This window comes from Nocardiopsis coralli (genome assembly GCF_014892575.1).
GTDB classification, from domain to species: Bacteria; Actinomycetota; Actinomycetes; order Streptosporangiales; family Streptosporangiaceae; genus Nocardiopsis; species Nocardiopsis coralli.
On record NZ_JADBGI010000033.1, the window covers coordinates 1 to 57671 of the forward strand.

Genomic DNA, 57671 nt, shown 5'->3' on the forward strand with positions numbered 1-57671 from the left:
CAGCATCAAGACCGACCACGACACCCACCCCCACCAGACAGCCAAGGCCCCGGGGGCGAAGGCCCCTCCGGACTCCACCGGCCCGCCCGACCAGGCCGACGGCGAGGGCGGGGGCGGGGGCGACCCGCCGGGCGACACCGGCCCGCCCTCCGGGTAGACACACCCGCCCGTCCTCCGGCTGAACACCCACACCCCCCCGGGGGCTACGCCTCCGTGGGGTCGGTGCCCCCTGGGGTCGGGGTGTTCACCCATGTCCACGTCATCGGGAGAGCCCGGGGCCCGGAGGTCGCCCGCACAGGTGCCGCCCCGACACTCGATGCTCTGCCGGGAGTGTGCAGGGCTCGGGCAGGCCGCTCGCACGCGTGTCACCCCTGAGACTCAATGCTCTGCCGGGGGCACGCGGGGCCCGGAGGGGCGCACACGCCTGTCACCCCTGACCTCGATACGCCACCGGGAGTGCGGGGGCGGCAGCGGCCTTCGCAGGAGCGAGTAGGGCGCACACGCCCGGACCGTTGGTCGCAATGTGGCCACCACAGGGGGATGGTTGTGCCCACCGTTCCTTTGGCTGCCAGGGGGCCTCGGGGGCGAAGAGGGGTTCGTCGAGGGTGGTCGGGTCAGCCCGGGAACAGGGCCGGAGCGCACACCCCGAGGCGCCGTGATCAACCCACCACCACACCGACACCATCACCGACCAGAGCAAGGATCGGGGGTGGCGCCGAAGCGGGTTGCGCGCAGGCCCGCCGGGCTACGATCCCGACCCCGACGAACCCCGACCCCCGAGGCAACACAGAGATCTCTGGTTCCTCGAAAACAGGTCCTGTACGTCGGCCCTCGGCGCGTCACGTGCTCATCGATCTTCGCGGCGCTCATTGCACGCCCATGCTCAACGCGAGCCCCGCGCCGTCCCGTGCCCTGCGCTTTCGCTGATCCCGCTGCTCCCGCGTTCAGCGCCTGTCCCGCTCAGCGTCTATCGCGCGTCGAGCGGCGTCGTCAGCAGCAGGCCTGCGCCGGTCGCGATGCCGCCGCCGATGCCGTCCAGCTCCAGGTCCTGGAGTGCTTCGCTGTCCTCCACGATCGCTGTGCCGGTGAAGTGGAAGCGCGCGGGCCGGCCGCCCAGGCGCTTCCAGGAGACGTCCTCGATCTGGAGCGCGCCCTCGAGCTTGTGGTCGAGCCAGTCGTCGAAGCCGGACTCCGGAACGGGGACCTTCTTACCGCGCGGACGCGGATTCTCGTTTTCCGCGCTCGGGTCGGCCTTCTTCTGCTTCTGTTCCGTCGGAGCGGTGATGAGTTCCCAGCGCACGGTCTCGCCTTCCGCGTAGCGCGGCATGGGCAGGTAGGTGACCGAGAGCGCGCCGGGGATCTTGCCCCAGGCGGGGGCGGTGTCGGAGCTGACCACGAGGATGGTCGGGGAGATGCGTGCCCAGAGGACGCGGGGGTCGGCGTCGGGGTCGGGGTCGACCGCCTTGCGCACGGCTCGGCCCATCACCGCCCACTGCTCCATTCCGGTGGTGCGCTCGGGGTCGAGGCTGATGCGGCTCAGGTACAAGGCGGTCCGTGTCCGTTCTGCGGTCTGGGTCTTGGATCGTGCGTCGTGGTGACGTCTTCACCGTACGAGCAAAGAGCCCCTGGTCGGTCCCGGTCCCGAACGCACGGAGCCCCGCCCCCGAGTGGGAGGGCGGGGCCGACGGAGGTCTAGCTCCGTGTGGTTTTCAGCTCGTGGAGGAGGGTGGACCACTCGGTGGTGCTGAAGCTGAGGTGGCCGAGGTGGCGGTGCTGGGTGTCACGCACGCTCACCGTCTGCGGGGCCTCCTGGACCTCCACGCAGTGGCCCCCGTCCCCATTGCTGTAGCTCGACTTGTGCCAGTTTCGTGTGTCCATCGACCTTTCCTCGGGCTTCCTTGAGGAACTCTCGTGTTTCCTTCGGGGGGAGTGCGACGCTCTGGAGGCTGCCGAATTTCAAGGACATCCACTCCACCATTCCGGAGTCGGTGACCATGGAACCGGAGACGGGTCCTTCGGCGTAGAGCACTTCTTGCCGGTTCGGCAGTGAGAGCAGGGAGAAGGCCCCATCGAGTCCAGGGTGCTCACGGAAGCGGACTGTAGCAGGCACGACCTGGAGCCGAACGCGTCCCCGGTCCATCAGCTCGATGAGATGGTCCACCTGGCCCGTCAGAATGTCCGGGTCGCCTTCGAGGTCACGAATGACGCCTTCGGTGATGATCGTCCAGATGACCGGTGAACTGGACCCGTGAAGCACCTCTTGGCGGGCGATGCGCTTTTCGACCAGGTCGAGCGCAAAGTCTTCCGTCTCCATCGGGTTGTACGCCTTGATGAGGGCATAGGCGTAGTCCCGCGTCTGGAGCAGGCCCGGGACCAACAGCGGGTGGTAGTCCCGCAGGAGCGAGGCCTGGGGAACGGCCTCCATGAACGTCCCCGCGTACTCCGGGTAACTGCTGCGCAGGACTTCCGGCCACAACGCGACCAGGCTCCCGTCCGCGTCCAACACCTCGTCGGCGCGCTCGACCCAACCCTTGTTCGGGTTGCGCTCGGCGCGCTCGTAGTGACCGATCAATGAACCGGACACGCTGGTTTCACGTCCGAGGGCTCTCTGCGAAATACCGGACATAGTTCGCAGGCGTGCCAATTCCCGACCGAACCTGCGCATGGCCGGATTGTCATGAGGGGAGTTCTGGCCCATGGCAACCAGTCAAACACAGGCTGACTACATATCACCACCGGTTGCCACCATTTCTATGCCCTGGAGCTGGATTCATGGATTCGGGGCGTACGGGCTGGCACCTTCGTTTCATGGCCGAAAAAGACGTGGCGGCAGCCGCTCCCGATAACGCAGGGGGAAGCCTCTCTGTCGCACTCGGTGTGTTGGAAGCGCTGCGCGAAGGGCTGGTGAACCGCCAGGTCTCGGCCGACGTACGCCTTCCCGAGGGATCCCGTACGGGAGATTCTCCGGAGCTGCACGCCTCCATCCCCGGGGCCCGGCGCCCCGTTGTGGTCACCGTTGTGGGGGACCGGTTCCGGTGGTGGCGCGGTCGCGCGGCGACCGGTGGCAGGGGAGGGGCGTCCTGCCCGATCACGCGTCCGTCCCGGGCGGTGGACATGGTCATCCAGGCGGTGAACACCTCATGAGTGTTGTCAGAGAAAGCGCAGGTGAACCGATGATCCGTACCTACGACGCCGACGACCCCGAGGCGGACCTCCCGCTCACCGAGGCGGAGAAGGAGGCCGAAGAAGAAGCCGACCGCCTGCGCGCCGCCCGCAGGTCCGGGCAGGGAAATACCAACGCACCCCTGTGACGGGCTTCGGGTTTCGGGTTCGTTCTGCGCCGGAGAACGCTTCCGGGGTGATGGCCGAAAATGAGGCTGCTGTTTCTGTCCGAGAAGAATCGGGGACCGGCTCTCCCGTGGCATTCAGATACGTGTCCGGCCCGGGACCCGAAGTCGGGGGCGGAACCGAGGTCGGCGCCGGCACGGGCAGCAGTGCACGCAGGGGGGAAGGCCATGCAGGCGGTGAACATCTCGTGAGCGATTCCGTCAGAGAGGGCAGCGGCAGCAGTGACAGAGTCGACCCGGGTGAACACCTAGCCCGGCTCCACACCGCACTCGCCGAGCGGCGCGTTCCCGGGCTGAAACTGGAGCTCGGCCCGACCGGCAACCCCGCCGTGTACACGGCGGGCACCTGCACTCGCGTCCAGGCGGGCTGTTTCCTCATCCACCGCATGTCCCCGCACGGCCAGGTGCTGGAGACCGTCTCTCTCGGGGTGGGGCGTCAGGCCACGGCGATCGCCCTCATCGCGCTGATGTCGGGGGCGCTCACCCTCTGACCCTGCCCCCGGTCCTCCGGGCGCGAACGAGAAACAAAAGGGACAAGGCGCCCAATTCCGAGAACTCGGACAGACGTGAAACTCTCTCATGTAATTCGTGTCCGAAGTTTCACCGGAACGGTTCCGCGGCCCTCGGTGATCGTCTACGCTGGCTTCATCCAACTGAAAACTCGGTGACCCCGCGACGGTTTAGTCCGCCCGGGGTCGCGGCCAGCAACCTCAAACCCTTTAAGACAAAGGAATTGCCAGCATGCCCAAGTGTATCGCTGTCGTGTACGCCGCTGCCCTGAACCTCTTCGGGGCGCTCTTCGGAGCCCTCTTCGCCCGGTCCAAGGGCCGACACCGGAACTACCCCGTGCGCCGCCGCGCCCGGCGGGTCCGCCCCTACGCCCGGCCCCGGCCCGCGGTCCTGCCCCCGGCACAGACCGCCCGGCCCGCCCGGCCCACGCTGAACCCGCCCACCGAACCGGTGCCCGCCGACGAGGTCGCCCTCGTCCGCCCCTACTACGCGGCCCACGAACACGACCTCGCCCAGCAGCGCGCCCTGGTCCGGCTCCGCGCGTGGGGAGCCGACCTGCCCGACCCCGCCGAGGCCCGCACGCACACCACCCGCGCCTACACCCTCGACGAGTACGGGGCAGCCTTCGAACAGAGCGCCGCAACCGCCGACACCTTCCACGTCCCGGCCCCACGCGCGCACGTGCCGCGCATGTCCGCCCGCGTCGACGAACTCCCGCACCTGTCCCGCCTGCGCCGCGCCCAGCAGGAACGCCGTTCCGGGTGCTCCGGGCTCTCCCGAGCGACCGTGTGACGTTGGGGGCCGGGGCCGCTCCTGCCGCCCCGGCGTTCCGGTCAGCGGTTGGAATCGATCTCGGCGAAGATCTCCTCGGCGACCCGCTCGGCCAGCTCGAAGAGCTCGTCCTCCTCCGCCATGGCCGAAGGCTGGTAATCCCCTTCGCCGTCGGGCTCGGCGCCGATGATGCGGTACTTCACCTGCACGTGGGACTGACCGTCGAGCACGTTCAGGTCCACCCCGGTGCCGTCGTCCTCGAACTCGGCGGAGGCGCGCTCACCCAGGTCGATCGACGGGTCGGCCTCGTCCTCCTCCACGGGTAGCACGCCGGGGTCGTTGACCTGGAGGTCCTCGTCGATCTCCAAGGAGTAGGTGACGCTGTAGCTCTGTGCGGGGTCCATGTCGGTGGCGACGGACAGGCAGGTCCCGCGCAGGTGGCCGCGCTCCAACGTCTCCTCGTCCGGAACCCCGTTGTCGGTCTGGTCGAGGCTGCGCGACCCGTCCTCGTCGAGCAGGTCGTCGTAGAGCTCATCGGAGAGCACGTCGCACAGGTCCTCGGGGAAGAGCTGCATGGGGTCGACCAGCTCGACGTCCTGCTCCTGGCCGTCCTGGCCGTCCTGCTCGCCATCGGCCTCGGCGGCCGCTGTGTCCGGCTCCTGCTCGGCGTCGTCGCCACCACCGCAGGCGCTCAGCATCAGGGCGAGAGCGAGACCGCCGGCGACGGTGGGCAGCGCGGGCAGGGGCGTGAGGGCACGCGTCATGGGGGAAGGTCCTTCCTGGTGGATCGAGAGCGGCGACACCTTATCGCCGCGGGCTGCAGGGCCGGGTGTCCGGCCCTACCGGAAGATCTCCTCGACGACCTCCTCGTCCTCACCCGGCTCCGCAGCTCGGATCTGCTCGGCGAGCTCGACCATGTCGATGTCGGGGAACTCGGTCTCCTGGCGGTCGTCCTCGTCGGTGGGCATCACCGTCATGAGCGTGGCTGCGCCCCCGTCCGTGAACTCGGTGCGGGCCTCGAACCGGTCCTGGGTGTTGCTGGACATGTCCGCGATGACGATGTCGCCGTGTTCCTCGCAGGGCTGATCGCCGCCGTCGGACTCGCACAGGGAATAGAGCGGTGTCCACCCCGTCTCGGCGATCTCCTCCATGGACTCGCTCTGCAGAGCGAGGGAGAACCCCTCCAATTCGGGGGAAGGATCGGTCGGCTCGTAGTCGATCGAGGCCGTGCCGAGTTCCTCGTCCACCCACATGCCGGTCGGTTCCCATCCGTCCAGATCCAGCACCGCGATCTCGTGGGGGAAGTCGGAAACGTCCTGCGAGAGCGCCTCCTTGCTCTCCTCCTGCTTCCGCCCGTCGAGCCACAGGGTCACACCGACGATCAGCAGGACCGCCCCGAGAATCGCCCCGAGGGCGAAGAAGAGACGGTTGCGGTCCGCGCCCATTTCCCCGGCCACCGAGAAGACAAAAACGCCGAGCAGGGAGAACCCCAGGCACACCAGGGGCAGGGGCATGGGCAATTCGACGTTCATGAAGATCGGAAACAGCGTGACGAAGATGCCCGCAACCATCGCCGTGCTCAGAACGATCGGGAACTGCCAAGGGAGGGGCTCGTCGCGGCCTTCCAGGATCCATTGCAGCCAGAAGTGCGCACCGCCGATGACCACCGCGGCGCCGAGCACGAACAGCACCGCGAAGCTCGCTTCGTCGTACATCATCCCCATCAGGGCGAAGAAGCCGACGACCATGAGGGCAGTACCGCCGACGAGGGGGTACAGAGCGACGAACCAGAACTTCGGACCGTCGGCGCTCCTGGGGCTCTCGGTGCTCTCGGAGGGTTCGGTGTTCTCGGGGGACTGCGGGGGAGTGCTCATGGTTGGACGCTACGGTCCGGGCCCGGCCGGGCACCTGAGCCCGTGTACTCATATCCGCCGTCCGCGTCAGGAGCCTTCGTCGGCCCGAACACACGGGGAGTAGCCCGAGAGCGATGGGCGACCGTCCTGGCCCACCAAGAACTTCACGCGGAAGCGGTCCTCTCGGTTCGTGGCCTCGATCTGTAGCGTCTCTGGGCGGTCATCCCTCGTGATCTCCCAGTCTCCGGTCTGCCACAGGGCGTGGAGAGCATCGGCCATCTCCTCGTTCCTGTCCTCCGGCGCCCCATCCACCCAGAACGAATGACGCACCTGCACGGTGCGGTCCTTGTCGCCCGGTTCGCCCTCGCACGGGGGGAAGGCCGGATCGTTCACCGATGAGAGCTCGACGTCCACGGGAAGCTCGTCCGCGGCCCGGTCGACGTACTCTTCGATCCGCTCCTCGGCCTGGGGCTGGTTCAGGTCACTCTCCGGCTCTGGCGCTTCTCGGTCGGCGCACGAGGCAGACACGAGCGCCAGCGTGAGAACGCTCATCGTGGCGAGCACGGCTCGGAACCGTGGTGGTTCGGGGGTCACGGCTCTCCTCGGGGTGGAAGGTCACGGGGGCGTGATGCCGCGCAGCACCGCGATGGCGTCCAGCAAGCGTGCGCGCAGCACCTCGCCGCGCTCGGCGAAGTCGCGCTGGTACTCCATGTAGTCCGCCTTGCCCTCGGCGGTCTCGATGCGCACCGGCTCGTACCCCCACTCGCGCAGGTCGTACGGCGAGGCGCGCATGTCCAGGGTCCGGATCTCGCGCGAGAGCTCGAAGCAGTCCACGACCAGCTCGGACGGCACCGCGGGCAGCAGCTTGTACGCCCACTTGTACAGGTCCATGTTGGCGTGCAGGCACCCCGGCTGGTCCAGCTCCACCTGCCGGTCGCGGGTGGGCTGCAGGGTGTTGCGCGGGCGCGCTTCCTCGGTGAAGAACCGGAACGCGTCGAAGTGCGAGCACTGCACCCGGTGCGACTCCACGACCCGGTCGGTGCCCTCGTGCCCCAACCGCAGCGGCACCTGCCCGTGGCGCACCTCGGAGGTGCGGTAGACCATCGCCCACTCGTGCAGCCCGAAACACCCCAGGTGGGCGGGGCGCGAGGCGACCCCGTCCAGCAGGCGTTCGACGAAGTCCACGACCCGGCGCGCGTCCAGGAACGCCGCGCGGTCCAGCGCCACGCCCCCGTCGGCCTCGGCGTAGAACCGCTGTTCCAGGAACTCGCGCGCCCCGCCGCCGAGCAGCACCGTGCCCGCGCCGGGGTGCCAGCGCCGCAGCTGGGCGGGCTTGAGGTTGTAGTACGTGAACAGGAAGTCCTCGACGGGGTGGCGCTCGCCCGCGGCGCGGCGGCGCCGGTGGTCGGCGGTGAGCGCGTCCACGCGGGCGGCGTGCTGCTCGGCCCGCTCGCGCCACTGTTCCTCGCGCAGCTCCCCGCGCACCACACCCGTTTCCGTCACGGGCTCCAGGGTACGCACGCGCGTCGGCCGGTCAGTTCGACTGCTGCACGGGCAGGTGGCGGCCCAGGTACCCCACGTAGATGCGGTTGGTGGTCCCGTCGCCCAGGTGCGGATAGAAGTACAGCCGCGGGCAGATGCCGTGTTCGGTGTCGAGCTTGATGTGGGCGTACATCGGCACACGCCCGCTCGGGTCGACCTCCTGGGGCACCCGGAACAGGCGTTTGTCGTTGAGCTTGCCGCGGTTGCGCACGTAGTCCGACTCCTGCGAGGCCAGCCGCTTGACGGGGATGACCCGGTACCCGTCGGGGCTCCGGCGCAGGTACGAGTGGAACCCGAGCCCGGAACCGGGGTGCTCGAACTGGTAGCGGGCGTAGTCGTCCAGCGCGAGCATCGCCTGCCACGCCCGCGTCACCCACAGGCTCTCCTTGTGGCTGTCGACCAGTTCCTCGACGGTGTGGTTGTCGATGGTGAAGAACAGGTGCGGCAGCGCGGTGCCGTCGGTGATGCGTTCCAGCAGCTCGCGCACGTTGTTGGGCGGACGCGGGCTGGGGTCGGGCGGCGGCGCGGTCGCCGCGAGGCGGTACAGGCCGGCCTCGCGCACACGTTCGCGCAGCCACCCCACCTCGTGGCGGGCGGCGCGCGCCTGGTCCTCGGCGGCCCCGGCCTCCTCCGTGAGGTCGGCGGTGCCGGCGAGCAGTTCCTGGCGTTCGTCGGTGAGTTCCTCCACGCGTGCGTTGAGGCGTTTGACCTCGTCCCGCAGGCGTTGGAGCTGCTGTTCCTGCTGCTCGAGCTCGGCCGCCGGGACCCACCCCTCACCCGGGGGCGCCGCGCGCGACGCCTCGGGCCCGGGATGGGGCGGCCGTGCGGGCACGGGGCGTTTCGGTGTGGCGCGCAGGTCGTCGGTCTCCTCGGAGAGCAGCGCGTCGATGGCGCGCAGCGGTTCGGGCAGGCCCACGGCGAGGGCGTTGTCGCGCACCTTGCGGGCCAGCGCCGCACCCACCCAGGCGCGTAGGCGGTCGCCGTCGCGGGCGGCGCCCAGGCCTGCGGGGCTCATGCGCGGATGCTGCTCCGGGTCGGGCTCCTCGCCGCCGAACGGTAACAGGGTGCGCACGCCCCCTCCCGGCACGTCCAACCCCGCCGGGAGCAGGGCGTCGACGCGGGTGCGGGCGGCGGCGTCGAGCACGTAGGCGCTGCACATGCCCGCGCTGCGGTTGAGGGCCCCGCCGATGGCCTCGCGCCAGGCGGGCACGGTCACGTCGGGGGGTGCGCCGGTGGCGACCACGGCCAGGCGGCGGTCGGGGTCCTTCACCGTGGAGACGAACGCGTCGACCGTCCCGTGGTCGCGGCCGCGCACGATCACGGGTGCCGAGGCCAGCAGGTGGCGGCCGTCGTGGGCGGGCACGGACTCCAGGAGCATGCGCGCGGCCTCGGGCGGCATGACCTCCCACCGCGGCGGTTCGGTGCCGCCCTTGACGTGTTCGTGGCGCGGGTCGACCGCCATGTCCAGCCACGCGTAGTGCCAGGGGGCGAGGTCGGGGTCGGTGACCACGGTGACGGCGGTGCGCCACGTGCCGTCCGGTTTGTCGGACTCCGTGGTCAGTCGCAGGAACGAGAGCCCTTCCTCGGGGTTGTCGTGGCGTACCACCAGGGCCCGCGACCGGTTGCTCAGCTCGTGGCATCCCGAGGCGTCGAAGGACACCCGCGCACCGGAGTTGCCGCGCTTGCCCAGCCACCGGTGGAGGATCTGCGCGGCCGTGCTCACCAGGTCCTCGTCCCCCCGGGGGACGGTGACGAGTGTGCGGTAGACAAGCGGCAACGAACCACGCTCCGGTCTCCCATCGGCGTCGCGGACCCGAGGGACCGGCGGGAGAACGGCGCGTGCGGCGCCCTCGGTCCCACCACTGTGGACGACGGCGCCGGATACGTCGACCGGTCGGCCCAAGATCCCTTGTCCTGCTGTTTACCCAGCAGAGCGCGTTCCGTACCGGTGCCGCCGGCGCCGCCGCGGCGCGTCAGAGCTGTTGCGCGTTGTCGAACAGCTGCTGTGCCTCCGTGCCCAGACGCGGTCCGTACTGGGTGCTGAGGTCGTCGGCGTACTTGAAGCTGATCACCGAGGAGACCGTGCCCTCGCCGGTGGCGGGGTCGAAATCGGTGAGCCAGGGGCCGCCGCTGGAGCCCTGCGTCATGTCGCACGCCATGCCGCTGGCGGTGGTGCCGCCGGTGTCCGGGGTCGTGGTCCCGGCGCAGTAGTGCAGCTCGCGGCCGTCGAACGGGGAGGCGGCCGGGTACCCGAACGCGTGCACCTGCACGCCGGCCTGGCTCTGCCCCTGGCTCCAGGTGCTGAAGGAGATGTCCTGGGCGCCGACGCGGTCCTGCACGGTCTCGCCGCCCTCGGTGTTGACCACCGCCATCGCCACGTCGTAGCTGTCGTCGGCCTGCTCCGACCACTGGGGGCTGACGAGCAGGTCGCGGGCGGTGTAACGGCCGTGGGGGGCGTCGCCGTCGGAGTAGGCCGGAACGAAGGTCCAGTTCTCCGCCCACGAGCCCGTGCCGTCCTTGGCGCAGTGCCCGGCCGTGACCAGGGTGCTGGCGTTCTGCGAGTCCACGACCGAGGCCGAGCAGGTGAAGTCGCGCCCGTCCATGGTCAGGAACACCTTGCCGGTGGTGCGGGTGACCAGGCCCCCGCCGGTCCACGGGTCGCCGGTGCTGTCGGCCCCGGGGTCGGTCTGCGGTTCGATGTCGTCGTCGGGGGCGAGCAGGCCGTCGGCGCCCTCGACGGCCTCGCCGACCAGCCCTGCGATGGGGGTCGCGTCGGCCATGCGCTCGGGTGTCCAGTAGTCGAGGACCTCGCGCTCGCGGGCGGGGTCGGAGGCGGCCGTGCGGTGCTCGACCCCCTCGTCGACGCTCACGGCCTGTGTGGACGTGTCGCCCTGGCCGGGGGCGGCCATGTGTACGGCCTGTTCGACGGCGTCGACGGGGCCGGGAAGGGAATCGGTGACGGCGAGTCCGGTCACGAGGAGGCCTGCGGCAGTGACCGGGGCGAGGATCGCATACGCGGTGGACGAGGTCATGGCCCCGATCCTTGCACACTTGGCGTAGCGCTGTGACTACTTTGGGTTTGTGTCGGTCCGGAATCGGGAAAACGGCGGGCCGATCCGAAAGCGCCCGGACGTGCACGTCCCGGCGCCCCCGCCGCCCTCCCCGGACGAGCGCTCCGCGCGGTGCCGCACAATTGGAGCCGTGCGAGAAGAACACCAGCGAACAGCAGTCGTCCTCGGCTCCACCGGCTCGATCGGGACCCAGGCCCTCGACATCGTCCGACGCAACCCCGACCGCTTCCGCGTGGTCGGGCTCGCCGCCGGGGGAGGCCGCCTCGACCTCCTCGCCGAGCAGGCCGCCGAACTCGGCGTGCCCGCGGTCGCCGTCGCCGACCCCGAACGCGCGCCGGAACTCACCCGCATGCTGGAGGCCCACGGCTCACACGCGAAGGTCCTGGCCGGGGCCGAAGGGGTCGCCGAACTCGCCGCCGCCGAGTGCGACGTCGTGCTCAACGGCATCACCGGCGCCCTCGGCCTGGAGTCCACCCTCGCCGCCCTGCGCGCCGGGCGCCGCCTGGCCCTGGCCAACAAGGAGTCGCTCATCATCGGCGGCCCGCTCGTGCGCGAGCTGGCCGAACCCGGCCAGATCGTGCCCGTGGACTCCGAGCACTTCGCCATCGCACAGTGCTTCCCGTACCTGCCCGACGACGACCTCGCGAGCCCCGCGCAGGGCCTGGTGCGCGCCCGCCGCAGCGAGGTGCGCCGCCTCGTCGTCACCGCCAGCGGCGGCCCCTTCCGCGGACGCACCCGCGCCGAACTGGCCGGCGTCACGCCCGAGCAGGCGATGAACCACCCCACCTGGAGCATGGGCCCGGTCATCACCGTCAACTCCGCGACCCTGGTCAACAAGGGTCTGGAGGTCATCGAGGCCAATCTGCTCTTCGACGTGCCCTTCGACGACATCGAGGTGGTCGTCCACCCGCAGTCGATCGTGCACTCCATGGTCGAGTACGTGGACGGCTCCACCCTCGCCAAGGCCAGCCCGCCCAGCATGACCATCCCGATCGCCTGGGGCCTGGGCGCACCCGACCGGGTTCCGGACGCCGGTGCTTCCCTCGATTGGACCCGCGCGCAGAGCTGGACCTTCGAACCCCTCGACCACGAGGCCTTCCCGGCGGTGCGGCTGGCCGCCGAGGTCGGGCGCACCGGCGGCACCGCCCCGGCCGTCTACAACGCGGCGAACGAAGAGGCCGTCGACGCCTTCCTGGGCGGAAAGCTCGCGTTCGCTTCCATCATGGACACCGTCGCCCGGGTAGTCTCTGAGCATCAGCGGACCGACCACCCCGGGGGTGCGCCCTCCGCCAAGGCTCTGACCTTGGACGACGTCTATTCCGCTGACACCTGGGCTCGCGCGCGGGCACGTGAACTGTTGACGAGCCGCCCCTGACGCCTCGGCCCCCTGTCCAACGGGTCCCGGTGGCGCCGAGGAGCTGACTTCGGCTTGAGGAGAGGTACATGGTCGTCCTGCTGACCGTGGTCGGGATCATCCTTTTTGTCCTCGGACTGCTGTTCTCGATCGCCTGGCACGAGCTGGGCCACCTCTCCACGGCCAAGATGTTCGGCATCAAGTGCACCGAGTACATGGTCGGGTTCGGCAAGACCCTGTGGTCGTTCCGGCGGGGCGACACCGAGTACGGCGTCAAGGCCGTGCCGCTCGGCGGGTTCGTGCGCATGGTCGGCATGATCCCGCCGGCCAGGCGCAGTGCCGTCGCGGCCGGCGACACCAGCGCCCGCAAGATGTCCCGGTGGCGGGCGATGGCCGAGGACTCCCGCGAGGCCTCCTACATCGAGCTCGAACCCGGCGACGAGAACCGGCAGTTCTACCAGCGCTCCCCGTGGAAGCGCCTCATCGTCATGTTCGCCGGCCCCGGCATGAACGTGATCCTGGCGGCGATCCTGCTGGCCGTGCTCTTCATGGGCATCGGCATCCCCAAGGAGACCACTACCGTCGGCGAGGTCAACGAGTGCATGGCGCCCGCCGACACCCAGATCGAGAGCTGTGAGGACCCCGGCGCCCAGCCCACCCCCGCCGCCGAGGCCGGGATCCTGCCCGGCGACCGCATCGTCTCCATCGACGGCGAGGCCACCCCCGAGTGGAACGACGCCAACCAGAAGATCCGCACCTCCCTGGGCAGCACCGCCTTCGAGGTCGAGCGCGACGGCGAGACCTTCCGCACCGACGTCGACATCGTCGAGAACGAGCTCCCCGCACGCGACGCGTCCGGCGAGATCATCTACGAGACCGACGCCGAGGGCGACAACGTCTACGACGACGACGGCCGCAGGGTCATGCAGACCGAGACCGTCGGGTTCCTCGGCATCGTCTTCGAGCAGGAACGCGCCCGCCTCGGCCCGGTCGAGTCCGCCCAGGAGATGGGCACCATGCTCGTCGCCGTCGGTGAGGCGCTGGTGGCCCTGCCCAGCAAGGTCCCCGAGGTCTTCGGCGCCGCCTTCCTCGGCGAACAGCGCACCGAGGACTCCCCGGTCGGCATTGTCGGTATCTCCCGCATCGGCGGCGAGATCATGTCGCAGGGCCTGCCCGTGGCCGACACCGCCGCGATCATGCTGCAGATCCTGGCGGGCGTGAACCTCTTCCTGTTCGCCTTCAACATGCTGCCGATCCTGCCGCTGGACGGCGGGCACATGGCCGGGGCGATCTGGGAGTCCATCAAGCGCAACGCCGCCCGGCTGTTCAAGCGGCCCGACCCAGGACCGGTCGACGTCGCCCTGCTGACACCGGTGGCCTATGTCGTGGTGGCGTGTTTCCTCGTCTTCAGCGTGATCCTGCTCGTGGCCGACCTCATCAACCCCGTGCGCCTCTTCGGGTGACCTGCGCCTCGGAACCCCTGTGGATCTGGTCTCTCTGGGCAGGTACCGCGCCGAGTACAGGTAACCTTGAGGTCGCGTTCCGGGAACAGCAATGGTGCGGCGATCACGAGGTCGGACGCGGCAGAGGTCCCGGTCGCGGCGCCGAGCACACAGCCGGACGCCCTCTGACGCAACGGACGAATCCATGGGCCGCCCCCCTCCGGCGGCAGACGAGGTGAATCAAGCGTGACGAGCATCGATCTCGGCATCCCCGCAACCCCGCCGCGCCCGCTGGCGAACCGGCGCAAGACGCGGCAGATCATGGTCGGGAACGTCCCCGTGGGCGGGGACGCCCCGGTGTCCGTGCAGTCGATGACCACCACCAAGACCTCCGACATCAACTCGACCCTTCAGCAGATCGCCGAGCTGACCGCCTCGGGCTGCCAGATCGTGCGCGTCGCGGTGCCCACCAACGACGACGCCGAGGCGCTGCCGATCATCGCGCAGAAGTCGAAGATCCCCGTGATCGCCGACATCCACTTCCAGCCCAAGTACGTGTTCCAGGCGATCGAGGCCGGCTGCGCCGCGGTGCGCGTCAACCCGGGCAACATCAAGAAGTTCGACGACAAGGTCGCCGAGATCGCCAAGGCCGCCTCCGACGCCGGCACCCCGATCCGGATCGGCGTCAACGCGGGCTCCCTGGACAAGCGCCTGCTGGAGAAGCACGGCAAGGCCACCCCGGAGGCGCTGGCCGAGTCGGCGCTGTGGGAGTGCTCGCTGTTCGAGGAGCACGGGTTCCGCGACATCAAGATCTCCGTCAAGCACAACGACCCCGTCGTGATGGTCAACGCCTACCGGCTGCTGGCCGAGAAGTGCGACTACCCGCTGCACCTGGGCGTGACCGAGGCCGGGCCCGCCTTCCAGGGCACCATCAAGTCCTCGGTGGCCTTCGGCGCGCTGCTCTCGGAGGGCATCGGCGACACCATCCGCGTCTCCCTGTCGGCCCCGCCGTCGGAGGAGGTCAAGGTCGGTGCGCAGATCCTGGAGTCGCTGGGCCTGCGCGAGCGCGGCCTCGAGATCGTCTCCTGCCCGAGCTGCGGCCGCGCCCAGGTCGACGTCTACAAGCTCGCCGACGAGGTCACGGCCGGTCTGGAGGGCATGGAGGTGCCCCTGCGCGTGGCCGTCATGGGCTGCGTCGTCAACGGCCCCGGTGAGGCCCGCGACGCCGACCTCGGTGTGGCCTCCGGCAACGGCAAGGGCCAGATCTTCGTCAAGGGCGAGGTCATCAAGACCGTGCCGGAGTCGCAGATCGTGGAGACCCTCATCGAGGAGGCCATGCGCATCGCCGAGGAGATGGGCGAGGACGTCGGAGAGGGCGAGCCCTCGGTCGCCGTCGGCTGACACCCGCACCGCAAGACTTCACGACGGCCGTCCCGGAACGCCCCGGGGCGGCCGCCGTCGTGTGCGGGGCTGTGACGTCGGCCACGGGGAACGCGCGATCGTTGCGTGTGCGCGCACGATCCCGCCGCCCGAACCGTGCATACGTGCGTAAAGCGGTGCTGACTACGCATGAACCACCCTTAACCTCGTTGTGGGCACATGCGGGCTGTTCGAGGGAGGAACAGTCCGGCGCTCCCCACCGTCCGCACATACGGCGGGACACCTGTGCCACCCCAGCCACAAGCCGAGGAGAATCCCCGTGGTCGACCAGAAGGCCCCCGAGCGCACCACCCCCGCGCTCCGGGAGCGTCTCTCGCGCCGCAAGCCCATCGAAAAACTCGTGGCCGAGACCAACGGCCCCGAAGCGGGCGGCCTGCGACGACACCTGGGCTTCTGGCACCTGTCGATGATCGGCATCGGCGCGACCATGGGGACCGGCATCTTCGTGGTCCTGGGCGAGGCCGTGCCCGTCGCCGGGCCCGCGATCATCCTGTCGTTCGTGCTCGCCGGCCTGACCGCGCTGTTCTCCGCGCTCGCCTACGCCGAGATGGCCGGGATGATCCCCGCCTCCGGGTCGGCCTACTCCTACAGCTACGCCACCATGGGCGAGTTCATGGCCTGGGTGTGCGGCTGGTGTCTGATGCTGACCTACGGCGTCTCGGTGGCGGCGATCGGCGTCGGGTGGGGCCAGTACATCAACGAGTTCCTGTATCTGACCACGGGCCTGACCCTGCCGCAGGAGTTCCTGGTCGGCCCGATGGAGGGCGGCGTGATGAACGTGCCGGCCGCCATCGTGGTGCTGCTGGCCATGTTCGCGCTGCTCGCGGGCGTGCGGGAGAGCACCCGCGTCAACGCCGTCATGGTCGTCATCAAGGTCGCGATCCTCGTCATGTTCATCGCGATCGCCATCACCGCCGTGGAGGACGGCAACTTCGCGCCGTTCATGCCGATGGGCATGGCCGGGGTGAGCGCCGCCGGTGCCACGCTGTTCTTCTCCTACATCGGGTTCGACTCGGTCTCCACCGCCAGCGAGGAGTCCAAGAACCCGCAGCGCGACCTGCCCCGCGCCATCATGTTCTCGCTGATCCTGGTCACGGCCGTGTACTGCCTCGTGGCCTTCACCGCCGTCGGCGCGATGAACTGGACCCGCTTCTCCGACGGTGAGACCACGCTCGCCGGCATCCTCACCGTGGTCACCGGAACCCCGGTGTGGGCGGTCGTCTTCGCGGGCGGTGCCGTCCTGGCCCTGGCGAGCGTCGTGCTCGTGGTGCTCTACAGCCAGACCCGCATCCTCTACGCGATGTCGCGCGACCGCCTCATCCCCGGCGTCTTCTCGAAGGTCGACGCCAACGGGACCCCGCGCGCGAACACCGTCATCACGTCGGTCTTCATCGCCGCGCTGGCCGGGCTCGTGCCGCTGGGCCCGCTCGCCGACGCGACCTCGATCGGGACACTCTTCGCGTTCGCGCTGGTCAACGTCGCCGTGCTCGTGCTGCGCCGCACCCGCCCCGACCTGCCGCGTGCGTTCCGGGTGCCCGGTGCCCCGGTCACGCCGGTCCTGGGTGTGTTCGCGTGTGCGTTCCTGATGTTCAGCATGGCGGGCAGCGTCTGGATCGCCTTCGGCGCCTGGCTCGCGCTCGGCCTGGTCATCTACTTCGGTTACGGGATGCGCCGCTCCGCCCTGGAGGACGACGCCGCTGCCGAGGTCCGCGCCTGAACCGTCCGGGGCCGCCACGAGGCCGGGCCCCCGGGCACGAGAGCACCACGCGCCCCGCGTTCCCACGACCGGAACGCGGGGCCTCGTGCGTCCGGGACAGCCACCGCACAACGATCACGGCACGGACGCCGGAGATACGCAGCGAAGTGACCGCCCGACACACGTTCTGCGCGCGGCCGCCGCCCTAGAGTGGGCGAGGCCCACCGGACAGCGCACGAACGTGGAGGCGGCCCCATGGCAGCAACAGCACTGCGCGTCGCCCTGGACCAGGGCACCGGCCCCAGCGGCGACACCGACGCCGCGATCGCCCGCCTGGCCGATCGCGCCCGCGCGGCGGCCGCCGCCGGCGCACACCTGCTCCTGACCCCCGAGATGTCGATGACCGGCTACGCCCTGGGCGCCGCCGGGACCGCACGCCGCGCCGAACCCGCCGACGGCCCTCTCCGCCGCGCCGTCTCCGAGATCGCCGCCCGCACCGGGGTCGCGATCGTGTACGGGTTCCCCGAACGCGACGGCGAGCACGTGTACAACACGGTCCAGCTCGTCGACGACCGTGGCACCGCCCTTGCCGCCTACCGCAAGACCCACCTCTTCGGCGACCTCGACCGCAGCGCCTTCACCCCCGGAGACAGGCTCGTCGTCCAGGCCGACCTGCACGGCCACCGCATCGGCCTGCTCGTCTGCTACGACGTCGAGTTCCCGGAGGCCGTGCGCGCGCACGCCCTCGCCGGCAGCGACCTGGTCGCCGTGCCCACCGCGCTCATGGCTCCCAACACCGCCGTGGCCACCCTGCTCGCGCCCGCCCGCGCCCTGGAGAACCAGCTCCACCTGGCCTACGTGAACCGCTGCGACACCGAGGGCGAACTCGACTACGTCGGGCTGAGCACGCTCGTGGCCCCCGACGGCACCGAACTCCTGCGCGCGGGCGCGGGGGAGGCCCTCCTGGTCGCCGACCTGGACCCCCGGGCGGCCGACGCCACCCAGGACCACCTGTCCTACCTGGGCGACCGACGCCCGAACCTGTACGGGCCGCTCACCCGCTGAGCCCGCCCCCTGCCCCCACACCGAAGGAGGAGGCCATGACCTCTGCCGTGCCCACGTCCGCCGGGACCGCGCCCGCGGGGGCCGAGCCCCGGGGCAGCGCTCCGCTCACCATGAACGGCCCCGACTTCCCGTTCGCCTACGACCGGTTCCTGGCCCACCCGGCCGGGCTCGGCCAGGTGCCCGCCGAGGCCCACGGCACCGAGGTCGCCGTCATCGGCGGCGGGATGTCCGGGATCGTCGCCGCCTTCGAACTCCTGCGCATGGGTCTGCGCCCCGTCGTGTACGAGGCCGACCGCATCGGCGGACGCCTGCGCACCGAGCGCCTGCCCGGTGCCCCCGAGGAGGTCGTCGCCGAGATGGGCGCCATGCGCTTCCCGCCGTCCTCGACCGCGTTCCGGCACTACCTCGACATGGTCGGGCTGCAGACCCAGCCCTTCCCCAACCCGCTGTCGCCGGGCGCCCCCAGCACCGTGGTCGACCTCAAGGGCGAGACCCACTACGCCAACGACCTCGACGACCTTCCCGAGGTCTACCGCGAGGTGGCCCGCGCCTGGGACGAGACGCTGGAGGGCGTCGAGCACACCCGGATGCAGCAGGCGATCCGCGAGGGCGACGTGGCCACCCAGAAGCAGATCTGGAACCGGCTGGTCGAGCGGCTCGACGACCAGACCTTCTACGGGTTCCTGTGCCAGGCGCCCTCGTTCGCGTCCTCGTTCCGGCTGCGGGAGATCTTCGGCCAGGTCGGGTTCGGCACCGGCGGGTGGGACACCGACTTCCCCAACTCGATCCTGGAGATCCTGCGCGTCACCTACACGGGCGCCGACGACGACCACCGCAGCGTCGTCGGCGGGGTGCAGCGGCTGCCCGAGCGGCTGTGGTCCCTGGCGCCGGACAAGACCGTGCACTGGGCGCAGGGCACCTCGCTGGAGACGCTGCACCCGGACGGCCCACGTCCCGCCGTGACCGCGATGCGCCGTACCCACGCCCCGGGTGACCCCGCCGGCAACATCACGGTCACCGACGCCTCGGGTTCCACGCGCACGTTCCGGTCCGCGGTCTTCACAGCGCAGAGCTGGATGCTGCTCGCCAAGATCGACGCCGACGAGGACCTGCTGCCCATCGACCACTGGTCCGCGGTCGAACGCACGCACTACATGGAGTCGGCGAAGCTGTTCGTCCCGGTGGACCGGGCGTTCTGGCGCGACAAGGACCCGGAGACGGGCCGCGACACGATGAGCATGACCCTGACCGACCGCATGACCCGGGGCACCTACCTCCTGGAGGGGCCGGACCCGGACGGGCCCGCGGCGATCTGCCTGTCCTACACCTGGTGCGACGACTCCCTGAAGTGGCTGCCGCTGTCGGCGGGGGAGCGCCTGGAGGTCATGCTCTCCTCGCTGGCCAAGATCTACCCGGGCGTGGACATCCGCTCCCACATCACCGGCGACCCCGTGACCATCTCGTGGGAGGACGAGCCCTACTTCCTGGGTGCGTTCAAGGCCAACCTTCCGGGCCACTACCGGTACCAGCGGCGCCTGTTCACCCACTTCGTCCAGCGCGATCTGGAACCGCGCCACCGCGGCCTGTTCCTGGCCGGCGACGACGTGTCGTGGACCGCCGGGTGGGCCGAGGGCGCGGTGCAGACCGCACTCAACGCGGTCTGGGGCGTGATGAACCACTTCGGGGGCGCGACCGACCCGGCCAACCCAGGCCCGGGCGACGAGTTCGACGAGCTGGCCCCGGTGGCGCTGCCCGAGGACTGAGGGCGAACACCCGGCGGTCAACAGCCCAGTCGGTGTGCCAGTTCGTCGGAGGAGGTGGCGGCGAACCCGCCGGGTGCGTCCTCGGCACGTTCGGCGCCGTCGAACGGTCCGTACTCCCCGGGCCGTTCGAGGAAGGCCGTGCGCATGCCGACGGCAGCCGCCCCATCGAGGTCCCAGCCGTGCGCGGCCACGAGCATCATCGCGCCCGGTTCGACCCCCAGCAGCTCAGCAGCGTGCAGGTACGGTGCTGGTGCCGGCTTGTAGGAGCGGGTGGGTTCGGCGGAGACGATCCTGTCGAAGGGGAGGTCCCCTGTTTCGGCGAGGGAGGACAGGAGCGGGTGACCGCCGTTGGAGAGCGCGATCACCGTGTACCGCCGCCTCAGCCGGTCGATCAGCTCGGCACTGTCGGGCCAGGCGGGAAGGCGGTGCCATGCGTGCACCAGTGCGTTCCTGTCGGCCTCGTCCACATGCCGGTCGGCGCCGTGCTCGTAGAGGAGGGCATCGAGGAACTCCCGGTGGAGGACGTCCAGGGGCGCCCACGGACGGTGTCCCGCGCCGATGTCGCGCAGGGCGGGTCCGTAGCGGCCGCGCCACGCGACGGCGAACGCGCCCGGGTCCGTTTGGACCTCCCGGCGCCCGAACACCTCGCGCAGGTGGTCGGTGACGCCCGTGTACCAGTCGACCGTCGTTCCGAACACGTCGAAGGCCACGACGCTCGGCCTCTCGCTCACCCGGAGCTCCTCTCGGCTCGTCGTGGGACGGAGCCTACCGACAGGTGCGGTGTCAGGGGGAGGGCTCGGGGCCGGCCCGTTCCGAACGCCCGCGGGGTCCGGTGGACGGCTCGGTCCCGGCCAGGTCGGCTCCGGTGCCGCGCAGGAAGGCCACGGCGATCCCGCCGAGCACGAACGCCGCGGCCGCGACCGCGTACAGCTGGCCCGAGGCCCACCCGACGTCCAGCAGCGCCCCGGTGATCAGGGGCGCGATGATCGCGCCGAGGCGGCCGACCCCGATCGCCCAGCCCACACCGGTCGAGCGCACCGAGGGTGCGTACAGGGACGGCGTGATCGCGTACAGGCCGGCCACGCAGCCGTTGCTGAACAGCCCGATCATGCCGCCGAGCGCGAAGGCCACAGCCAGGGTTCCGGTGGTCGGTACGAAGACCAGCAGCAGGACCGCGGCGATCAGGGTGTAGGCGAACAGGACCCGTTTGAGCGCGAACCGGGCCGCGACCACACCCAGGATCGCCGCGCCGAAGATCCCGCCCACGTTCAGCAGGGTCCCCCCGGTGATGCCCTCGTCGGCCGACAGCCCCGCTTCCACCAACAGCGTCGGGGTCCACGACGTCACGAAGTAGAAGCCGTACATCACCATGAAGAAGGCCGCCCAGATCAACAGGGTCGACCGCAGGCTCTCGGGCGTGAGCAGCTGCCGCACCTGGCTCCGGGGTTGACCGCCCGTGACCGAGACCGGGGGCAGGGACCCCAGCGGCGACTGGCCGAACCGGGCGAGCAGGGTGTTGGTCCGCTCCAACGCGTTCGTGGGGCGCTTGGTGACGAGGTGGTCCAAGGACTCGGGCAGGCGCGCCCACACCAGGGGGATCAGCGCGAGTGTGGACAGCCCGCCCACGAGGAAGACCGCGCGCCACCCCCACTGGCCGATGAGCAGAACGGCGAGCACACCGCCCGAGGTGGCGCCGATGGCGTAGCCGGTGGAGTTGAGGCTGACCGCGAGCCCGCGCCAGCGCCGGTTGGCGGACTCGCTGGCGATCACGTTGGCCGAGGCCAGCATCGCGCCCACCCCGAGGCCGGTCAGCACCCGCAGGAGTCCGAGTTGCGCGGCGTTCTGCGCGATCGAGGACAACAGCATCCCGGAGGAGGCCAGCACGAGGCTGAGCAGCGTGAGGTTGCGGCGGCCGATCACGTCGCCGAGCGGTCCCAGGAGGATCGATCCTGCCGCCATCCCGAACAGCCCCGCGCTGAGCAGGAAGCCGATCTGCGCCCCGGACAGCCCCCATTCGGTGGAGACCGCGTGGGCGGTGAAGGACATGACGAGGACGTCGAACCCGTCCGAGACGTTCAGGAGCACACAGATGAGGACCGTGCCCCACTGGAACCGTGTCATCGGACTGGCATCGATGCGCTCTCGCAGATGACCGGCCATGTGGGGGAACCCTCCGTGCGACGGGCGTGAACTGTGGCACATCATCGCCGTGGGGGACGGGTGTGGCAATGCCCCCTTTCACCCAATGAAAGACCGTTCGGGCGGGAGGTCCGGTCTCAGGCCGAGGGGTCGGAGGAGCCCGACAGGATGGGCTGGTCGACGAGGCGGGAGAGCACCAGGGTGCTCTTGGTGCGCACGACGAAGGGCTCGGCGCCGATGCGCTCGATGACCTCCTCCAGGTGCTGGGTGTCGCGGGCGCGCACCTGCACGAGGGCGTCGGCGTCGCCGGTGACGGTGCAGGCCGAGGTGATCTCGGGGTAACCGCCGAGCCCGTCGCGGATCTCGCCGGGGGAGGTGCGCGCCCGGCAGTACAGCTCGATGAAGGCCTCGGTGGTCCACCCGATGGCCTGGGGTTCGACGACGACGGTGAAGCCGCGCACGGCGCCGGAGTCCACGAGGCGGTCGACGCGGCGCTTGACCGCGGAAGGGCTCAGGCCGACTTCGCCGCCGATCTCGGCGAAGCTCATCCGCGCGTCCGCGCCGAGAATCGCGATGATGCGCTCATCGACCCGATCCAGTCGCATTTCGCCCCTCATGTCCGGTCTGTTGGGATCGGAGCTCATGTTACCGGCGCACGCACGACCGGCCCCGTGTCGCTTCCCATGATCACCCAGAGTAAGGGAAACAATGCTCTGGGCTTTCAAAGAGGGGGAGACGGCCAGTGCGAACACGAACCTGGGCAACCGCCGCCACGACGGCGTTCCTGGCATCGATGGCGACCGCGGTACCGGCGGAGGCGGCAGAAACCGCCGCGGCGGTGCCTACGTTCCGTGAGGACCAGCGCGCCCTCGACTGGCAGGAGTGCGAGGACCTCCAGCCCGAGGGCGAGGAGACCCTCGAGTGCGCCACCCTCACCCTGCCCATGGACCACGACTCCGACGAGGGCGACAGCGGCGAGACCGTCGACATCGCCCTCACCCGCGCCTCCGACGGCGGCGACGCCGAACGTACCCTCCTGGTCAACCCCGGCGGCCCCGGGGCCTCGGGCCGCCCCCTCGCCGCACGGACCCACCAGGGGCTGCCCGAGGACCTGCAGGAGACCTACGCCGTGGTCGGCTTCGACCCGCGCGGCAGCGGCGCCTCCACGCCCGCGGTCGAGTGCGACCCCTCCGCCTTCGAACCCGTGCTCACCCCGTCCGAGCCCCGGAGCCCCGGCGACACCCAGGTCCTTTGGGAGGAGGCCGAGGCCTACGCCCAGGCGTGCGAGGACAACACCGGGCCGCTCCTGGACCACATGACCACGGTCGACACCGCCCGGGACATGGACGCCCTGCGCTCCGCCCTCGGGCTCGAGACCGTCGACTACCTCGGCTTCTCCTACGGCACCTACCTCGGAACCGTCTTCTCCTCCCTCTACCCGGACAGCGTCGACCGCCTCGTGCTCGACAGCGTCGTCGACCCCGACACCCCCTGGTACGAGAGCAACCTCAACCAGAGCCGCGCCCTCGACCGCGCCGCCCGCAACTTCTTCGACTGGGTCGCCCGCCACGACGACACCTTCGGCCTGGGCGGCAGCGGCGAGGACGTCGCCCGGGCCTACGACCGCCTGCGCGACCAGCTCCGCGAAGAACCCCTGGAAGGCACGGTCGGCCCGACCGAACTGGAGAACCTCGCCATCACGGTCTCCTACAGCGGGAACGCCTGGCCCCCCGTGGCGGACGCGCTCTCCGACCAGATCGTCGACGAGGACCCTGCCGCGCTCGTCCAGCTCGACACCGACCTCGGAGAGGGGCCCGACAACGATCAGAGCCGCGGCGGGTACAACGCCGTCCAGTGCACCGACTCCCACTGGCCCACCGACCGCGGACGCTGGGAGGGCGACGGGCACCGCATCCACCGGGAAGCGCCCTTCATCGGCTGGAACAACATCTGGTACAACGCCCCGTGTGCGTCCTGGCCCGCCGAGTCCAGTGACTGGTACAGCATCGGCGACGGCCCCGGCGACGCTCCGGCCCACGAAGGCGACGCCCTGCTCGTGCACGCCAGTGAGGACGGAGCCACCCCGCTCCACGGCGCCGAGAACCTGCGCGGCCACATGCCCGGCGCCTCGCTCGCCGTCGAGGAGGGCGGCATCACCCACGGCGTCTCCTCCGGCGACAACCCCTGCATCAACGAGATCGTGCACGGCTACCTGCGCGACGGTTCCCTGCCCGAACGCACCGACGGGGACCACGACGCCGTCTGCGAGGCCGGCCCCGAACCCGAACCGCGCGAGGCCCAGGCCGCGGAGGACCTGCCCGACCGCTTCGAACCGTTGGCCGGCGGGCACCCCAGTGAGGGTGAATGACCGGTGGAATACGCTGTAACCGGTGCGAAATCCGCGGACCGTTCGCACCACGACAGCCCGCCGTCACCACAGGCGGCACGAGGGGGAGATGCGATGCTGCGGACCTCACCGGTACGGATCCTGGGAGAACACGACCGGGAGGCCGTACGCGCCCTTCTGGACACCGACCCCGTCGGCAACGTCTTCGTGGCCTCGCGCCTGATGTCCACCGGTATCGGCGCCAACTCCGCCGGGACCGAGGTCTGGGGCCACGTCGAACGCGGCCGCCTCACCGCCCTGTGTTACTCCGGGGCCAACCTCGTGCCCGTCAACGCCGGACCCGCCGCCGTGCGCAGCTTCGCCGAACACGCCCGGTGGCGGGGCCGCCGCTGTTCGTCGATCGTCGGACCGGTCGACGCGGTCAGCGACTTCTGGGACCAGGTCACCCCGGCGTGGGGCCCGGCCCGCGCCATCCGCGCCAGCCAGCCCGTCCTGGAGATCGACCACCCGCCCGCCGTGCCCGCCGACCCGCTCGTCCGCCGGGTCGTCCCCTCCGAACTCGGGGTCCTCCTGCCGGCCTGCGTCGCGATGTTCACCGAAGAGGTCGGGGTCCCGCCGGACTCCGGAGACGGCGGCGCCCTCTACCGGGCCCGCGTCGAGGAGCTCGTGCGCACCGGCCGCGCCCTGGCCCGCATCGAGGACGGCCGGGTGGTGTTCAAGGCCGAGATCGGCGCCGTCACCCCGCAGGCCTGCCAGATCCAGGGCGTGTGGGTCCACCCCGACCTGCGCGGGCGCGGGCACTCCAGCTCCGGCATGGCCGCCGTCGTCGAGTACGCCCTCGCCGAGATCGCGCCCCGCGTCACGCTCTACGTCAACGACTTCAACGCCCCGGCCCGCGCCGCCTACGAACGGGTCGGGTTCCGCCAGGTCGGGGAATCGATGTCCGTCCTGTTCTGAGCCGCGCCCGCCGGGGGAGCCCGAGATGCACGGAGTGTACGTCGCCTCCAGCGACGCCGACAGCGACAAGCGCACCCTGGCACTGGGTATGGCCGAGCTGCTGTCCCGGACGGTCGACTCCGTCGGGGTGTTCCGGCCCATCGTTCCGACCGAGGGCCGCGACGCCCTCGTGGAGACCCTGCGGCGCCGCTTCGACGTGCGTGCCGCCTACGGGGACTGCACCGGCGTGACCTACGAACGCGCCCACGCCGACCCCGAGGCCGCGATGGAGGAGATCGTGGCCGGGTACTGGGCGCTGGCGGCGTCCTGTTCCGCGGTCGTGGTCGTGGGCACCGACTACACCGACGTCGGGACCTCCACCGAGTTCGCCTTCAACGCCCGGGTCGCCGCCAACCTCGGAACACCGGTGCTGCTGGCGGTCTCGGGCGACGGCCACGACGCCGAGGCGGTGCACGGGGCCGTCGCCATCGCCGAGAACGAGCTCGACCGCGAGCACGCCACCCGCCTGGCCACGGTCGTGGACCGCGTCCCGTCCGACCGGGTGCGCGCCCTGAGGGAAGGGGCCGACGGCCGTTTCTACGTGCTCGCTGACGTGCCCGAGCTGACCGCGCCCAGCGTCCAGGACCTGCAGCGGTCCGCCGACGGGAAGCTGCTGTTCGGGGAGGCGCGCCGCACCGGACGCGAGGTCTCCGGGATCCTGGTCGCGGCGATGTCCCTGCCGCACGTGCTCGACCGCCTCACCGACGACTGCGCGGTGATCCTGCCCGCCGACCGGGCCGGTGCGATCCTCCCGGCGCTGATCTCGGCGCACACCTCCGCGGACTTCCCCTCCGTGGCGGCGGTCCTGCTCACCGGCGACGCCGACGCCGACATGCCCGAACCGGTGTGGCGCCTGCTGGCCGGCATGGACGTACGCATGCCCGTGGTCGCCACCAGCCTCGACACCTTCACCGCCGCGACCCGCCTGGACGGGGTGCGCGGGGGCCTGGCACCGATGCCGGACAGCAGGATCGAGTCGGCCCTGGCCGCGTTCGCCGAGGCGGTCGACGGAGGCACCCTGCTCTCCCGGCTGAGCGTGGTGCGGTCGAGGGCCGTCACCCCGCTCATGTTCCAGTACACGCTGCTGTCCCGCGCGGCCGAGGACCGCCGGCACGTCGTGCTGCCCGAGGGCACCGACGAGCGGGTGCTGCGCGCCGCCGACCTGCTGCTGCGCCGGGACACCGTCGCCCTGACCCTGCTGGGCTCGCAGCGGGCGGTCCGGGCACGCGCCGACGACCTCGGCCTGGACCTCTCGCGCGCCGACGTCGTCGACCCGGAGACCTCCGACCTGCGGGAGCGGTTCGCGGAGGAATACGCCCGGCTGCGCGCGCACAAGGGCGTCTCGGTCGAGCTGGCCCGAGACACCGTGCGCGACGTGTCCTACTTCGGGACCCTGATGGTGCACGGCGGGCTGGCCGACGGCATGGTCTCCGGGGCCGCGCACACCACGGCGCAGACCATCCGGCCCTCGTTCGAGATCCTGCGCTCGGCCCTGGTCTCGAGCGTGTTCTTCATGTGCCTGGCCGACCGGGTGCTGGTCTACGGCGACTGTGCGGTCGTGCCGGACCCCACGGCCGAGCAGCTCGCCGAGATCGCGGTGGGCTCGGCCGCGACCGCGCAGCGCTTCGGTGTGGAACCCCGGGTGGCGATGCTGTCCTACTCCACCGGGGCCTCGGGCACGGGCGCGGGGGTGGACAAGGTGCGCACCGCGACGACGCTGGCCCGCGAACGCCGTCCGGACCTGATGATCGAGGGCCCGATCCAGTACGACGCCGCGATCGACCCCGGGGTGGCCGCGGCCAAGCTCCCGGACAGCCGGGTGGCCGGGCGCGCGACCGTGTTCGTCGTGCCCGACCTCAACACCGGCAACACTCTGTACAAGGGGGTGCAGCGCAGCGCGGGCGCCGTCGCGGTCGGCCCGGTGCTGCAGGGGCTGCGCCGACCCGTCAACGACCTGTCGCGCGGTGCGACGGTGCAGGACATCGTCAACACCGTCGCGATCACCGCCGTCCAGGCCCAGCCCGTGGAGGGCGGCCCACAGGTGTGAACCTCACGCGTCCTCGTCAGTTCGGGCGGGCGCACGCGCCGCGGGGGTCCGCGCCTCGCTAGCGTGGACGGGCCGTTCCGCCCCGCCTTTCCCGCCGCCCGCCACGCCCCCACCGGAGCACGCCCCATGCCGCACAACCCCACCGGAGTCCGACGCCTGGGCCTGGCCCTGCTGCTGAGCCTGCTCGCGGTCCTGGGCCCGCTCAACATCGACATGTACCTGCCCGGGTTCCCGGAGATCGCCGACGACCTCGGCGCCGGCGCCTCGCAGGTCCAGCTCAGCCTCACCACCTGCCTCATCGGCCTCGCCGTCGGGCAGGTCGTCGTCGGTCCGGTCAGCGACGCACGCGGGCGCCGGGGACCGCTCGTGGTGTCGCTGCTGCTGTTCGTGCTGGCGTCGGCCCTGTGTGCGCTGGCCCCGAACATCGCCGTGCTCGTCCTGGGGCGCTTCCTGCAGGGCTTCACCGCCTCCGCCGGGATCGTGCTCTCGCGCGCGGTGGTGCGCGACGTCTTCGACGGCACCGCCCTCACCAAGTTCTTCGCCCTGCTCATGGTGATCACCGCCGTCGCGCCGATGGTCGCGCCCGTGCTCGGGGGCGGCGTGCTGTGGCTGCCGTTCGGGACCTGGGAGACCATCTTCTGGACCCTGGCGCTGCTGGGCCTGGCCATCACCGTCGTGGTGGTGTTCGCCCTGCCGGAGACGCTCCCGCGCGAGCTGCGCATCCCCAGCGGCCTCGGGAGCACCCTGCGCACCATGGCGCAACTCCTGCGCGACCCGCGCTTCATGGGGTACGCGCTCATCGTCGGACTCGTGCACGGCGGCAGTTTCGCCTACGTCGCCGGGACCCCGTTCGTCTACCAGGACCTCTACGGGGTCGGACCGCAGACCTTCGGGGTGCTCTTCGGCGTCAACGGGCTCGCCCTGATCCTCGGCAGCCACCTCGTGGGACGGTTCAGCGACGCCGTCGGCGAGCGCACCCTGCTGCGCGTCGCGGTGACGACCGCGACGGCCGCCACCGGTGTGGTCCTGGTGACGACCGTCGTGCACGGGCCGTTGGCGGTGCTGGTCGCGGCGATCTTCCTCTACATGATCTGCATGGGCATGGTGCTCACCAGCACCTTCACCCTCGCGATGGAGGGCCAGGAGGCCCGCGCCGGCAGCGCGAGCTCCCTGGTGGGCGCCCTGCCCATGCTCGTGGGCGCGGGCGTGGCCCCGCTGGTGGGCCTGGACGAGACCACCGCCGTACCCATGGGCGCGGTCCTGTTCACCACCGCCGCCCTCGGGTTGCTGGTGCTGCTCACCCTGGTGCGCACTGGGGAGGCCCGCCGCGCGGTCCCCGACCCCGCCTGAACGGGCCGGGGCCGGGGACCGTTCCGATCAGCCGCCGGCAGCGGCCGGTTCGAAGTCCGGGGTGTCGGCGATGAGCGCACGGGTGTATTCGTGCTCGGGCGCGGACATGATCTGCCCGACGGTGCCCTGCTCGGCGATCCGTCCGCCCTGGAGGATCGCAACACGCTCGGCGATGTTGGAGACCAGGGCGATGTTGTGGGTGACGAACAGCAGCGCCATCCCCTCGTCCTGGAGCCCGCGCAGGAGCGCGACGATCTCCGACTGCACCGACACGTCCAGCGCCGAGGTGATCTCGTCACAGATCAGCAGGTCGGGGCGGGTGGCCACCGCGCGGGCGATGCACACGCGCTGGCGCTCGCCGCCGCTGAGCTGCTCCGGGTAACGGTCGGCGTAGGACGCGGGCAGCGCGGCCTTCTCGAGCGCCTCGGCCACCACGCCGTCGGCGTCGATGGGCCGGCCCACCAGATGCCGGTAGGGGCCCAGGATCTGGTCGCGAACCCGCTTGCGGGGGTTGAGCGCCTCGTACGGGTTCTGGAACACGTACTGGATCCGCCGCCGCTGCTCGGCCGTGCGCCGGTAGCTGCTCGTGGCCAGCTGGGCGCCGTCGAAGAGCACCTCGCCGGTGAACTCGTGGTGCAGCCCGGCCAGCGAGCGCGACAGGGTCGTCTTGCCGGAACCGGACTCGCCCAGCAGGGCCACGCACTCGCCGGGGGAGACCGACACGTCGATGTCCTCCAGCACACGCGTGCGCCCGTACCCCGCGGCCAGACCCGAGACCCGCAGCAGCGGTTCGGGGCCCTCGCCCGGGTCCTCGTGCCCGCTCGTGCGCAGTAGCGGGACGGCCGCCAGCAGTTTGCGGGTGTAGGGGTGTTCTGGCGCGGACAGCACTTCCTGGGCGTCGCCGCGTTCGACGATCTCGCCCCGGTACATCACCGCGATCTCGTCGGCCAGGTCGGCGACCACGGCCATGTCGTGGCTGATGTAGACCCCGGCCGTGCCGTAGTCGCGGGTCATGGCCCGGATGGTTTCCAGGACGTGCTTCTGCGTGGTCACGTCCAACCCGGTCGTCGGCTCGTCCAGCACGATGACGTCGGGGCGGCCCACGAAGGCCATCGCGATCGCCACACGCTGCTGCTGGCCGCCGGAGAGCTGGTGCGGGTACCGGCGCAGGAACGCGTTGTCGTCGGGCAGCGCGACCTCGCGCAGCACCTCGCGCACCCGCGCGTTCGCCTCCGCCTTGCTCAGCGAGCCGTCGTGCAGGGCCTCGGCGAGCTGCACGCCCAGGCGCAGCGCCGGGTTGAGCGCCGAGGCGGGCGACTGCGGGATGTAGGCCACCGCCCGGCCCCGCAGTTCACGCACGCCGCGTTCGTCCAGGTCGGTGAGGTCGTGCCCGGCCACCACGAGGCGGCCCGAGGTGATCTCGGTGGCGCGCTTGCAGTGCGCCAGCAGCGACAGCCCCAGCGTGGTCTTGCCGGAACCGGACTCGCCCACCAGGCCGAGGATCCGCCCGCGTCCCACGCCGACGGACACGTCGCTGATGATCTCCACGTCGGAGGGGCGGCCGATGACGGTCAGCCCTTCGACGCTCAGTGCGGTGCTGTGTTCGTCGGTCACTTCTGGACCCCCCGGTCGATGCCGATCGACGCACGCGAGAGCCCGTCGGTGACGAGGTTCGCGCCGATGGTCAGGATCGCGATCGCGGTCACGGGCAGCGCGACGGCCCACGGCTGCACGCCCATGCCCTGCCGGTTCTCGTTGATCATCAGGCCCCAGTCGGCCGTGGGCGGCTGCAGGCCCATGCCGAGGAACCCGAGCACCGCGACCACACCGATGGAGTAGGTCAGGCGCAGGCCCAGCTCCACCAGGAGCGGGCTGGTCACGTTCGGCAGGATCTCGAAGGCCATGATGCGGTGGCGCGGAAGCCCGATCGCCTCGGCGGCCTTGACGTAGTCCTGCTCGATGACCTTGCGGGTCGCCTCGCGGATCACCCGGGCCACACGCGGCATGTGCGAGACGGCGATGACCGCCACGATCAGCCAGGGCTGCGGTCCCAGGATCGACATCACCAGCAGTGCGGCGATGAGCTGCGGGAAGGCCAGCAGCACGTCGTTGGTGCGCATGAGGACGTCGTCGAGCCAGCCGCGCTGATACCCGGCGATGATGCCGATGACGGTGCCGGCGAGCACACCGATACCGGCGGAAGCCAGCGCCAGGAGCAGCAGGGTCCAGCCGCCCCACAGGAACCGGGTCAGGACGTCGCGTCCGCGCTCGTCGCCGCCGAACAGCGCGCCGTCCACGCCCGTCTCGAACGGTTTGGCGACGAACTCGGTCGGCGAGTACGGGGCCACGAACGGGCCCAGCACGGCGATCAGGACGATGAGACCGGTCAGGGCCACCCCCACCTTCGTGCGGCCGTAACCCCACGCGGTGCGGAACAGTCCGGGGCCGCGGTCCCGTCCGGTCGTGGTCTCGGTCGAAGGCTCACTCATCGGTTCGCGACCCTCACCTTCGGGTTGGCCGCCAGCCCGATCACGTCGGCGATCAGGTTGACCACGATGTAGACCCCGGCGATGAGCAGGACGGACGCCTGGATCAGCGGCACGTCGCGGTTCTCGATGGCGTCCATGAGGACCTTGCCGACGCCGGGGAAGTTGAACAGGAACTCGATGGCCACGACACCGCCGGCCAGCCAGGCCAGCTGCAGCGCGACCACCTGGGCGACGGGGCCGATGGCGTTGGGGGCGGCGTGGCGCCACAGCACGGTCCGCTCGCCCATGCCCTTCAGGCGGGCCTGCTGGACGTACTCGCTCTCCAGGACCTCGATCATGGTCGCCCGCATCATGCGCACGATGGGCGGGGCGACGGCGAGGGAGAGCGTGAGCACGGGCAGGATCCACTGGTCGATGCCGCCCTCACGGGCGTAGACCGACGGGAACAGGTCGAGCCCGCCCGGCCCGAGCAGCAGGATCAGCAGGATGCCGACCACGAACTCGGGGATCGAGGCGATGACCAGCGTGCCCATGGACGCGGTGTGGTCGAAGGACCGGTCGCGGCGCAGGGCGCTGAACGCGCCGACGAAGAGCGCGATCGGGGTGGCCACGAGCGCGGCCCACCCCATGAGGGTCAGCGAGTTCATGACCGGTTCGGCCAGGAACTCGGCGACGGGTTGCCGGTTGGAGAAGGACGTGCCGAGGTCCCCCTGCACGACACCCTGCAGCCACTGCAGGTACTGCACGGCCACGGGTTCGTTCAGGGAGAGCTGTTGGCGCAGCGCTTCCACACGTTCGGGTGTGGCGTCGCGGCCCAGGATCTGGAGGGCCGCGTCGCCGGGCAGGGCCTGCGTGGCCGCGAAGACCACGAGGGAGACCGCCCAGAGCGTGAGTGCGCCGAAGAAGAGGCGGACGGCGATCAATCGGGACATGGTGAACCCTTGGTTGTCACGAGCACAGGCTGGGAACCGGCCCCCGGAGCGCGGCGGCTCACGGGGGGCCGGACCTCCTAGGCCTGGTCGAGCCACATGGTGTGGAAGGCGTAGGACCCGAGCGGGTGGCCCGAGACGGCGGGCTTCAGCCCGTGCACGTGGGTGCCGTGGCCGTCCAGGAGGTTGACGAAGCCCCAGACGATGTAGCCGCCCTCCTCGTACTCGACCCTCTGGGCCTCGCGCAGGAGCTCGTTGCGCTCGTCCTCGTCGGCGGTGGTGCGGGCCTCCTCGAGGGCCTCCAGCCACTCCTCGTTCTCGCCCCACATCGTCTCGTTGTAGGGGGCGCCGACGACGGAACCCTGCGCGGCCTGGGTGATGTAGTGGCGCGCGCTCCAGAAGTCCTGGCCGAAGGCGTAGGGGAAGCCCTCTTCCTCGTTCCAGTAGTCGCTGGCGTTGACGCGGCGCAGGTTCACGGTGACGCCGGCCTCGCGCGCCTGCTCCTGGAAGACCTCGGCGGAGGCGACCACGCCCGCGCTGATGTCGCCGGTGACGAGCTCGACCTCCAGGTCGTCCTCGTACCCGGCGTCGGCCAGCAGTTCCCGGGCCTTCTCGATGTCCTGCTCGCGCTGGTCGAAGTCCTCGGGGTAGGACGGGTCCATGCGGGCGTACATGTCGTTGCCGACCTGCCCGTAGCCGGCCAGGGCCTGGTCGATCATCTCCTGGCGGTCGACGATGAGGCGGAAGGCCTGGCGCACGCGCACGTCGTCGAAGGGCTCCTCGTCCACGCGCATGGTGAAGGGCAGCCACATGCCGGTCTCGGACTCCATGATGTCCAGGGAGTCGTTGCCCTCGAGCACGGACACCTGAGAGTGCGGGACCTGAGTGATGATGTCGACGTTGTCGCTGGTGAGCGCGTTGACCCGGGCGTCGTCCTCGGGGAAGTTCACGATCTCGAGCTCGTCGACGTAGGGCTGGTCCTCGATGTGGAAGCCCTCGTGGCGCTCGAAGAGGCTGTACTCGCCGACGACGAACTCGGAGTACTTGAAGGGACCGCAGCCGACGGGGCTCTCGGGGTCGTAGCCCTCGGGCACGATCGCGTTGTAGTACTCCGCGAGTGCCTCGGGCAGGGTGACCAGGGGCTCGTCGACGTGGATGCGCACGGTGCGCTCGTCGACGGCCTCGAGCTTGTCGGGGTCCACGCCGGGCATGTCGCCGGCGCCGCGCATCGGGTCGTCGGGGTCGAGGATGCGCTTGAGGGAGAAGACGACGTCGTCGGCGGTGACGGGGGAGTCGTCGTGGAAGGTCAGGCCCTCCTTGAGCACGAGCGTCCACTCGGTGCCGTCGTCGCCCTCGGGCTCCAGGGACTCGGCGAGGTAGGGCTCGATGGTGCCGTCGTAGTCGTAGCGCATCAGCGACGCGTAGAGGGCGTAGTTGCGTGCGATGTCGACGTTGTCGGTGGGGTCGTGCGCGTCGAGGGTGTCGCTGGCGCCGCCGCCGGCCACACCGACACGCAGGCGGCCGCCCTGCTGGGGTTCGCCGTCGCCCGATCCGCCGGAACCGGAGTCGCTGCCGCAGGCGACCAGGACCGGGGCGACCGCTGCGCCGGCCGCGGAGGCCTTGAGGACGCTGCGCCGGCTCGTGAACGGGTTGATGCTGAAGGGCTTGTCGTTGTGCTCGGACGTCAAGGGACACCTCGGTGGGACGGGGACAGGACTGTCGCCTGCCGCAGGGGAGGTGCCCCGGGGTGGGCACAGGGGGCGGTGCGGCATCGACCTCGAAAGATCCTTGTTCGCCCCGTCGAAAGCGTCAAACCGCCGTTTCGCCACTCTCTGTGTTCGTGGTAGGCCTTTGTGCGGGTGTGTCCACCAACGGGAAGGTCGACGGCCAGAACTTCTGTGCCCTGGGCGTTTGCGCGCTCACCCTCGGGTGTCATTCGCAGGCTCACGTGCACGTCTCCTGTACTCCGGGTCCACTGTTGACGCACCGTGGCCACCCCGGGTTTGTGTCCCAACCGATGTCGTCGGGTGGCGGAACCGTGGTGTTTAACCCGCCGATTACCACCCCGGTGGGTTCGGGTGGTTGACTGGTCGGTTTATCGGACGCCCGGCCGCGGGGCGGTGGTCGTTCCCGGTCGGAGGGGGCCTCGGTGCCGATGCGCAGCCCGCGCGTGGATTAACTACGTGTTACACATCACATGCGGGAGGCTGGGTTCGGGGCTGTTTCCTTGGCGGACATCGGGGAGGACACGGAGCGGGACTTTGTGGCCCGGGCCCGGTGGCGCGAACCCCGGTGTGCTGTGCTTGAGGCAGTACACCCTTGTCTAAGGTGAGTGGCAGGCGGCGCGACCCGCGCGCCCGACGCGGGTGATTGGAGTGACCGGATGGCTGAGGCGAGGCAACTCCGGGACTACGTTCCCGCGGACAGCACGGCAGGGGTCGCGTCGACGATCGAGACGGGGGAGCTCACCGGCGGATCCACCGACCACACCGTGTGGAGCTGCGCCGGAAACCTCACCGCAGTGCGGTCGATCCGCGCCCGCGTCCGCGAGTTCCTCAGCGGCATGGGCCACGGCGACGGCGCTCTCGACGACGCAGAACTGGCCGTGAGCGAGCTGGCGACCAACGCCCTGCTGCACTCGCGTTCCGGGCAGAGCGGCGGCGTCATGACCCTCTTCATCCGCTCCGACGGGGCCCGTCTGCGTGTGGCCGTCGCCGACCAGGGCGAACGCGAGTCCGACACCGACGGGCACAGCCGCGACGACGGCGAGGACTTCGGACGCGGCAAGCTCATCGTCGACAGCTGCGCCAGCCGTAGCGGTGAGTACACCAGCGAGACGACGCACGTGGCCTGGTTCGAGATCGACGACGCCCGGGCCTGATCCGCCTCCCCGACGCGGACCGGGTACCCGGGCGTCCCCCTGTGTCGTTCCCCCTGTGTGCCCCGTCCTCCGTGGACGGGTCCCTGTGCGGCCGGGCCCCGATCCCCGAGGCCGCCCCCGTGGCCTCAGAACCCCCCGGCGGCGCCCTCCGGAAGGGCGACCCGCACCGGCGCACCACGGCCGCAGCGCACCGTCACACCGCGCCCCTCGGGCGGCGGGCAGTCGCTTCCGGTGGTCACACACGCCCCTGTCCACAGGGCAGCCGCCACGAGCGCCGTCGCGGTGGGTTCGTCCGCGCCGTCCTCCACGGCCACGACGTCCTCCGGTCCCAGCGACAGGTGCCCGCGCAGGTCCGTGAACCGCGCCAGCAGGTCGTTGTGCGGGTAGAGCGTCGTCAGCAGCCCGTCCGGCGTGGTCTCGTACCCGAGCACCCCGTTGTCGAACAGCCCCCGCGACGGGTTGTAACCGCTCCCGTCGGGGCTGGGCAGCAGCAGCTCCTCGAACGGGGTCGCCCCCCGCGTGTCCCCGAACGAGATGATCTGCCGGACCCTGGAGCGCTCGGCCAGCTCCTGCGCGACCCCGGTGAGCCCGGCGTCCGCAAGGAGCAGCCGGGCGTCGGTCTCACCCAGCGCCGCGGCCTGGTCCTCCACCGGCGTCGACGGGCACAGCGGCAGGGCGCGTCCGCCCACGGCCATCACCGTGTACGTGGCCAGGAACCGCTCCGGGCCGATCGGCGCGAGAACCCCGACGACGTCGCCCAGGCACATGCCGCGGCGGCTGAGGCCGGCCGCGGCCCGCTCGACGGTCGCGGCGAAGGTCAGTGCGTCGACCCGGCGCCCACGGCCGCGGATCGTCCCGCCCCGTGTCGGCCGGAGGCGCAGGCGCTCACTGAGCCCCCCGGTGAGTGATCCGATCGGGGCATCCCGGCGCGGAAGGTGCCGGCCCGGTCGGTCGGTTCCTGAAGTCAGCCCTACCCCCATGCGTTCCCCCACTCCGACTCTGTCGCGGCGGGACCGCTACTCGGGCTCGTCACGCCCCCTCCACGTGGCGAGCCCGGTAGCGTCACGCCGGCCGCTGCGGTTGCCGTCCCTCCCCTCGGACGGCCCGCGCCGGCGCTCCACCCCACCGGCCCCGGAAGACCTCCCGGGGTCGATGGACCGCCTGAGCCCTCTGGGCCCGGCGGCCTGTTCCGGGGCTTGCGGGGCCCTTTCCGCCTCTGCGGTGGGCCCGCTTCCCCAGTGCTTCGAAGCCTAGCGCGTTCACGGCCAGATGCACATGCACAATGCGGTGCACATGCATATGTAGATTCGGAGAACATGTGCGATCTACATGCCCCTCGGGCCGCCCGCTGCCCGAGAGGTGGTGATCGGTCCGGGTTCAGCCCCCGGCGCTGTGTCCGCGGACCCACTCGGCGATCTGTGCACGGGACCGGAACCCCGTCTTGCGGTTGATGTTGGCCACGTGCCGGGCGGCCGTCGAAGGCGAGATGAACAGCTCCTCGGCGATCTGCGGGTTGGTGCGCCCCCGGCTCACCAGTTGCGCCACCTCGAGCTCCCGTCTGGTCAGACAGGCCTCGGGGGCCGGTGCCCCGTGGGAGACTTCGGGCTCGGCCGCCGACGGCTCCTGCTCGGGCTCGGGCGCACGCCGGCGCCGCCGCGGCGCCGGGTTGCGGGCCTCGTCGATGAGGCGCTCGGCCTCCCGGGCCGCCTGGGCCAGGCACAGGTCCGCGCCCTCGCGCCACCACTGCAGCAGGCGTTCGCGTTCCGCGCCCTCCGGCTCGACGTCCCCGAACGGCCACAGCAGCGGACGCGCGGGCATGCCCAGCCGCTCGCGCACGGCCACGGCCGCGCCCGCCAGACGGCAGGCGGGCTCGCGCAGCCCCTGGCCGAAGGCCACCCGCGCGATCGAGGTCAGCGAGCGCAGCGCCGCCCAGCGCTGGCCCGTGTCCAGACCCAGCACGAGCCCCTCGGACAGGTAGTCGTAGGCCTGGCCGGTGTGGCCCTGCGCCTGCGCGACCCGGCCGATCCCCGCCAGACAGCGGGCCTCCTCGCCGGTCGCGCCGATCATGCGCTGGGTGTCCAGGGCCTCGCGGTAACAGCGGTCCGCGGTCATGAGGTCGGCCGCGGCCTCGGCCGCGCCGGCCTGGCCGATGAGCGTCACCCCCACGCCCCACCGGTGGTCCATGCCGCGCAGCAGGGTCAGCGCCGCGTTGTAGTGCTGTTCCGCGGTGGGGAAGTCGCCCTGCTGCGCCACCAGCGCCGCACGGGTCCCCAGGGAGATCGCCTCGCCCCACTGGTCACCGGTCTCCCGGCACAGGCGCAGCGCCTCCTCCACGTGCACGGACGCACGCTCGGGCAGATGCTCGCGCACCTCGACCAGGGCGAGTAGGTTCAGGGCCGTACGTACGAAGACGTCGTCGCCGGACTCCCGCGACAGGCGCAGCCCTTCTTCTCCCAGGGCAACGGCCTGCTCGTGGTCGCGCTGCACCCGCGCCAACTGCGCCCGGGCAACGAGCGCCCGAGCCAGGGACGGGGCCTTGGCCGCCTCGTCCAGCGCCAGGAGCCCGTCCATCCAGTGCGCGCCCTCGGCGTAGCTGTTGTGGCTGACCCAGTGCGCGACCAGATTCACGCACAGGCGCAGCCCGTCCTCGGCGGCCCCGGTGTCCAGCGCTCGGCTGACCAGGGCGCGGACGGTGTCGTACTCGGTCAGCACCCGCTGGCGGCCCTCGTCGCGCTCGGCCCACGGCATCGGGCGGCTGGACTCCAACTGCCGGGCCAGGTGCTCGGTCAGGTCCAGCATCCGGTCCATGAGGCGGCGCTGCAGCAGGTCGCTCTCCCCGGCCTCGGCCAGGCGCCCCGAGGCGAACGCACGCACCGCGTCCGGGAGGCGGTACCGGACCCGGCCCTCGTACTCGCCGGTGACCGTGATCAGGGCCCGGTTCAGCAGCGACGTGAGCAGGTCCAGGACCGCGCCCTCGGGCAGGAGGTCGTCGGCGCACACCCGCTCGGCCAGCTCCAGGTCCCATCCCCGGAAGACCGACAGGCGGCGCAGCAGCACACGCTCGGGCTCCGAGAGCCCCAGGTAGGCGTGTTCCAGGACCAGCGGCAGCACCTGGCTGCGCGAGACCGCCTGCCCGGGGCCGGGGCGGGCCGAGGGCGAGGACAGGTGGGCCCGGAGGTCCTCCACCAGACGCGCCGGACCGGTCTCCGGCGCGCTCGCGCCCAGGACCTCCACACCCAGCGGGACCCCGCCGGCCATGTCGCACAGCATCGCGATCTCCTCCAGCTCCTCGGGGGAGGCGGAGAAACGCGGGTCACGGGTGCGTGCGCGGTCCAGGAACAGGCGCACCGCCTCGGCCCGGGCAGGGTCCGGCGGGGGAGCCTTGCGCGCCGCCACCGGCAGCGCCATGGGCGGGACCCGCCACACCGTGCCCCCGGGCAGCCGCACCGGGGCCTCGCTGGTCAACAGCAACGACACCTGCGGGCAGGACGCCAACAACGCCCGGCCGACCTCGTCGACGGCCTCCTCGATGTGCCCGCACCCGTCCAGGACCAGAAGCAGGCGGCGGTGGCCCATGGCCTCGGCGACGGTCGCGGCGAGCGCCTGCCCCGGTTCCTCCACCACACCCACGGCCGCCGCGACCCGGGCGAACACGTCCAACGCGGTACGGGTGTCACCGAGGTCGGCGAACCACACCCCGTCGGGGAAGGACACCGTGGACTGCTCGGCCACACGCAGGGCCAGCCGGGTCTTGCCCATCCCGTCCGGGCCGCACAGGGTCACCGAGCGGCTGGAGTCGAGGAGGCGGAGCAGGTCGCTCAGGTCCCGCTCGCGACCGACGAAACCCGTGTTGGGCCTCGGGAGGTTGTGTCGCGCCGGGGCGGTCAGAGGTGCCATGGCCTTCACATGTCTTCAGGGGCAGGTGGGGGTCCACGCCCGCACGGGGGCGTACGGGTGGTGGCCGGTCACGTCGGGGACGGGTGGAGGGGCGTGGAATTCCTGTCTTAGCGGGTGCACGCGCACTGTGCAAGTGCTACACCGGGTTGCGTTCACGGTGCTCCGGCCCCGCCGCGGGACACCCAGCCGGTCAGCTGCTTCCTGGAGGAGATCGAGAGCTTGCGGAAGATGTTGGCGATGTGGCGCGCGGCAGTGGCCTGACTGATCGTCAACCGGGCGCCGATCTCGCGGTTGGACAGCCCCTGGCCGGCCAGCTCGGCGATCTCGCTCTCGCGCCGGGTGAGCTCCTCGACCTGCGGTTCCTCCTCGTCGGCGACGGGGAAGGCCAGTGCCCGGTCGCGCACCTGTTCCAGGGGCAGGGAGCGCCAGGCCTCCCACGCCTCGGCCGCGCGCGTGTGCCCGACCGCGCGTTCGATCGCCGAGCGCAGGCGTACCGTCTCGGCCGACGGGCGCTGCAGGGACGTGCGCAGTTCCGAGGCGGCCCCGGCCAGGGCCGACGCGCGCTCGGCCTCCTCCTCGGCCAGGGCCAGCTCCGCGAGCGCCTCCAACGCGCGGGCCACGGCGATGCGCTGTCCCGAGGCGAAACTCACCCTCAGCGAAGTCGACAGGGGCTCGCGTGCGTCCGCCGGGCGGCCCTCCGCCAGGTGCAGGCGACCCAGCGCCCGCGAGCACCGCGCCGCCGCCGGGTTGGCCTCCAGGTGGGTGAAGATCTCCAGGCCCTCCTCCATCAGGGCGCACGCCAGGGCGAACTCGCGCCGCTCGGCCGCGAGCACCCCGAGCAGGTGCAGGCCCCGGGCCCGGCTCCACTGGTCGTCGAGCTCCTCGGCGCGGGCGGTGCGGCGCTTGAGGTGGAGCAGGGCGGTGTCACCGTCGCCCCGCCGCCGGGCCAGGAGCGCGGAGACCTCCAGGACGGCGCCCTCGGTGACCGGGTCGTGGGAACGCTCCGCCCACCCCCAGGCCGCGGCGGCGTGGTGCTCGCTCTCCTCGAGCTCGCCCCCGCGCAGGGCCAGCTGCGCCAGGATCGTCAGGGCCGTGGCGGCGGCCTCCGGTGCGCGGCAGGCGCGTGCCGACTCCAGCGCGCAACGGGCCAGCGCGGCGACCTCCGGCGGCGGGTCCAGGTCGAGGCGGAGCTCGGCGCGCAGGGCCAGGGCCAGGGAACGCAGGTGCGGGTCCTGGTCGTCCGAGCCGGTGGCCAGGCAGCGTTCGATGAGCCAGCTGCCCTCGGCGGCCAGGCCGCGCACGTTCCAGTGGGTGCGCAACCCGGTCACCAGGCGCAGGGCGTCGTCGGGACGCCCGTGGGACAGCGCCCACCCGACCAGGCGGCCGAGGTTGTCGCGGTGGTGGTCGTACAGGCGCAGGCGTCCGATCCGCTCGGACCACGGCTGGGGATCGGCCACACGTTCGGTGTCCCGTTCGACCCGGCCGACGGCGAAGTCGAGGTAGCGCCCCCAGTAGAGGTCCGCGTCGCCCTCTGCGGCCAGCTGCTCGGCGGCGTAGGCGCGCACGGTCTCCGGGAGCCGGTAGTGGGTGCGCCCGTCCAGCTCCACGTCCATGACGATGAGGGACTTGTCCAGGAGCGAGAAGTGCAGGGAGAGCACGTCGGTGGGGTCCACACCCTCGCCCGAGCAGACCTCCTCGGCCGCCTCCAGGTACCACGTGGTGAAGACCGACAACCGGTGCAGCAGCAGGCGTTCGGGCTCGCTCAGCAGCTCGTGGCTCCAGGACAGCACCGCCCGCAGGGTGCGTTGGCGGGGTGGGAGTGCGTCGGAGCCGTCACTGGTCAGGAGCTGGAACCGGTCGTCCAGGCGGCGCAGGATCTGCTGCACCGACAGCACGCGCACCCGGGCCGCCGCCAGTTCGATCGCCAGCGGCATGCCGTCGAGCATCCGGCAGATCTCCGCCACGTAGCCGGAGTTCTCGCGTGTCATCTCGAACCCCGACCGCGCCGCGTGCGCACGCGTGACGAACAGGCGCACCGACTCGTAGCGCTGGATGTCGCGGCGGGGGAGCGGCGCGGGAGAGGACGCGTACGGGTCGGTGGGGGTCGGACGCGTGGGCAGGGACAGCGGCGGGACCCGCCAGATGTTCTCCTCGGGCACGTGCAGGGGCTGGCGGCTCGTGACCAGGATGCGCACCCGCGGGCAGTCCCGCAGGATCGCCTGGCACAGCTGGGCCATCGGGCCGATCGCGTACTCGCAGGTGTCCAGCAGCAGGAGCGTGTTCTGCGTGCGCAGGGCGGTGATGATCGACTCGGTGACCGTACGGGCGTCGTCCTCCACGGCCTGGAGCCCGTTGGCGACGGTGCGCAGGGCCTGTTCGTGGCAGGTGGACTCGCTGAGGTCGATGAAGCGGGTGCCGTCGGGGAACCGGCGCAGCAGGCGTTCGGCCACGTGCAGGGCCAGGCGGGTCTTGCCGATACCGCCGGTACCGGTGAGCGTGACCAGACGCGCCGTGCCGAGGAGCCGGCACAGGTCGACGATGTCGCGCTCACGTCCGACGAAGCGGAGGAACTCGCCGGTGGACAGAGGCAGGTTGTGGCGGGGGTGGGACATGGCCTCGTTCGCTTGGACGCCGGGACGGGGCGCCCCGTCGTCCGCGGTCGGGGACGGGGTGAATCCTGGGAACAGTGTCCCACCCGAGGGGCACGTTGTCTCGGGAATGGCCGGTTCCGGCAGCCGGGACCGGATACCACCGCACGCTCGGGTCCGGGTCCGGGTCTGGGGGATGGGGAGGGACGCGAACGCGGGGCCCCGGCGTCCGGGGCCCCGCGCGGGCCGTCGTGTCAGCCTTCGGGGGTCCAGGAGGCCGGGTCGGCCGGGCCCTGCTCCCCGGCGACCATGTCCTTGACCTCGTGGATGCCCTCGTCGTCGAAGGGCGGGAACCACACGAACGGGATCCCCTTCTTCGACGCGTACTGGATCTGCTTGCCCACCTTCGAGGTGGAGTGGAAGACCTCGGTGTTGAAACCGCGCGCACGCAGTGCCTCACCCGTGCGCAGGGCCTCCGCACGCCGCTCGGCGCTGGGCACGACGACCATCACGTCGGTGGGGCACTTGGGGCCCTCCTCGATGCGGTCCTCCGCGACCAGCTTGGCGAAGATGCGCGTCAGGCCGATGGAGATGCCGACACCGGGCAGCTTGCGCCGGATGAACTGGCCGGCCAGGTTCTCGTACCGGCCGCCCGCGCAGATGCTCCCGTACCCGGGGTCGTCGTCGAAGGAGGCCTCGTAGACGGTGCCGGTGTAGTAGTCGAGACCGCGTGCGATGGACAGGTCGGCGACCACGTTGGGCACGTCGGCGAGGTCCTCCAGGACGAAGGTCAGCTCCTCGAGGCCCTCGTCGAGCAGCTCGGAGGTGACCCCGAGCTCGCGCACCCGGTCGGCCACGTCGGTGCCGGTGCTCTTGATGCGGGCCAGGCGCAGGCACGCGTCGGCCTGCTCGCGGTCCAGGCCCTCGGAGAGCAGGATCTCGCGCACCCCGTCGTCGCCGATCTTGTGCAGCTTGTCGACGGCACGGATGACCGCGATCGGCTCCTTGACACCCAGGCCCTCGTAGAAGCCCTGCAGCACCTTGCGGTTGTTGAGGTTGAGGGTCCAGGCGGGGATGGCCAGCGGTGCGAGCACCCGGTGCACGATGCGCGGGAGCTCGGCGTCGAAGTGCAGCGGCACCGAGTCCACGTTGATGACGTCGATGTCGCACTGCGTGAACTCGCGGAAGCGCCCCTCCTGCGGCCGCTCGCCCCGCCACACACGCTGCATCTGGTAGCGCTTGAACGGGAACGTGAGCTCGTTGAAGTGCTGCGCGACGTAACGCGCGAACGGCACCGTGAGGTCGAAGTGCAGCCCCAGCTTCGCGTCCGAGTCGTCCTCGGCGTCGTCCTGGAGGCGGTGCAGGGTGTAGACCTCCTGCGAGGTCTCGCCCTTGGCCATGAGCACGTCCAGGTTCTCCACCGACGGCGTCTCCACCGAGGCGAAACCGAAGGACTCGAAACCCGCGCGGATATGGTCCAGCCAGCGCTGCTCCACGGCCCGGACCTGAGGGGTCCACTCGGGGAAACCGCTGATCGGAGTGGGGCGGACGACGCGCTGATCGGACATGGGTGGTTCTCGGCTCCCTCGGGAGAGGTACGGCGTTCGGTCGCTCCCCGCGCCGTGCACCGCAGCAGCACGCGCCGCGGCCGGTCGAGCTCGGGGAGAACCACCATCCTAGGCCCTGTGGAACGAGGGCCGAGGGTGCCATGACGAACTCCACCGGCCCACGTGGACGGGAGTGGGCCGGTGGGGTCCGGTCGACGGCCCCGCGCTCACGGTGCCGACGCCGAAGAGCGAGACGTCGGTCCCCCGTCTTCCGCGCGAGTGGGCCGTCAGGGCCCCGCGGCGCTCGCGTCCTCGTGCCAGGAGTCCGTTGTGCGGTCGAAGCGGTGCCCTGTCTCCACCGTAGACTTCCGTGTCCTCGCCGGACAGGGATTGGCGCGGCCGAAAGCGGCCGAAAACGGTCACTCACAATGTCGTAAAGTCGCCGTCCGAGGGTAGTGTTCTGTGCTTACCTGGTCACGGTGCGTCCCGCAGTGGGGTAAATCCCACCGTTCGTCACCCGCAGGCGGCCCCACACGCTCCGTGCCTGGTCGCCGCAGCGCACCGATCCGTCCGCTCCCCGTGCCCACCACCGGACCGGGGGCGAGTCTCCGGCAACCGCTCTCCCGAACCGCCTTCCGGTGTTAGGTTCCAGAAGCGGCCGCTCCCGGGGTGGTTCGGCACCGGGGTCGCCGCGCCCCTCCCGTCCGGGCCGAGCGACCACGCCAGCGAGGCCCGGCACTCCCGCTAGGACTAACTGTGATCGATCCAGCCAACAGCACGACCAATCCGCAGGCGCCCTCCGAACTGTCCACCAAGATCATCGTCGCCGGCGGGTTCGGGGTCGGGAAGACCACGTTCGTCGGTGCCGTCTCGGAGATCCCCCCGGTCCGTACCGAGGCGGCCGTGACCTCGGCCAGCGCCGGGGTCGACGACCTCAGCCACACCCCCGACAAGACGAGCACGACCGTGGCGATGGACTTCGGCCGCATCTCGCTCGAGACCGACCTGACCCTGTTCCTGTTCGGCACCCCGGGACAGCAGCGCTTCTGGTTCATGTGGGACGACCTCGTACGCGGCGCCCTCGGGGCGGTCGTGCTCGCGGACGTGCGCCGCCTGGAGGACACCTTCCAGGCCCTGGACTACTTCGAGCGCCAGTACCGGATGCCGTTCGTCGTGGCGGTCAACGAGTTCGACCCGGACCCTCCCTACGGCACCGAGGAACTGCGCGACGCCCTCGACCTTCCCGGCGAGGTGCCCATCGTGCACTGCGACGCCAGGGACAAGTCCTCGGTGGTCCGGGTCCTGGTCACGCTGGTCAAGCACGCCATGGCCATGGAGGCCCGCCAGCGCGGAGGCCGCCGCGTCGCCCAGTGACGCCCCGCGCCGGGGTCCGGTGCCGCGGGCCCGGGCCCTGCCCTCGGGCGGCGGGGGAGCGCCGCCGGGGGACACTGTGCCCGCGCTCGTGGAACGCTGTGCCCGTACAGGGTGGAACACCGTGCTCGCGGAACGAAGGGGTTGTGTCCGGCGTTACTCTGGCGTGGTGTTCGGACGAATGGCGGAAAGCGTCCGCCGCCTCCTGGGTAAGCCCGGTGCGGTGGACCTGCGGCCCTATACCAAGCTCCTGTCGGCGATCGAGGCCGAGGAGGATGGTCTCCGTGAGCTCAGCGACGCCGAGCTGAACGAGAAGGCCATCGAACTCGGCAACGCGGAACTCCCCTACGAGCGCGGCGACCTCGTCATGCTGTGCGCGGTCGGCCGCGAGGCCGCCCGGCGCACCCTGGACGAGCGCCCCTACGACGTCCAGCTGCTCGGCGTGATGGCGCTGCTCGACAGCCACGTGGCCGAGATGGCCACCGGTGAGGGCAAGACGCTCTCCGGTGCCCTCGCCGCGGCCGGTTTCGCGCTGCGCGGCCAACGCGTGCACCTGTTGAGCGTCAACGACTACCTGGCCAAACGCGACGCCGAGTGGATGCGTCCCCTGTACGACCTGCTCGGCGTGACCGTCGGGTGGATCAACGAGGACTCCACCCCCGACGAGCGCCGCGAGGCCTACTCCCAGGACATCACCTACGCGGCCGTGAGCGAGCTCGGCTTCGACGTGCTGCGCGACCGCATGGTCACCGATGCCGCCGACCGCGTGGTGCCCCCGCCCGCGGTCGCGATCATCGACGAGGCCGACTCCGTACTGGTCGACGAGGCGCGTGTGCCCCTGGTGCTGGCCGGCGCAGCCGAGAGCGCGGCGGCCGACATGGAGATGGCCGACATCGTGCGCACCCTCAAGCCGCGGCTCGACTACGAGGTCGACGCGGAGGGGCGCAACGTCCAGCTCACCGACGCCGGCATCGACCGGGTCGAGAAGGCCCTGGGCGGGGTCGACCTGTACGCGGAGGACGAGGAGTCCCGCCTGCCCGAGGTCAACCTCGCCCTGCACGCGCACGTGCTGCTCCAGCGCGACGTCCACTACGTGGTCCGCGACGGCGAGGTGCGCATCATCAACGAGTCGCGGGGCCGCATCGCCCTGCTCCAGCGCTGGCCCGACGGCCTCCAGGCCGCCGTGGAGGCCAAGGAGAAGGTCGACGTCAGCGAGACCGGTGAGGTCCTCGACTCGATCACGGTGCAGTCGCTGGTGCTGCGCTACCCGACCCTGGCCGGCATGACCGGTACGGCGATGTCGGTGGCCGAGCAGCTGCGCGAGTTCTACGAGCTCGAGGTCGCCGTCGTTCCCTCCAACAAGCCGGACATCCGCGAGGACCACGGCACCCGCCTGTACGCCACGCGGGAGGAGAAGGAGGACGCGCTCGTCGCCGAGGTCGAGCAGGTGCACGAGTCCGGCCGCCCGGTGCTCATCGGGACCCAGGACGTCGCCGAGTCCGAGCTCCTGGCCGAGCGCCTGCGCAAGGCCGGACTGGAGTGCGTGGTCCTCAACGCCAAGAACGACGCCGACGAGGCAGCGATCATCGCCGAGGCCGGGACGCACGGGGCCATCACGGTCTCCACGCAGATGGCCGGGCGCGGGACCGACATCCGGCTGGGCGGCAGCGACATGTCCGACCGCGAGCGTGTGGTCGAGAACGGCGGCCTGTTCGTCATGGGCTTCGGCCGTTACCCCAGCAGCCGCCTGGACGGCCAGCTGCGCGGCCGGTCCGGGCGCCAGGGCGACCCGGGCGACTCCCTGTTCTTCGTGAGCATGGACGACGACCTGCTCGTCAACAACTCCCCCGAGACCACCGGTTACCAGGCGGGCGACGACGGCGAGATCACCGATGAGGGCTGGCTGGCGATGGTCGGCCACGCCCAGCGTGTGGCCGAGGGGCAGCTCCTGGAGGTGCACCGCAACACCTGGCGCTACAACCAGCTCATCGACGTGCAGCGCGAGGTGGTCCTGCAGCACCGGGAGCTCGTGCTCACCGGCGACGAGGGTGACCGGCACATCCGCAAGGACAGCCGGGGCCGGCACGCTGATCTGATCGAGGAGGTCGCCCGCGACCTGGCCGCGATCGACGCCGGGGCCGAGCCGCCGTCCGCGGTCCGAGCGGCCGCCGGGGCCGAGGCCGCCGAGCAGGCCGAGGTGGAGAAGGCCCGCGCGGAGAGCCCCGAGGGCGAGGACGCCGGCGCCGACGAGAAGGGCTCCGAGGACACCGGGGAGAAGGACAAGGGCTCCGAGAGCGCCGAAGAGAAGGCGGGGGAGAAGCCGGAGGCCGAGACGGAGCCCGGTTCCGGGGCCGAGGGCGACGAGGAACCCGAGGACGTGGGCCCGGAGCCCACCGAGGAGCACGAGGACCAGGCGCGCGAGCAGGTCGCGAAGGCCGCCCGCCTCATTACCCTCTACCACCTCGACCGTGGCTGGACCGATCACAACGCGTTCCTGTCCGAGCTGCGCGAAGGCATCCACCTGCGGTTCCTGGGCCGCCGCGACCCGCTGGACGAGTTCAACCGCGAGGCGGTGCCGGTCTTCAAGGGCTTCCTCGACGAGGCGCGCACGCGGGCGGCCGAGACCTTCGAGGAGGTCCGGGTGCACGACGGGCAGATCGACGTCGGCGAGGTCGGGGTGAAGCGCCCGTCCATGACGTGGACGTACATGGTGCACGACCACCCGTTCAGCTCTCCGATCGAGACGCTCGCCGGGAAGCTCAAGGGCAGCAAGAACGGCTGACCGGAAAAGCATCGAATGCGATCCGTGCGCGGGTCGGGACTTTGGTCCCGGCCCGCGCATTACTTTTGTCCGGACGTCAGAAATGGCATTGATCAGGCCGCCGAGTCGCCGGTGTAATGGTCTCGGCGGCGTTACGATGGCTGCGATTTCCGTTATCGGCGACATGCATGGGGATGAATAAACGGTGGTTCACGAAGTGGGCGCTCAGGAGAAGATCACGTACGGGCGCAACGACCGGTTCCACGGAGGGCCGGTGGGTGGAGGGCACTTCTGGATCGACGACGGCGGGGCGCCCGTCGCGAAGATCGGAGGGCCCAAGGAGTGGCGCCCCCGCCCCATGATCGACGTCCGCCAGGGCGACACGTTCAGTGTCGGCGGACAGGTGTGGAGGGTCACCGAGATCATCGGGGCCGACACCCCCGACGCATATCTGCTCGCCACGCGGGTGAGTTGACCGGCCATTTCGAATCCGCAGGGGACTTTACGGGCGCTCCGGTGATTGCAACCCCCGGCAACCTTTTACGCTGACGTGCCCGGTGTTTCTTTTTCGAGGCGGGACTTCCGTCTGCCGCATACGTTCGGCGGCGGGGTCCCGCCGTTGTTGTGTCGCGGCTCACTTCAGAAATGGGAACTGTGTTGATCGAGATCCTCCGGTTACCCGTTCGGGGGTATCGGCGTTACCGCCGCTTCGCTAGCGTCGTTCGCGGCGGTACGCGCCCCGGGGCTGTGGGGGAGGGGCTCACGCTCGTTTCGAACAACCGGGACGCTGCGTACCGCACCCCGAGGTCGGCCCCAGGGGCTGTCCCCCGCCCCTGGGCCCGGCCGCCGCGTGCTGCGACGGCCGTGGTGCCCGCCGTCGGTGGCCAGTAGCGTCGTGCCATGACACTTCGACACATCGCGCTCTTCCGCTGGCAGGACGGCGTCGACGACGCCCAGATCGCCGAGGTCGAGCGGCTCCTCGGGGCCCTGCCCGCCGCCGTCCCCGAACTGCGCTCCTACAGCTTCGGCCGGGACGCCGGCGTCAGCGAGGGCGCCTTCGACTTCGCCGTGGTCGCCGACGTCGACGACGAGGCGGGGTTCGTCGCTTACCGCGACCACCCCGACCACCAGGCCGCACTCGCGGTGATCCGCCCGCTGCTGGCCGACCGCGCCGCGATCCAGTACCCGCTTCCCGGATAGATCTTGTTCCAGAGGGTGGATGAGGGTGGAGTCTCCCGATCAGGCGGGGAGAAGGGGATCACATCAACCCTTGCGGTAGAACGTGTTCCACAACTACAGTCCCTGTATGCCTGAACCGGTCAGGGCACCCGGCAGTTCGGCCGCCGGGTGGTGTCGGGCCGCAGGTGAGAGATGAACGCCGCCCGTCGGAGTCGGATCGCGCCCCGGCTCCGGCGGGCGGCGTGCTCTGTGTCAGGACAGCAGCTGGGCGATCTCGACGAAGGTCGCGCACGGCCACGGCCCGGCGCAACTGGCGCAGTGCTCCTCGCCGTCGGGGTGGTGCAGGCGCACCAGGTGCGCGCAGACGGCGGCCAGGGCGGCGACCTCTTCGCGGGCGTGCGCGTAGAAGGCCACGTCGTTGATGCGGGACAGCGCGCTGGGCGAGGTGGGGGCAGGCAGTCCGACGGTGTCGGGTTCCCAGGGGGCCGCTCGGCTGCAGCGTTCCTGGATGCCCTGGACACACCGCAGCAACTTCGTGTGTTCGGACAGTCGTGCGGTGGAACGGGCACTCGAGGGCATCGCTGATCTCCCCCAACGGGTCGATACGCAGCACGTGATCACATAGCGTATACCCATCGTCGCGGAATGTCGCGACACACGGGGCCCGTGGTGGGAAGCGGGCTGCCCCCAAGGGGAGGGGCAGCCCGCGCGGAGGGGGAGGGGCTCGGGTTCCCGGGGTCGGCGGGCCCGGGGCGAGGCCCTGCTGCGGTCAGCCGCAGTTGCCGCCGCAGCTGCAGGAGCCGCCGCTCTGGCAGCCGCAGCCGCAGCCCGATCCGCAGCTGCATCCGCTCATCGCCGGGGGAGTGGTCAGGTGGGTCACGGTCCCTCCTCAGGGCTCGGTGCGACGCCCGCCTGCGATCGGCGCCGAGGAGCCTCCCGAGGGAGCGGCGCGGCGGGCGAGTTTCCCGAACCATGACCTGCCCGGCCCCTGGCTTTCCGAACCCGGGGAACGCAGCTTACCCTACAGTTACTCACCGTGAGGAGCGATCAGGGTGCGATCGTGTCCCCGGTGACCTGCGGGTTCTCCGGTCGGCACTCACGCGAAGAAGGTCTCCGCACCCGCCGAGCGCCGTGTCATTCGGTAGAGCCAAACCTGGCCCAGGAACATGACCGGAACGAACGGGGCGAGGTTCGCCCACACGAGGATCCCCGTCGTCGCGGGGACCGGGGCCACGGGGAGGTCCGCGACCAGCGCCACCAGGACCCCGGGCACCGCGATCGCCAGGGCCGACGTCACGCGCGACAGCATCGGACCGTGCACACCCGCGGTGACCGCCAGCGAGCCCAGCAGCAGGAGCAGCGCGGCGCCGGCAGCCACGGACCCCTCCGTCCGCGGGCCGCCGGGCAGCAGTGCCGCGACCGCGGCCAGGCCCACCGCGGCCAGCGCCCACCGCGACAGGGTCCGGGTGAGTTCCCCGCACGCATCGGCCGCGCGTCCGCCGTCCTCGGCCACCAGGCGGTCCGCGCCGAACGAAGCGCCCCGCAGGGCGAACAGCACCACCACCGCTGCCGCGCAGAGCGGGGTGAACACGCCCGACCACAGGGACCCGGTGAGCAGCCCGGCCACGACCAGGCCCCAGCACACGGCCGACCCCCAGCTGCCGGCGATCACGGCGCCCTCCCACAGCGCCCGCCAGCGGGCCGAGGGCACACGCCGCCACATCCACAGCCCGGCGTCGCGGACCAGCAGGGCCAGTGCCAGGGCCGCCAACGCGGGCCACAGGTGTGCGACCACGTGGTGCTCCAGCGACGGGAACAGCCCGGCGAGCACACCCAGCGCGGCGACCAGCCACACCTCGGAGGCCAGGAAGTACGGGGCGATCGCCGCCAACGCGCCCCGGCGCTGGTCCGGGGTGCGCGCCACACGCGGCATCAGCAGGCCCAGCCCCACGTCGGCACCGGCCAGCACCAGGTAACCGATCACGAAGGCGGCGAGAAGGAGAACGGAGACGGTGTCCATGACAGGGCTTCCCTACGTGCTCAGTACGTGAATCGGGGCCGGGCGGGTTCGTCCTGCTCGGGGCGCCGCTCCGCGAGGGGCCCGCGGTCGGGGCCCATGCGGGCGAAGCGCACCAGCAGCCAGACGGTGACCGCGCCCAGGGCGAAGAACGCGGCCGTGAAGAGGGAGAACGAGACGGCTGCCGCCCCTGCCGGCATCGGGGTCACCGCGTCGGCCGTGGTCAGGTGGTGGGTGACCACCCACGGCTGGCGGTCGGTCTCCCGGAACACCCACCCCGAGACGCTCGCGACGTACGGCATGACCGGGGTGACGACCATCGGGGCCAGGAACCAGCGCCAGCGGTCCAGACCGCCGAACGGCCACACCAGCGCCATCACCGGACCCATGAAGAACATCAGGGTCCACATGAGCACCATCGTGACGTGCCCGGTCCGGCTCATCGCCCCCGCAAGGCCCCCGACGGCGGCTTCGGTCATCGCCTCGGCCTCCTCCGTGCCGTAGGTCAGGCCGCTCGTGGGAGGCGGGGTGTCGAAGTACGAGAACTGCGCGCCGCCGAAGCCGACCACCACCATCGGCATGACACACATGAGCACGGCGCAGAACCGGATCCCCCGGCGGAACGTTCCGTACGGGTCGTGGCCGCGGCACAGGTGGTACGCGCTGACCGCCCCGATCACCAGCGCGCCCAGCAGCATCGCGCCGGTCACCACGTGCCCGAAGGCCAGCACCGAGGCCGGGTTGGCCAACAGCGCGCCCGGGTCGGTCAGGTGCGCCTCGCCGCCCACCATCTCGAACCCGACCGGACGGCGCAGGAACCCGTTGGAGACCAGCACCCACCACGCCGAGGAGTACGCCGTCGCGGTGACCACGAAGAAACAGAACAGGTGCGCCCACCGGCCCATGCGGTCCCATCCGAAGATCCACAGGCCCAGGAAGGTCGACTCCACGAAGAACGCGGTCATCGTCTCCAGGGCCAGCGGGGCCGCGAACGTGTACCCGAACATCTCGTGCAGACCGCTCCAATTGAGCGCCAACTGCAGCTCCATGACCAGCCCGGACAGCACACCCATGCCGTAGTTGACCAGGTACAGCCCTCCCCAGAACCGCACCGAGCGCATGCGGTCGCGGTCGCCGCGCAGCGTGGCCACGAGCTGGGTCACCAGGATGTAGGGGGCCAGGCCCAGGGTCAGGGCGACGAACGTGTAGTGGGTGGCGGCCGTCAGCGCGAACTGCAGCCGTGCGAGGAGGAGCGGATCTTCCAGCATGTGCGACCTTGCCTGTGTCGGTGGGGACGCCGACAGGTTCGGTCACCGCTGGGTACCGGCACATCGGCCCCGGGAGGGCATCGCGGGGCCCTCCCCGGGGGTACGGCGCGCGGCCGCCTGCTTCCCCGGGTCTACGGGGGAACCCCGAGACGGCCCGGAGGCGGGTCGGGGAGCCCGGGGTCAGGGTGCCGCGGTGCTCAGGGCGTTCCGCCGCTCCACTTCGGCACGACCAACGCGGTCTCGTAGGCCAGCACCACGAGCTGGGCGCGGTCGCGCACCCCCAGCTTCACCATCGTGCGGCTCACGTGGGTCTTCGCCGTCGCGGGGCTGACCACCAGGTGCCCGGCGATCTCCTCGTTCGACATGCCCGCGCCCACCAGCGCCAGGACCTCGCGTTCGCGGTCGGTCAGCCCGTTCAACCGGGTCGAGGGCGCCGGGCTGCTCGCGGGCCTGCGCACGTAATCGGCGATGAGCCGGCGGGTGATCCCCGGTGACAGGAGCGCCTCGCCCCCGTGCACCACACGCACCGCCTGGATGAGGTCGCGGGGTTCGGTGTCCTTGACCAGGAACCCGCTCGCCCCCGCGCGCAGGGCGTCGAAGATGTACTCGTCCAGGTCGAACGTGGTCAGAATGACGACCTTGGTGTGCTCCAGGGCCGGCTCGGCCACGATCTGCCCGGTCGCGGTGAGCCCGTCGGTGCCCGGCATCCGGATGTCCATGAGCACCACGTCGGGGCGGTCGCGGCGGGCGGCGCGCACGGCCTCCTGACCGTCGGAGGCCTCGGCGACCACCTCGATGTCGGGGGCGCTGTCCAACAACGCCCGGAACCCGGCCCGGACGAGGCCCTGGTCGTCGGCGAGCAGTACCGAGATCACGTCTGTTCCGTCCCTTCCGGCGGTACGGCCGCGCCGGTCGGCAGCCAGGCCCGCACCTGGAATCCTCCCCCTGCGCGGGGCCGCGCGTCCACCGTTCCCCCGACCAGGGAGGCCCGCTCGCTCATCCCGGTGATGCCGTTGCCCGGTTCCGCCGTACCGCCGCGGCCGTCGTCGACCACCTCGAGCCGCACCCCGCCCGGGCGGTGGGTCACCCGCACCTGCGCGCGGGAGGCACCGGAGTGGCGCACGACGTTGGTCAGGGCCTCCTGCGTGATGCGGTGCAGGGCGGTGTCCACGCCGAGCGGGAGCGCACCGTCGTCCGGGCCCTCGACCTCCACCCGCACGTCCACGCCCGCGCCACGGGCCCCGTCGGCGAGGTCCTCGAGGTCGGCCGCGCCCGGGACGGGGGCACGCGGTGCGGCCTCGCCGGCGCGCAGCACGTCGAGCATCGTGCGCAGCTCGACGAGCGTTTCCTTACTGGTGTGCTTGATGGTCTCCAGCGCCTGCGCGGCCCGCTCGGGCTGGTCCCCGACCAGGTACAGCGCGGTCCCGGCCTGCACGTTGATGAGGGAGATGTTGTGCGCGACGGTGTCGTGCACGTCCCGGGCCAGGCGCAGGCGTTCGTCCGCCGCTCTGCGCAGGAGCTCCTCCTCGCGGGAGCGGGCGGCCTCGGTGAGGCGTTCCTCTTCCGCCCGTCGGAACTCGGCGCGGCGGCGCACGATCTCGGCCGTGCACAGCAGCACCAGGACCCAGCCGATCACCCCGACCGCCTCGGGCCGCATCCCTCCGGCCACGCCGATCTCCCAGCCGTTGAGCCCGAGGAACAGGCACAGCCCCAGCACCCACCCGAAGGTGCGGTTCCCCCAGCGCACCAGCGTGTACAGCATCACGATGGCGCACAGCATCACGCAGCCGTCGGGGAACCCCAGCGGGTAGTACACGGCAGCCAGGGGGACCGAGACCAGGGCCGCGGCACGGGGCCGCGAGGAGCGCAGCAGCAGGGGGAGACAGGCCGCGACGATGAGCGCGTACCCCCACGGCACGGGATCGGTGTCGGCGTGGTTCGGGTCGATCACGCCGATCACGAACGTGCTGCTCAGCGACGCGAACAGCACGCCCAGGGTGATCCACAGGTCGGCGCGTGTGGGGCGCGGGAGTGGTGCTGGCACGTCCCCGACGGTACGGCGCGCCCCTCCGGGACGTCGTCATCCAGGGGGAGGGGTTCTCGGGGGAGGGCCTACTCCGGCCGGTGTAGGTGAGCGCCCGCCGAGGTGAGGTCCGGGGCGCCCGGCTGGGGGTCCGGGCGCCCGGTACCAATGGGGGTGGCGCGCACGAGGACCACGGTAGAGGTTCACGGACCCGCGCGGGGGAGAATGTCCACTTTCGGCCACGCCCTTGCCCACGGCGTACACGCGGGGTGGCGGCTGCCGGTCGCTCAGAACACACCCACGGGCGGTTCGGGGGAGTCCTCGGCGTCGGCGTCGTGCACCGGGGCGGCGCCGTCGGCGAACCGGTCGAGCTCCTCCCCGGAGAGCATGCGCGCCATCTCCAGGTCCCGGTGGGCGAGCCTGCCGAGCTCGTCCTCCGGCAGCGGCTGGTGGCCGGCGACCAGCACCAGGTTCCCGAACCGGCGCCCGCGCATGATGCCCGGTTCCGCCGTCAGGACCACGTGCGGCAACACCGACCGCAACGTCGCCACCTGCCGGCGTGTGTGCCGCAGCGCGTACCCGTCGCCGATGTTCACCACCAGGAACCCGCCCGGACGCAGCACCCGGGCCGCCTCCGAATAGAACTCCACCGACGTGAGCGAGGCCGGGGTGCGCGCACCCGCGAAGACGTCGCTCACCACCAGGTCGGAGCTGTCGGTGTGCCGGTCGCCGATCCACTCGCGGGCGTGCCCGATGCCCACCCGCAGCTGCGCGCGGCGGTCCCACGGAAGGTGGCGCCGGACCAGCTCCACCAGCGCCGCGTCGGAGTCCACCGCCCGCTGGCGCGAACCCGGACGTGTGTGCGCCACGTACCGCGCCAGCGACAACGCGCCCGCGCCGAGGTGGAGCGCCTCGATCGGCTCACGCTCGGGGGCCACGAGGTCGGCGGCGTGCGCGATCCGGCGCATGTACGAGAAGTCCAGGTAGGAGGGGTCGGACAGGTCCACGTGCGACTGCGGGGTGCCCTCCACGACCAGGAACCACGAATCGGCCCGGTCGGCGTCGGCCAACAGCTCCACCCCGGGGACCCGTGCTTCGTCGAGCACGTCCTCGCCCCGCTCGCGCGCCCCGCGCCGTCGTCCCATGGCCCTGCTCCCGTCCGTCGATCGTCCCAAGAGTAGGTGAAGCCCGGTCGGGCCTCTGCCGGGGAGGAACCCTGGGCGAAGGCCGTCCCACAGCCGTTAGCCTGGGGTTCCCCGAATATGACGACCGCGCCCCTGTACGGGCGCATGCACTGAGGAGTGGCCGTGCTACTGCGGATGTCGACCCTGTTCCTGCGCACCCTGCGTGAGGACCCGGCGGACGCCGAGGTGCCGAGCCACAAGCTCATGGTGCGCGGCGGATACGTGCGCCGTGCCGCGCCCGGCGTCTACTCCTGGCTGCCCCTGGGCAAGATCGTGCTGGAGAACGTCTCCGAGATCGTGCGCGAGGAGATGAACGCGATCGGCGGGCAGGAGCTCCTCCTCCCGGCTCTGCTGCCCCGCGAGTACTACGAGGCGACGGGCCGCTGGGAGGACTACGGCGACACCCTGTTCCGCCTCCAGGACCGCAAGGGCGCCGACTACCTGCTCGGCCCCACGCACGAGGAGGTCTTCGCCGGCCTCGTCAAGGGCGAGTACACCTCCTACAAGGACTTCCCGGTCTGGCTCTACCAGATCCAGGAGAAGTTCCGCGACGAGGCCCGCCCCCGCGCCGGCGTGCTGCGCGGGCGCGAGTTCCACATGAAGGACGCCTACTCCTTCGACATCGACGACGAGGGCCTGGCCGCCTCCTACGAGCGCTTCCGCGCCGCCTACGTGCGCATCTTCGAGCGCCTGGGCCTGGAGTACGTCGTCGTCTCCGCGACCGCGGGCGCGATGGGCGGGTCCAAGTCCGAGGAGTTCCTGGCCGTGGCCCCCTCGGGCGAGGACACCTTCGTCCGCAGCACCGGGTCGGGTTACGCCGCCAACGTCGAGGCCGTCGAGGTGCCCGCCCCCGAGGCGCTGCCGATCGAGGGGCTGCCCGAGGCCGTCGACCACCACACCCCGGACACCGCCACGATCCGCACCCTCGTGGACTTCCTCAACGCCGCCGGCCTCGGCCGCGACTTCAGTGAGGCCGACACCCTCAAGAACGTCATGGTCAAGACCCGCGAGCCCGGCTCCGAGGACTGGGAGCTCCTCGCGATCGGCGTGCCCGGCGACCGCGAGGTCGACATGAAGCGCCTGGAGGCCGCGCTGGAGCCGGCCGAGGTCGCCGTCGTCGACGAGAAGGACTTCGAGGCCAACCCGTTCCTGGTCAAGGGCTACATCGGCCCGCGCGCCCTGCTCGACAACAAGGTGCGCTACCTCGTCGACCCGCGTGTGGTCACCGGGACCCGCTGGGTGACCGGCGCCGACCGCCCCGAGCACCACGTCGTCGACCTCGTCGCCGGACGCGACTTCACTCCGGACGGCACCATCGACGTGGCCGACGTGCGTGACGGAGACCCCTCGCCCGACGGCCAGGGCACGCTCTACACCGCGCGCGGCATCGAGATCGGCCACGTCTTCCAGCTCGGCCGCAAGTACACCGACGCGATCGAGCTCGACGCCCTGGGCCCCGACGGCAAGCCCAAGCGCGTGACCATGGGTTCCTACGGCATCGGCGTCTCGCGCGTGGTGGCCTCGATCGTGGAGCAGTCGCACGACGAGAAGGGCATCGTGTGGCCGCGCGCGGTCGCCCCCGCCGACGTGCACGTGGTCGGCACCGGCAAGGGCGACCAGATCGAGGAGGCCCTGCGCATCGCCGGCGAGCTCGAGGAGCGCGGCCTGCGGGTGCTGGTCGACGACCGCAAGGGTGTGTCCCCGGGGGTGAAGTTCACCGACGCCGAGCTGCTGGGCATCCCCACGACCGTCATCGTGGGCCGCGGCCTCAAGGACGGTGTCGTGGAGCTGCGCGACCGTGCCGACGGCGCGCGCGACGAGGTGGCGCTCGCCGACATCGTGGATCACGCGGTGCAGGCCTGCACCGCGTGATCCACGGGCCCGGGCCGACCGGCCCGGGCCTTCAGCGGGTCTCGTAACCGGGCAGGGCGTCCAGCTCGCCGCCCCACTCCAGGGCGCGGACCGTCGCCTGCTGCAGCAGGCGCGCGCCGGTCACCCGCAGGTCGGTGTCGTCGGCGGCGGTCAACCANGGCCCGGGCCGACCGGCCCGGGCCTTCAGCGGGTCTCGTAACCGGGCAGGGCGTCCAGCTCGCCGCCCCACTCCAGGGCGCGGACCGTCGCCTGCTGCAGCAGGCGCGCGCCGGTCACCCGCAGGTCGGTGTCGTCGGCGGCGGTCAACCACAGGGCCGCGTGCGCGCACGTGTTCTCCACCCCGACCGCGAAGTCGTCGAGGGTGTCCCCGTCGCGGCCCGACGGCAGGGGATACGTGGGCTCGACCGCCGGAGGACTGCCCTCCCGGTCCAGGATCGCCTGCCGGAGTTCGGTCCGCGCCACCTTGTGCTCGCTGGCCAGCGCCAGGCCGTGCTCGCTCCGGCCCTCGTCGCCGGCCGCCCCGGCCACGAACTCGTACGCGTACACCGCCGCGTTCTCGGCCCGCAGCGCCTCCGCCAGCGCCGACATCCCGTCACCGGCGGCCTCGGGCTCCTCGCTCCCGCTCGGTGCCTCGCTCACCCGTCACAGCTCCTCGCCACTCGTGCTCCGTCGGTGTTCACGCCTCGTCGAGCTGGTGCGCGTGTCCTGCCTCGCACGCCCCGATCGACCCGATCAGCTGGGCCAGCCCCCGGTCGGTGACGGCCGCCGCCTGCTCCGGGCGCATCCCCGCGGCCGAGGCCTCCATGGCCCGCAGCGACGACGGCGACGGCGCCTCCCCGAGCTCGGGGTCCTCGTCCGCAGCGACCGGCGGGGGACCGTCCTCCTCCGGCGGGGTGGGCTCGGCGTCCTCGGGCAGGGCGTCCAGCAGCGCG

Annotated in this window: 47 protein-coding genes and 1 pseudogene (1 of these 48 running past the window's edge); 19 read left to right on the plus strand and 29 right to left on the minus strand. The window is 71.4% G+C overall.

What is annotated here, in order from left to right; genetic code table 11:
- Window positions 1-967: 967 nt before the first annotated feature.
- The 3 genes from IDM40_RS25545 to IDM40_RS25550 all read right to left on the minus strand — a co-directional run bounded on the left by IDM40_RS25545 (window position 968) and on the right by IDM40_RS25550 (window position 2698).
- The gene (locus IDM40_RS25545; protein ID WP_193124628.1) at window positions 968-1546 is read right to left on the minus strand and encodes a type I-E CRISPR-associated protein Cas6/Cse3/CasE; all 579 of its coding nucleotides are present in this window, start codon (window positions 1544-1546) and stop codon (window positions 968-970) included.
- A 146-nt stretch (window positions 1547-1692) separates the two neighbouring features.
- Window positions 1693-1821 carry a DUF397 domain-containing protein gene (locus IDM40_RS28430; RefSeq protein WP_407940046.1) on the minus strand — a complete coding sequence of 43 codons (129 nt, stop codon included), beginning with the start codon at window positions 1819-1821 and terminating at the stop codon, window positions 1693-1695.
- The gene (locus IDM40_RS25550) at window positions 1781-2698 is read right to left on the minus strand and encodes a helix-turn-helix domain-containing protein (RefSeq protein WP_407940047.1); all 918 of its coding nucleotides are present in this window, start codon (window positions 2696-2698) and stop codon (window positions 1781-1783) included. Before IDM40_RS25550 ends, IDM40_RS28430 begins: the two co-directional genes overlap by 41 nt.
- Window positions 2699-3173: 475 nt before the next feature.
- Between IDM40_RS25550 and IDM40_RS25555 the strand changes: the two genes are divergently transcribed.
- The 3 genes from IDM40_RS25555 to IDM40_RS25565 all read left to right on the plus strand — a co-directional run bounded on the left by IDM40_RS25555 (window position 3174) and on the right by IDM40_RS25565 (window position 4649).
- Window positions 3174-3311 (plus strand): hypothetical protein, encoded by a 138-nt coding sequence (locus tag IDM40_RS25555; protein ID WP_193124629.1) that lies wholly within the window; start codon window positions 3174-3176, stop codon window positions 3309-3311.
- Window positions 3312-3535: 224 nt separating this feature from the next.
- Window positions 3536-3838 (plus strand): hypothetical protein, encoded by a 303-nt coding sequence (locus IDM40_RS25560; RefSeq protein WP_193124630.1) that lies wholly within the window; start codon window positions 3536-3538, stop codon window positions 3836-3838.
- Between the two features lie 250 nt (window positions 3839-4088).
- Complete coding sequence (locus IDM40_RS25565; protein WP_193124631.1) at window positions 4089-4649, plus strand: hypothetical protein; 561 nt, start codon at window positions 4089-4091, stop codon at window positions 4647-4649.
- Window positions 4650-4690: 41 nt separating this feature from the next.
- Here the strand turns inward: IDM40_RS25565 and IDM40_RS25570 are convergent, their stop codons facing one another.
- The 6 genes from IDM40_RS25570 to IDM40_RS25595 form a co-directional block, all read right to left on the minus strand.
- A complete protein-coding gene (locus IDM40_RS25570) occupies window positions 4691-5392 on the minus strand; it encodes a hypothetical protein (RefSeq protein ID WP_193124632.1) in 702 nt (233 codons plus the stop codon).
- Window positions 5393-5467: 75 nt separating this feature from the next.
- Window positions 5468-6502 (minus strand): hypothetical protein, encoded by a 1035-nt coding sequence (locus IDM40_RS25575; protein ID WP_193124633.1) that lies wholly within the window; start codon window positions 6500-6502, stop codon window positions 5468-5470.
- Window positions 6503-6568: 66 nt separating this feature from the next.
- On the minus strand, window positions 6569-7075 hold the full coding sequence (locus IDM40_RS25580; RefSeq protein WP_193124634.1) for a hypothetical protein: 507 nt from the start codon (window positions 7073-7075) through the stop codon (window positions 6569-6571).
- Between the two features lie 21 nt (window positions 7076-7096).
- On the minus strand, window positions 7097-7984 hold the full coding sequence (locus IDM40_RS25585; RefSeq protein ID WP_328807127.1) for a 3-methyladenine DNA glycosylase: 888 nt from the start codon (window positions 7982-7984) through the stop codon (window positions 7097-7099).
- 31 nt (window positions 7985-8015) lie between these two features.
- Window positions 8016-9800 (minus strand): hypothetical protein, encoded by a 1785-nt coding sequence (locus IDM40_RS25590; RefSeq protein ID WP_193124635.1) that lies wholly within the window; start codon window positions 9798-9800, stop codon window positions 8016-8018.
- Window positions 9801-9996: 196 nt separating this feature from the next.
- Window positions 9997-11055 carry a trypsin-like serine peptidase gene (locus IDM40_RS25595; RefSeq protein WP_193124636.1) on the minus strand — a complete coding sequence of 353 codons (1059 nt, stop codon included), beginning with the start codon at window positions 11053-11055 and terminating at the stop codon, window positions 9997-9999.
- 169 nt (window positions 11056-11224) lie between these two features.
- On the opposite strand from IDM40_RS25595, the gene dxr reads away from it, so the two are divergent.
- The 6 genes from dxr (at window position 11225) to IDM40_RS25625 (ending at window position 19854) form a co-directional block, all read left to right on the plus strand.
- Window positions 11225-12469, plus strand: a complete 1245-nt coding sequence (gene dxr, locus IDM40_RS25600) for a 1-deoxy-D-xylulose-5-phosphate reductoisomerase (RefSeq protein WP_193124637.1) — start codon at window positions 11225-11227, stop codon at window positions 12467-12469.
- A gap of 68 nt (window positions 12470-12537) precedes the next feature.
- Window positions 12538-13911, plus strand: coding sequence for a M50 family metallopeptidase (locus tag IDM40_RS25605; RefSeq protein ID WP_193124638.1), 1374 nt, complete (start codon window positions 12538-12540; stop codon window positions 13909-13911).
- Between the two features lie 225 nt (window positions 13912-14136).
- Window positions 14137-15291, plus strand: coding sequence for a flavodoxin-dependent (E)-4-hydroxy-3-methylbut-2-enyl-diphosphate synthase (gene ispG, locus IDM40_RS25610; RefSeq protein ID WP_193124639.1), 1155 nt, complete (start codon window positions 14137-14139; stop codon window positions 15289-15291).
- Window positions 15292-15589: 298 nt separating this feature from the next.
- Window positions 15590-17047, plus strand: a complete 1458-nt coding sequence (locus tag IDM40_RS25615) for an amino acid permease (protein WP_193124640.1) — start codon at window positions 15590-15592, stop codon at window positions 17045-17047.
- 234 nt (window positions 17048-17281) lie between these two features.
- The gene (locus IDM40_RS25620; RefSeq protein WP_193124641.1) at window positions 17282-18091 is read left to right on the plus strand and encodes a carbon-nitrogen hydrolase family protein; all 810 of its coding nucleotides are present in this window, start codon (window positions 17282-17284) and stop codon (window positions 18089-18091) included.
- A 35-nt stretch (window positions 18092-18126) separates the two neighbouring features.
- On the plus strand, window positions 18127-19854 hold the full coding sequence (locus tag IDM40_RS25625) for a flavin monoamine oxidase family protein (protein ID WP_193124642.1): 1728 nt from the start codon (window positions 18127-18129) through the stop codon (window positions 19852-19854).
- A 17-nt stretch (window positions 19855-19871) separates the two neighbouring features.
- Here the strand turns inward: IDM40_RS25625 and IDM40_RS25630 are convergent, their stop codons facing one another.
- The 3 genes from IDM40_RS25630 to IDM40_RS25640 form a co-directional block, all read right to left on the minus strand.
- Complete coding sequence (locus tag IDM40_RS25630) at window positions 19872-20585, minus strand: haloacid dehalogenase type II (protein ID WP_193124643.1); 714 nt, start codon at window positions 20583-20585, stop codon at window positions 19872-19874.
- 52 nt (window positions 20586-20637) lie between these two features.
- Window positions 20638-21975: an MFS transporter gene (locus tag IDM40_RS25635; protein WP_235997948.1), complete on the minus strand. Its 1338-nt coding sequence runs from the start codon at window positions 21973-21975 to the stop codon at window positions 20638-20640.
- Window positions 21976-22130: 155 nt separating this feature from the next.
- Window positions 22131-22598 (minus strand): Lrp/AsnC family transcriptional regulator, encoded by a 468-nt coding sequence (locus IDM40_RS25640; protein WP_193124645.1) that lies wholly within the window; start codon window positions 22596-22598, stop codon window positions 22131-22133.
- 137 nt (window positions 22599-22735) lie between these two features.
- Between IDM40_RS25640 and IDM40_RS25645 the strand changes: the two genes are divergently transcribed.
- The 4 genes from IDM40_RS25645 to IDM40_RS25660 all read left to right on the plus strand — a co-directional run bounded on the left by IDM40_RS25645 (window position 22736) and on the right by IDM40_RS25660 (window position 28733).
- Complete coding sequence (locus tag IDM40_RS25645) at window positions 22736-24361, plus strand: alpha/beta fold hydrolase (RefSeq protein ID WP_193124646.1); 1626 nt, start codon at window positions 22736-22738, stop codon at window positions 24359-24361.
- A 93-nt stretch (window positions 24362-24454) separates the two neighbouring features.
- Entirely contained in the window at window positions 24455-25297 is an 843-nt protein-coding gene (locus tag IDM40_RS25650) for a GNAT family N-acetyltransferase (RefSeq protein WP_193124647.1), read from the plus strand.
- 25 nt (window positions 25298-25322) lie between these two features.
- Window positions 25323-27383 (plus strand): phosphate acetyltransferase, encoded by a 2061-nt coding sequence (pta, locus tag IDM40_RS25655; RefSeq protein WP_193124648.1) that lies wholly within the window; start codon window positions 25323-25325, stop codon window positions 27381-27383.
- Window positions 27384-27509: 126 nt separating this feature from the next.
- Complete coding sequence (locus IDM40_RS25660; protein WP_193124649.1) at window positions 27510-28733, plus strand: Bcr/CflA family efflux MFS transporter; 1224 nt, start codon at window positions 27510-27512, stop codon at window positions 28731-28733.
- 27 nt (window positions 28734-28760) lie between these two features.
- Here IDM40_RS25660 and IDM40_RS25665 read toward each other — a convergent pair whose 3' ends face one another.
- The 4 genes from IDM40_RS25665 to IDM40_RS25680 all read right to left on the minus strand — a co-directional run bounded on the left by IDM40_RS25665 (window position 28761) and on the right by IDM40_RS25680 (window position 33839).
- A complete protein-coding gene (locus IDM40_RS25665; protein ID WP_193124650.1) occupies window positions 28761-30347 on the minus strand; it encodes an ABC transporter ATP-binding protein in 1587 nt (528 codons plus the stop codon).
- A complete protein-coding gene (locus tag IDM40_RS25670; protein WP_193124651.1) occupies window positions 30344-31222 on the minus strand; it encodes an ABC transporter permease in 879 nt (292 codons plus the stop codon). The genes IDM40_RS25665 and IDM40_RS25670 overlap by 4 nt, the downstream gene beginning before the upstream one ends.
- On the minus strand, window positions 31219-32154 hold the full coding sequence (locus IDM40_RS25675; RefSeq protein ID WP_193124652.1) for an ABC transporter permease: 936 nt from the start codon (window positions 32152-32154) through the stop codon (window positions 31219-31221). The genes IDM40_RS25670 and IDM40_RS25675 overlap by 4 nt, the downstream gene beginning before the upstream one ends.
- Window positions 32155-32231: 77 nt before the next feature.
- The gene (locus IDM40_RS25680) at window positions 32232-33839 is read right to left on the minus strand and encodes an ABC transporter substrate-binding protein (protein ID WP_193124653.1); all 1608 of its coding nucleotides are present in this window, start codon (window positions 33837-33839) and stop codon (window positions 32232-32234) included.
- A gap of 695 nt (window positions 33840-34534) precedes the next feature.
- On the opposite strand from IDM40_RS25680, the gene IDM40_RS25685 reads away from it, so the two are divergent.
- Window positions 34535-35032 (plus strand): ATP-binding protein, encoded by a 498-nt coding sequence (locus IDM40_RS25685; protein ID WP_193124654.1) that lies wholly within the window; start codon window positions 34535-34537, stop codon window positions 35030-35032.
- Between the two features lie 125 nt (window positions 35033-35157).
- Here the strand turns inward: IDM40_RS25685 and IDM40_RS25690 are convergent, their stop codons facing one another.
- The 4 genes from IDM40_RS25690 to hisS all read right to left on the minus strand — a co-directional run bounded on the left by IDM40_RS25690 (window position 35158) and on the right by hisS (window position 43085).
- A complete protein-coding gene (locus tag IDM40_RS25690) occupies window positions 35158-36012 on the minus strand; it encodes an AMP-binding protein (RefSeq protein ID WP_193124655.1) in 855 nt (284 codons plus the stop codon).
- 397 nt (window positions 36013-36409) lie between these two features.
- Window positions 36410-38929, minus strand: a complete 2520-nt coding sequence (locus IDM40_RS25695; RefSeq protein ID WP_193124656.1) for a LuxR C-terminal-related transcriptional regulator — start codon at window positions 38927-38929, stop codon at window positions 36410-36412.
- A 152-nt stretch (window positions 38930-39081) separates the two neighbouring features.
- Window positions 39082-41541 (minus strand): ATP-binding protein, encoded by a 2460-nt coding sequence (locus IDM40_RS25700; protein WP_193124657.1) that lies wholly within the window; start codon window positions 41539-41541, stop codon window positions 39082-39084.
- Window positions 41542-41771: 230 nt separating this feature from the next.
- Entirely contained in the window at window positions 41772-43085 is a 1314-nt protein-coding gene (gene hisS, locus IDM40_RS25705) for a histidine--tRNA ligase (protein WP_193124658.1), read from the minus strand.
- A gap of 735 nt (window positions 43086-43820) precedes the next feature.
- Between hisS and IDM40_RS25710 the strand changes: the two genes are divergently transcribed.
- From IDM40_RS25710 to IDM40_RS25725, 4 genes are all read left to right on the plus strand, one after another.
- Window positions 43821-44438, plus strand: a complete 618-nt coding sequence (locus IDM40_RS25710) for a GTP-binding protein (protein WP_193124659.1) — start codon at window positions 43821-43823, stop codon at window positions 44436-44438.
- Between the two features lie 178 nt (window positions 44439-44616).
- Window positions 44617-47217 (plus strand): accessory Sec system translocase SecA2, encoded by a 2601-nt coding sequence (gene secA2, locus IDM40_RS25715; protein WP_193124660.1) that lies wholly within the window; start codon window positions 44617-44619, stop codon window positions 47215-47217.
- 184 nt (window positions 47218-47401) lie between these two features.
- Entirely contained in the window at window positions 47402-47671 is a 270-nt protein-coding gene (locus IDM40_RS25720) for a DUF6406 domain-containing protein (RefSeq protein ID WP_193124661.1), read from the plus strand.
- A 425-nt stretch (window positions 47672-48096) separates the two neighbouring features.
- The gene (locus IDM40_RS25725) at window positions 48097-48396 is read left to right on the plus strand and encodes a Dabb family protein (protein WP_193124662.1); all 300 of its coding nucleotides are present in this window, start codon (window positions 48097-48099) and stop codon (window positions 48394-48396) included.
- Window positions 48397-48627: 231 nt separating this feature from the next.
- Here IDM40_RS25725 and IDM40_RS25730 read toward each other — a convergent pair whose 3' ends face one another.
- The 6 genes from IDM40_RS25730 to IDM40_RS25755 form a co-directional block, all read right to left on the minus strand.
- Window positions 48628-48954: a hypothetical protein gene (locus tag IDM40_RS25730; RefSeq protein ID WP_193124663.1), complete on the minus strand. Its 327-nt coding sequence runs from the start codon at window positions 48952-48954 to the stop codon at window positions 48628-48630.
- Window positions 48955-49471: 517 nt separating this feature from the next.
- Window positions 49472-50395, minus strand: a complete 924-nt coding sequence (locus tag IDM40_RS25735; protein WP_193124664.1) for a cytochrome d ubiquinol oxidase subunit II — start codon at window positions 50393-50395, stop codon at window positions 49472-49474.
- A 20-nt stretch (window positions 50396-50415) separates the two neighbouring features.
- Window positions 50416-51660, minus strand: a complete 1245-nt coding sequence (locus tag IDM40_RS25740) for a cytochrome ubiquinol oxidase subunit I (protein WP_193124665.1) — start codon at window positions 51658-51660, stop codon at window positions 50416-50418.
- A 197-nt stretch (window positions 51661-51857) separates the two neighbouring features.
- Window positions 51858-52535 (minus strand): response regulator transcription factor, encoded by a 678-nt coding sequence (locus IDM40_RS25745; RefSeq protein ID WP_193124666.1) that lies wholly within the window; start codon window positions 52533-52535, stop codon window positions 51858-51860.
- Window positions 52532-53704 carry a sensor histidine kinase gene (locus tag IDM40_RS25750; RefSeq protein ID WP_193124667.1) on the minus strand — a complete coding sequence of 391 codons (1173 nt, stop codon included), beginning with the start codon at window positions 53702-53704 and terminating at the stop codon, window positions 52532-52534. The genes IDM40_RS25745 and IDM40_RS25750 overlap by 4 nt, the downstream gene beginning before the upstream one ends.
- Window positions 53705-53970: 266 nt before the next feature.
- On the minus strand, window positions 53971-54828 hold the full coding sequence (locus IDM40_RS25755) for a spermidine synthase (RefSeq protein ID WP_193124668.1): 858 nt from the start codon (window positions 54826-54828) through the stop codon (window positions 53971-53973).
- 174 nt (window positions 54829-55002) lie between these two features.
- Here IDM40_RS25755 and IDM40_RS25760 point away from each other — a divergent pair, with 174 nt between their 5' ends.
- A complete protein-coding gene (locus tag IDM40_RS25760; RefSeq protein ID WP_193124674.1) occupies window positions 55003-56739 on the plus strand; it encodes a proline--tRNA ligase in 1737 nt (578 codons plus the stop codon).
- A 31-nt stretch (window positions 56740-56770) separates the two neighbouring features.
- Here IDM40_RS25760 and IDM40_RS25765 read toward each other — a convergent pair.
- The 3 genes and pseudogenes from IDM40_RS25765 to IDM40_RS25775 all read right to left on the minus strand — a co-directional run.
- A pseudogene (locus IDM40_RS25765) lies at window positions 56771-56908 on the minus strand (DUF4439 domain-containing protein); the annotation flags it as partial.
- Between the two features lie 14 nt (window positions 56909-56922).
- The gene (locus tag IDM40_RS25770; RefSeq protein WP_193124675.1) at window positions 56923-57327 is read right to left on the minus strand and encodes a ferritin-like domain-containing protein; all 405 of its coding nucleotides are present in this window, start codon (window positions 57325-57327) and stop codon (window positions 56923-56925) included.
- 88 nt (window positions 57328-57415) lie between these two features.
- Window positions 57416-57671, minus strand: the final stretch of a protein-coding gene (locus IDM40_RS25775; protein ID WP_193124669.1) for a hypothetical protein. Its footprint extends 257 nt past the window's final position; only the last 256 of its 513 coding nucleotides appear in the window; its start codon lies beyond the right edge, outside the window — the gene reads right to left on this strand; its stop codon occupies window positions 57416-57418.

What these genes read in the sequence shown, in the direction of transcription:
- IDM40_RS25605 (WP_193124638.1), top strand. Translation starts at nt 12,538, where the DNA reads ATGGTCGTCCTGCTGACCGTGGTCGGGATCATCCTTTTTGTCCTCGGA.
- pta (WP_193124648.1), top strand. Translation starts at nt 25,323, where the DNA reads ATGCACGGAGTGTACGTCGCCTCCAGCGACGCCGACAGCGACAAGCGC.
- IDM40_RS25570 (WP_193124632.1), bottom strand. Translation starts at nt 5,392, where the DNA reads ATGACGCGTGCCCTCACGCCCCTGCCCGCGCTGCCCACCGTCGCCGGC.
- hisS (WP_193124658.1), bottom strand. Translation starts at nt 43,085, where the DNA reads ATGTCCGATCAGCGCGTCGTCCGCCCCACTCCGATCAGCGGTTTCCCC.
- IDM40_RS25755 (WP_193124668.1), bottom strand. Translation starts at nt 54,828, where the DNA reads ATGGGACGACGGCGCGGGGCGCGCGAGCGGGGCGAGGACGTGCTCGAC.
- IDM40_RS25595 (WP_193124636.1), bottom strand. Translation starts at nt 11,055, where the DNA reads ATGACCTCGTCCACCGCGTATGCGATCCTCGCCCCGGTCACTGCCGCA.
- IDM40_RS25760 (WP_193124674.1), top strand. Translation starts at nt 55,003, where the DNA reads ATGTCGACCCTGTTCCTGCGCACCCTGCGTGAGGACCCGGCGGACGCC.
- IDM40_RS25660 (WP_193124649.1), top strand. Translation starts at nt 27,510, where the DNA reads ATGCCGCACAACCCCACCGGAGTCCGACGCCTGGGCCTGGCCCTGCTG.
- IDM40_RS25670 (WP_193124651.1), bottom strand. Translation starts at nt 31,222, where the DNA reads ATGAGTGAGCCTTCGACCGAGACCACGACCGGACGGGACCGCGGCCCC.
- IDM40_RS25635 (WP_235997948.1), bottom strand. Translation starts at nt 21,975, where the DNA reads ATGACACGGTTCCAGTGGGGCACGGTCCTCATCTGTGTGCTCCTGAAC.
- secA2 (WP_193124660.1), top strand. Translation starts at nt 44,617, where the DNA reads ATGGCGGAAAGCGTCCGCCGCCTCCTGGGTAAGCCCGGTGCGGTGGAC.
- IDM40_RS25770 (WP_193124675.1), bottom strand. Translation starts at nt 57,327, where the DNA reads ATGTCGGCGCTGGCGGAGGCGCTGCGGGCCGAGAACGCGGCGGTGTAC.
- IDM40_RS25555 (WP_193124629.1), top strand. Translation starts at nt 3,174, where the DNA reads ATGATCCGTACCTACGACGCCGACGACCCCGAGGCGGACCTCCCGCTC.
- IDM40_RS25740 (WP_193124665.1), bottom strand. Translation starts at nt 51,660, where the DNA reads ATGCTGGAAGATCCGCTCCTCCTCGCACGGCTGCAGTTCGCGCTGACG.
- IDM40_RS25690 (WP_193124655.1), bottom strand. Translation starts at nt 36,012, where the DNA reads ATGGGGGTAGGGCTGACTTCAGGAACCGACCGACCGGGCCGGCACCTT.
- IDM40_RS25725 (WP_193124662.1), top strand. Translation starts at nt 48,097, where the DNA reads ATGACACTTCGACACATCGCGCTCTTCCGCTGGCAGGACGGCGTCGAC.
- IDM40_RS25640 (WP_193124645.1), bottom strand. Translation starts at nt 22,598, where the DNA reads ATGCGACTGGATCGGGTCGATGAGCGCATCATCGCGATTCTCGGCGCG.
- IDM40_RS25730 (WP_193124663.1), bottom strand. Translation starts at nt 48,954, where the DNA reads ATGCCCTCGAGTGCCCGTTCCACCGCACGACTGTCCGAACACACGAAG.
- IDM40_RS25625 (WP_193124642.1), top strand. Translation starts at nt 18,127, where the DNA reads ATGACCTCTGCCGTGCCCACGTCCGCCGGGACCGCGCCCGCGGGGGCC.
- IDM40_RS25565 (WP_193124631.1), top strand. Translation starts at nt 4,089, where the DNA reads ATGCCCAAGTGTATCGCTGTCGTGTACGCCGCTGCCCTGAACCTCTTC.
- IDM40_RS25675 (WP_193124652.1), bottom strand. Translation starts at nt 32,154, where the DNA reads ATGTCCCGATTGATCGCCGTCCGCCTCTTCTTCGGCGCACTCACGCTC.
- IDM40_RS25650 (WP_193124647.1), top strand. Translation starts at nt 24,455, where the DNA reads ATGCTGCGGACCTCACCGGTACGGATCCTGGGAGAACACGACCGGGAG.
- IDM40_RS25575 (WP_193124633.1), bottom strand. Translation starts at nt 6,502, where the DNA reads ATGAGCACTCCCCCGCAGTCCCCCGAGAACACCGAACCCTCCGAGAGC.
- IDM40_RS25700 (WP_193124657.1), bottom strand. Translation starts at nt 41,541, where the DNA reads ATGTCCCACCCCCGCCACAACCTGCCTCTGTCCACCGGCGAGTTCCTC.
- IDM40_RS25735 (WP_193124664.1), bottom strand. Translation starts at nt 50,395, where the DNA reads ATGGACACCGTCTCCGTTCTCCTTCTCGCCGCCTTCGTGATCGGTTAC.
- IDM40_RS25685 (WP_193124654.1), top strand. Translation starts at nt 34,535, where the DNA reads ATGGCTGAGGCGAGGCAACTCCGGGACTACGTTCCCGCGGACAGCACG.
- IDM40_RS25620 (WP_193124641.1), top strand. Translation starts at nt 17,282, where the DNA reads ATGGCAGCAACAGCACTGCGCGTCGCCCTGGACCAGGGCACCGGCCCC.
- IDM40_RS25695 (WP_193124656.1), bottom strand. Translation starts at nt 38,929, where the DNA reads ATGGCACCTCTGACCGCCCCGGCGCGACACAACCTCCCGAGGCCCAAC.
- IDM40_RS25550 (WP_407940047.1), bottom strand. Translation starts at nt 2,698, where the DNA reads ATGGGCCAGAACTCCCCTCATGACAATCCGGCCATGCGCAGGTTCGGT.